This window comes from Candidatus Annandia pinicola (assembly GCF_020541245.1).
Classification (GTDB): domain Bacteria; phylum Pseudomonadota; class Gammaproteobacteria; order Enterobacterales; family Enterobacteriaceae_A; genus Annandia; species Annandia pinicola.
Genome location: NZ_CP045876.1, coordinates 173014 through 230684, shown reverse-complemented (window position 1 = coordinate 230684; position 57671 = coordinate 173014). Strand labels below are relative to the sequence as shown.

Below are 57671 nucleotides of genomic sequence, written 5' to 3'. Positions count from 1 at the left end.
TACATTTTTATTAACCCAATCTATTTCAGAAGTATGTACTAAACCTTCTATACCTTCTTTAATTTCTACAAAACACCCATATTCTGTTATATTAGTAACTTTTCCTAAAATTTTAGTTTTTTTTGGATATATATTTTTAATACGTTTCCAAGGATCATCTGTTAATTGTTTTAACCCTAAAGACATTTTTGAATTAATTCTATCAAATTTTAATACTTTAAGTTTAACATATTCTCCAGGATTTAAAATATCATTAGGGTGTTGAATTCTTTTCCAAGAAATATCAGTTATATGTAATAATCCATCTATACCACCTAAATCTATAAAGGCCCCATATTCAGTTATATTTTTAATAATACCTATTATTTCTTTTCCTTCTATAACATCTTTTAATGCTTTATTTTTTTTTAAATATTTTTTATCTATAGTATTTTTTCTTGAAACAACAATATTATTTCTTATTTTATCTATTTTAACAACTTTTATTGATATATACATACCTTCTAAAAATAAAGGATCTTTAATAGATTTCATATCAATTAAAGACCCTGGTAAAAATGCTTGTATTCCATTAATATTTATATTAAAACCACCTTTTACTTTACTACTAATTATTCCTTTTATATGTTTGTCTTGTCTTTTAGATTCTTCTAAAAATAACCAAGAACTAAATTTTTTTGCTTTTTCTCTAGAAAGTATGGTTATTCCATAACCATCTTCAATTACATCTAATACAACATCAATTATTTCTCCAATTTTAACTTCAATATCACCATTAATATTTTTAAATTCATCTATAGGTATATAAGATTCTGATTTTAATCCTGTATCAACTATAACATTATTTTTATTAATATTAAATATTTTTCCTTTTATAACAGAACCAATATATATTTTTTTTTTTTTTGTATTCTCATAAAACAATTCAGCAAAATAATTATCTTTTTTTATCATTATTTTTATATTTAATTATTAATTTATATTATGTATTTATTTTATTATAATATAAATTATTTATTTTTTTTATTAATAATTTTTAATTATTTCTAAAGATTTTAATTTTTCATATACATTTTTCATAATTATATCAAATAATTCTTTAACACTCATATCAGTACTATCTATTTTAATAGAATCTAAAGCTGGTTCTAAGTGTGAAACTTCTCTTTCTAAATCTCTTTTATCTCTTTTTTTTAAATCTGATAATACTTGTTTAAAATTAATATCAGGATTTTTTTTTTTTAATTGTAATAAACGACAATAAGTTCTTTTATACATATCTGAATATAAAAAAAATTTAACAACTGCATTTGGAAAAACTACAGTCCCCATATCACGACCATCTGCTACTAATCCTGGTAACTTACAAAATTTATGTTGTTTTCTTACTAAATGTCTTCTTACAACATAAAATGAAGATATATAAGATGCTGAACTACCTATATTTAATTCTTGTAATATATCAGATACATCTACTCCATGTAATTTTGTTCGTATTGAATTATGTTTATTAGAATAGACAAATTCTACATTTAAATTAGCTATAATAAATTTAATATAATTTAAATTATAAAATTTATTATTTTCATTTAAAAAAAAAGCTAATAATCTATATAATGCTCCAGAGTTTAATACATTCCATTTTAATTCTAAAGCAATTTTTTGACACATAACACTTTTACCAGTACTACTAGGACCATCAATAACTATTATAGGTATATCTTCATCAATAAAAATATCATTATCCTTAAAATTTTAAAATTATATATATTTTAAAATTTATATGTTATAGTTTATAAATAAAAACTACTAATTTTAGAAAATTCTATAAAATAATTAGGAAAAGTCTTATTTACACATTTAGGGTTTTTAATTATTATTTGTTTAAATAAAGATATTAAAGAAAAACACATTGCAATTCTATGATCATTATATGTATCTATAATAGCTGATTTTATTATATTATTTGGTTTTATATATAAATAATTACTACCTTCTTTTATTTTTGCACCTATTTTATTTAATTCTTTAGACATAGCATATAATCTATCAGTTTCTTTAACTCTCCAATTGTATATATTAAGAATATTTGTTATTCCTTTTGAGAATAATCCTAAAATAGCAAGTGTCATAGCTGCATCAGGCATATCATTCATATCTAAACTAATACCTCTTAATATATTTTTTTTACAGTAAATGAAATTATTATTATTATAAATCAATGTACCAATTTTTTTTAAAACATTTATAAATTTAGAATCTCCTTGTATACTTTTTTCTACATTTATTCCATATAATGAAATTGATTTTCCTTTAATAGCCGAAGCTGCTAAAAAATAAGATGCTGAAGAAGCATCTCCTTCAATTAAATATTTTTTAGGAGCAATATATTTTTGATTACCTTTAATAAAAAAATAATTATTTTTTATTTTTACTGAAATACCAAATATTTTCATTAATTTTAATGTCATATCAATATATGGTTTTGAAACAAGTTTATTTTTTATAAAGATAATAGTATTATTCTTTGCTAATGGTGATATTATTAATAAAGAAGTTAAAAATTGACTAGAAATATTACCATTAATATTAATATTACCACCAATAAAACCACCTCTAATATGTAAAGGAGGATATTTTATTTTTTCTAAATATTTAATATTTGCTCCACCTTGAATTAAAGCATCTATTAAATGTCCTATTGGTCTATTTTTCATTCTATCTTCACCAGTTAATATTATATCATTTAAACCCAAACAAAATGCTGCTGTTAAAGATCTCATAGCTGTACCAGCATTTCCTAAAAAAATATTCATTTTGATATTATTAAAAATTGAATCACCTTTACTTATAATTTTATAATTATTTGTATTATTTTTTCTTTTAAATTTAACTCCTAAAATTTTAAGAGTATTTATCATATATTGAGTATCATCGCTTTTTAATATATTTTTTAAATAAGTTTTACCATTAGACATTGCAGATAATAATAATACTCTATTAGATATACTTTTAGAACCAGGTAAATATATAAAACCGTTAATTTTTTTTATTTGATTGATTTTTAAAATTTTATTCATATATTCCTTATTATAAATATAATTTATCCATAACGACATTCAAAATATTTCATAAAATCAGCTAAATATTGAACACTTTTTAATGACATAGCATTATATATAGAAGATCTTACACCACCTATTATATAATGTCCTTTTAAAAATACTAAATTAGCTTTATAAGCTTCTTTTATAAATAATTTATCTAATTTTTTATCATATAATTTAAAAGTAATATTAATTATAGAACGATTATTAGATTTTATATTATTAATATAAAAATCATTAGAATCAATAATATTATAAATTATTTTTGATTTTTTCTTATTAATTTTATATATTTTTTTTATTCCACCATTATATTTTAACCATTCAAATACTAAGCTTGATAAATACCAGGAAAAAACCGGAGGAGTATTAAACATAGATTTATTAGAAGATAATATTTTATAATTTAATGTAGATGGTATATCATTGTTTACATTTTCTACAATTTTTTCATTAACTATTACTAAAGTTATTCCTGAAGGACCTACGTTTTTTTGTGCACTAGCATAAATAACATCATATTTTTTTATATTAATTGGATAAGATAAAATATTAGAAGAAAAATCAGCTACTATTATTTTTTTTTTAAAGTTAGGTTCTTCATTTATAGATATTCCTTCAATAGTTTCATTTGGGCAATAATGAATATAATTAGAATTATTTTTTATTTTCCATTTTTTCATTGGTAATATTGAAGTTTTATTATTTATTAAATATTTTACTGGTATTATGTTAGGAGTACAAAATTTTTTAGCTTCTTGTATGGCACTATTTGACCAATAACCTCCATCAATATAATCAGCATATTTTTTTTCTTTTTTTATAATATTTAAAGGAACAGCAGCAAATTGAGTACGTGCCCCTCCTTGACAAAATAAAACTTTATAATTTTTAGGTATTTTTAATAATTCTCTTAAGTTTTCTTCTGCTTTTTCTACAATTTTAATAAATTCTTTACTACGATGACTTATTTCTAATATTGAAATTCCATATTTTTTACCATAATTTAATTCTTTTATAGCTTTTTTTATAACACTATTAGGTAAAATTGCTGGACCTGCGCTAAAATTATGTACATTATTCATTAAAAATACCAAAAATATATTATTATAATATTTAATAATATTAATAATTTTTATTAAATATTTTTTATTATATAAAATAATAAATCTAAAAATATTTATATATATTTAAGATCATTCATATAATTAATTAAAACTTTAGGTATAACTATTTTACCATCGGATTGTTGATAATTCTCTAAAATAGACATTAATGTTCTTCCAATTGCTAATCCAGAACCATTTAAAGTATGTAATAATTCTATTTTTTTTGTTTTTTTATTTCTATATCTTGTCTTCATTCTTCTTGATTGAAAATCTGACATATTAGAACAAGAAGATACTTCTAAATATTTATCTTTTGATGGTAACCAAACTTCTAAATCATAAGATTTATATGAACTAAAACCAGTATCTCCAGTACATAATAGAACTTTTTTATATGGTAATTTTAACATTTTTAAAATGTTTTCAGCATGTTTAGTTATTTTTTCTAGAGTTAACATCGATTTTTCTGGTTTAACTATTTGTACTATTTCTACTTTATCAAATTGATGCATTCTGGTTATACCATAATTATTTTTTCCATATGAATTAGATTCTAATCTAAAACAAGGTGTATGTGAAACCATTTTAATTGGTAATTTTTCCTCTTCTATAATATTATTACTAAATATATTTGTCAAAGGAACTTCAGAAGTAGGTATTAAATAATATTTATTTTTATCATTATTATCAAAATTTTTAATATGAAATAAATCATTATTAAATTTTGGTAATTGTCCAGTACCATATAAACTTTTATTATTTACTAAATAAGGAACATTTATTTCTAAATATCCATACTTTTCAATATGAGTATCGATCATAAATTGTCCTAATGATCTATGTAAACGAGCTATATTACCCTTTAAAACAACAAATCTAGAACCTGTTATTTTAGTAGCAGATTTAAAATCTATACCATTTGTTTTTTTACTTAATTTTAAATGATCTAAAATAACAAAGTTTTTTTTACTTTTTTTACCCCAATATAATATTTCTTTATTATTTTTACTATCTTTACCATATGGTATATCATTGCTAATAATATTAGGAATATTTGATATAAAATTAATAATATTTTTTTTTATTTTTCTAAGTTTTTTTTTTTTTATTTTTATTTTATTATTTGTTTTTAAATTTTTTCTAAATATATTACTTATATTTTTTTTTTTATTTTTAATATTAATTATATATTTGGAACTTTTATTATGTTTTGATAATAGTTTTTCTGTTTCTGTCTGAATAATTTTTCTTTTTTTATCTAAATATAAAAATTTTGAAATTTTAAAATAAAAATTTTTTTTTATTAAATTTTTTATGGTATATATTAAATTATTACGTAACAAATTTATGTTAATCATTATATTACTCTCCAATAATTTTTTATTTTTTTAATATTTTAATCAAAATAATATTTTTATTTTATATAATAATTATATAATGATTAATTTAAAACTTAAAAAAAATGATAAAAACTAAATTAATTATTTTAGGATCTGGACCTGCTGGTTATACAGCATCTATATATGCATCAAGAGCTAATTTATATCCAATACTTATTACTGGTTTAGAAAAAGGAGGACAATTAACTCAAACTGAAAATATTGAAAATTGGCCAGGTGATTACAATAATATTAAAGGAACTGATTTAATGAATCGTATGCATATACATGCAAAAAAATTTAATACAAATATTATATATGATCATATATATAAAGTTGATTTAAAAAATTATCCTTTTAAATTAATAGGTGATTATAACGAGTATTTTACAGATGTATTAATAATAGCCACAGGATCGTCTGCTAAATATTTAGGGATAAAATCAGAAAATAAATTTAAAGGAAAAGGTTTATCTACATGTGCATCTTGTGATGGATATTTTTATCGTAATAAAATAGTAGCAGTTATAGGTGGTGGTAATAAAGCTATAGAAGAAACATTATATTTATCTAATATAGTAAAAAAAATTCATCTTATACATAGAAATAATATATTTAAAGCAGAAAAAATAATTTTAAATCAATTAAAAAATAAAATTTTTAGTGGAAAAGTAATTTTACATACAAATTATTTATTAAAAGATATTATAGGTGATGATAAAAAAATTAAGAGTATAAATATTGTTAATAATAACAATATTGATAATATAAAAAAAATAAATTTATCAGGTATTTTTGTTTCTATAGGTAGTATACCTAATACTAGTTTATTTAAAAAACAATTAAAATTAAACGATAATGGTTATATTAATATTAAAAAAAATAATATTTATAATACACAAACTAGTATACCAGGAGTTTTTGCATCTGGGGATGTTGTAGACAATAATTATTGTCAAGCAATTACAGCTGCTGGAAGTGGATGTATGTCTGCTATAGATGCAATTAGGTATATAAATAATATGAAAAGGAAATAAAAATATTATTTTTTTATTTATAAAATATGTCTAAAAAAAATATAGAAATGCAAGGAGTTGTAATAGAAACTTTACCTAATACTATGTTTAAAGTAAAACTTGAAAATGGTAATGTAATATTAGCTCATATTTCTGGAAAAATAAGAAAAAATTATATACGTATTTTAACTGGAGATAAAGTTACTGTAGAAATTAATTTATATGATATAGATAAAGGACGTATAATTTTTCGTAGTAGATAAAATTTTTATAATTTTTTTTTAAATATTATAATATAATATTAAAATTTTTATTAATAATTATTTATAATAAAATTATTTTAATATAAAAATTACAGAGAAATATTATGAAAGATAAGTACGTTATAACTTGGTATATGATACAAATTCATACTCGTCAATTATCTTATAGATTATTACCATCATCTCAATGGAAAGGGGTTTTAGCTATTAATCGTGGTGGTTTAATTTTATCTTCAATGATTGCTAGAGAGTTGAATATATTATATATAGATACTATTTGTATTTCTAATGATAAAATTAATAATCATATTAGTAAAATGAAAATAATAAAAAAATCTGAAGTTAAAGGTGACAATTTTATATTAGTAGATGATTTAGTTAGTACTGGACAAACAGCTAAACTTGTTAGATCTTTATACCCCAAATCTAAATTTGTAACAATATTTGCTAAACCCAAAGGAAAAAAATATGTAGATGATTATGTAATAGACGTTCCTCAAAATGTATGGATAGAACAACCTTGGGATACTGGAATTTCTTTTATACCTCCTATTAGTGATAATTAAAATTTATAATTATAATATAAATTATACTATAAACTTTACGGTGCGGACGGGACTCGAACCCGCGACCCTCGGCGTGACAAGCCGATATTCTAACCAACTGAACTACCGCACCATGAAATATATATTTATATAATTTATATATATATTTATATAAAGTCAATATTTTTATTTATTAATTTTTTTTTTTATTAATTTCATATATTTTCTATGTTCTATTAATTCTTTTTTATTAGCATATATTATTTTTAAATTATTTATTATATTTTTTTTTTTTACTTTTTTTTTTTTATTAAAAAAAAAATTTAATGATGTTTGTCCACTAGTCATATGTAAATATATTTTAGATAATATTAAAGCATCATTTAAAGCTCCATGTTTATTTCTTTTGATTTTAATTTTATAACGCTTAGAAAGAGCATCTAAGTTATTTTTTTTTCCAGGAAATAATTTACGTGCTATACTTAAAGTATCTATAATATTACATAAATCAGATATTTTTTTTTTTTTATTAAATAATAAATATAATTCATTTTCTAAAAACTTAATATCAAAAATAGCATTATGAATTATTAATTCTGAATTTAAAATATATTCTAAAAATAAACTATAAATATCTTTAAAATATGGTTTATTTTTTAAAAATTTATTTGATATTCCATGTATTTTAAATGCTTCTAAATCTATTGATCTTTCTGGATTTAAATATGTATGAAAATTATTACCTGTTATTTTACGATCAATAATTTCTACTGCACCAATTTCAATAATTTTATGTCCTTGATATAATTTACCATTTTTATTAATACCGGTAGTTTCAGTATCTAAAACAATTTGACGCATTTGATTCCTATGAATAAATATTTTTTATTTATATATATATTTAAAATTTATTATTATATTTTTTAATTTTTTTAGCTCTTTCTCTTAATATTTTTCTAGGATCTTGTAATAAATTTCTATATATTTCTATACGATCACCATTTTTTAATATATAATTTAAATTTATTATTTTTCCATATATTCCTATATTGTTTTTTATTTTTACTTTTGGTATTATTTTAAATATATCATAGTTTTTTAAAATGTAATTTAAACTTTTTCCATTTTCAACTTTAATATCAATAACATATTGTTTTTTTGGTAAAGCATATACTATTTTAATAAATATATAATACATTGATTAATCTTATTATTTATATAAAATTTATAATTAATATATTTTTTTATTATTTAAATTTTATTTTAAAATATATAATATATGAAAAATTATAAAAATAAAATTAATAATATATTATGTAATAATAATATTAGTTACAATTTTTTTATAGAATATTATTTTAATGCTGGAATAGTTCTTAAAGGTTGGGAAATAAAATCTGTTAGATCAAAAAATATTAGTTTAAATAATAGTTATATTTTTATAAAAAATTATGAAGTTTTCTTAAAAGGTTTAAATATACAACCTATATCTTATTGTAATATTAAATTTAATAATAAAAAAAAATTTAAACTTTTATTAAATAAATATGAAATAGAAAAGATATATAATTATATTGTTATTAAAGGTTATACTGCTGTTTTAGTATCTATTTTTATAAAAAATCATTTATGTAAAGTTAAGATAGGAATAGCAAAAGGTAAAAAAAAATATGATAAAAGAAATAGCTTAAAATTAAATCAATGGAAAATTAATAAATTAAATTATTTAAAAAAAAAAAATAAATATAAATAATTATTATTATAAGGGGGCTGTTTTGGATTTGACGAAATTTGTAAAACTTAAGGTGCATGTCGAGGAAGGTTTGCCTCGTTAAAAAACCTAAAAAAAATAAATGAAGAAAAATATAATTATTCTTTAGCAGCTTAATTTTTTTTTTGATTTTTATTCTCTTATAAAATCAATAAATAATATAATAAGAGATCGTAGTTTATTAATTTCCTAATGATAAATTATTAAATTTTATAGGATATCTTTTTTATTAACGTGTTATATTCCGTTATAATTAAGAAAAAAAAATAAAGATTAACTAAACATGTAGTACCTAAGTGTAATAAATTTCGGACGCGGGTTCGAATCCCGCCAGCTCCATTTATTAAATTAAAAATTTATAATTTTAAATAATTATGAATTTAATTTTAAATGATTTATATCTATTTAAAAAAAATAATAAATATTTTAGTTTTTAATTTAAATTATTATTAAATAATTTTATATTTTTTTTAATTTAAAATGTCTCTTAGGGGATTTGAACCCCTGTTACCGCCGTGAAAGGGCGATGTCCTAGACCTCTAGACGAAAGAGACTTTTTATTTATAAGATTTATTTAATAAAATATTTTATAAAATAATATTAATATATAATTTATTATATATTATTAATTATTATAGTCAACATTATATTAAAAAAAATATAATTATATATTATTTTAATTATTTTTTCTTAAAAAATTAATTATTTTATACATATCATTTGGTAATTTAGATATAAATGTAATATAATTTTTTCCATTTGGATTTTTTAATTTTAATATAGTAGAATGTAAAGCTGGTCTATAAAAATTTATTATTTCTTTTTTATTATTTTTATTTTTTTTTTTATTTTTTTTTTTTATATTATTATATAATTTATCACCTAATAAAGGGTAATTACAACTAGACATATGTATACGTATTTGATGAGTTCGTCCAGTTTTTAAATTTATTCTTATATAAGTATAGTTTTTAAATTTTTCCAATATTTTATATTCTGTGATAGATTTTTTACCATTTATATTAATTGACATACGATTTTTAATTATTTTATCTCTTGAAATAGGTTTTTTAATAATATTATTTTTTTTTATATTTCCTATCACAATTGCATCATATTTTTTAATTATTCTTTTTAATTTCATTTCTTTTTTTAAAAAAAACATAGAAACCATATTTTTAGCAATTACCATTAAACCTGTAGTATCTTTATCTAATCTATGTATTATGCCAGCTTTTTCTAAAGAAGCATTATTAGGATAATAGTATAAAATAGCATTAAATATTGTTTTATTTTTATTACCAAACCCAGGATGAACTATTAAGCTTTTTTTTTTATCTATTATTATAATATCTTTATTTTCATATAAGATTTTTAATTTTATATTTTCAGGTAATAAATATTTATAATTATTATAAAAAAAATTTTAATTATATCATAACTATTAACATTAGTATTAGGTTTTGTAATAGTATTATTATTTATTTTTATTTTTTTATTATTAATTAAAAATTTTATATGTGATCTAGAATATTTAAATAATATTTTTGATAATATATAATCTAGTCTATTTTTAAATTTTATAAAAGGAACTTTTATTTTTATATATTTTTTTTTCATATTATTTTAAAATTTTAAAATTATAAATATTATTAATATAATTAGTTATAAATTTTTAATAATAATTTAATTTAATTAATTTAAATTACAATTATATTTTATTAATATAATGTAAATTACAATAAAATAATTAAATTATATAGGATAAAAAAATGAAATTTTATTTTTTAAATAAGTTATATATTAAAATAAAGAATAAATTTATTAAAAAAAATAATGTTGTGAATTTATGTTTAAATAGATATAAAAGAAAATATAAAAGAGTAGATACAAAAAATACGATAATAAGAACTTATAGAAAAAAAATAATATCAAAAATTTTTTTATTAGGTCCAAAAGAATCTTATTCATATATAGTTGGCTCAAATTATATTAAAAATTATTATAAAAATAGTATAATTAAATTATGTTCTACATTTAAAGAAATTATAAAAAAAACTGAAAATGAAAAAGAAAGTTTTGCAATACTTCCTATAGAAAATACTAATTCAGGATCTATATATGAAGTATATGATTTATTAATAAATTCTAAATTGTATATATTAAAAGAATTTAATATGAAAATAAATCATTGTCTTTTATCTAAAAAAAGAACTAATATTAATAAAATAAAATTTTTATATAGTCATTATCAACCATTTAAACAATGTAATGAATTTATAAAAAAATTTAAAAAAGTAAAAATTGTAAATACTAATAGTACTTCTGAAGCTATGAAAACAATATCTAAAATTAAATCACCAATTGTTGCTGCCATAGGAAGTTTAAGTGGATCTAAATTTTATGATTTATTAGTAGTTAAAAAAAACATTAATAATAAAAATAATATTACAAAATTTATATTATTATCAAATACATATAATAAAAATGAAGTAGATAATGCTAGAATTTTAATTTTTATGATAAATTTTAAAAGTAAAAAATATAGAGTTATAAATATTATATTTATAATTAATAAATATAAAATTAAAATAGATAAATTAGAAAATAGAATATTTTACAATAATAAATCACAAGAAGTATTATATGTAAATATTAAAAATAATTTTAATTTTACTATATTAAAAAAAATGTTAGACGAAATAAAAAAAGAATCTAATTATATAAGATTTATGGGATATTTTATTTAAAATATTCTTTTATTTCTTCAATTTTTTTTAAAAATAATTCTTTATTATTTTTTATTAAATCAATAATTTTAGTTATTTTTTCTAAGTAATCTTCAATAAATATTTTTTTATTTTCTTTATTAGATAAAATATTATCTATATATAAATCAAGATTATTTTTAAAAAATAAACTTATATCTTTTAAATTAAAATCATCATAAGGTATTGGTAAAAAGTTTAGTGAACTACTTAATTTTTTATTTTTAACTAAATCTAATCCGTATATAAAATAAAAAAAAAACTTTAAAAAATCAATAAACATTATATCTTTATTATTTTTTATATTAGTTATTTTTTTTAATATTACTCCCCAAATTTTTATTTGATTTAAAAACCATTTATAACTTTCCATATTACGACCATTATAATAAAATATAGTTTCTTTAGTAATATGGTAAGCATTAGAATTAAATTTAGGTTGTAATAATAAAACAGGTCCCTTATGTATATAAAGAATAAGTTTTAAGCGTTCATATGAAATTATATTTAAATTAACTAAAATACATTTTTTTGGTAAGTTTATAATAAATAACATAATTTCTTTTAAAGTTTTATTAGAAACACTAATAATAACCATATCTATTTTAAATTTAATATTGTTTATTTTATCAATTTCTTTAGAATTAAAAAAATAAACTTTATAATTTGATAATTTAAGCATTTTTTTAAATAAAATTCCAGTACAATTATTATCATTAATAATAACTATAGATTTAATATTTTTATTAACTTTTTTAAAACCATGTGAATATTCTCTTAAATAAGATTCATACATAATTCTTTTCATTAAATCTTCAATTAATCCTTTCGGTAATTTTAATTCTTCAGCTATTAATCTACGTGAATTTAAAAGAGATAATTCTCTTTCAGGAATATATATTGGTATTCCACATTTACTTTTAATTTTTCCTACTTTAGATACTAAGATTAATCTTTTATGTACTAAGTTTATAATAGATTCATCTACAATATCTATTTTATTACGAAAAAATAAAATTTCAGATAATATAAGATCCATTTTTTTTCCTTTTTTTTATAATTAATTAATTAAAGATTTATAAAGATTACATAATAAATTTTCAGTAATATTCCAATTAATACAAGAATCTGTCACAGAAACCCCATATTTATTATTAATATCTTTATTTAATATTTGTTGACCCGAATTAATATTACTTTCTATCATTAAACCTATAATAGATTTATTTTTACATCTAATCTGTTTAATAATGTTTTTTGCAACTTCAGGTTGTAGAAGAAAATTTTTATTTGAATTACCATGACTACAATCTATCATTAAAGAGGGTTTTACTTTTGATTTTAACATTTGTCTTTCACATTTTATTATTTCATAATTATAGTAATTAGGTAATCTACCACCACGCAATATTATGTGAGCATCAGGATTTCCTTTAGTTTGTAATATACAAACCTGTCCTAATTGATTTATTCCAACAAATCTATGTGGCATTTTAGCAGCATATATTGCATTTATTGCAGTATCTAAACTTCCATCAGTACCATTTTTAAAACCTACAGGCATTGATAAACCAGAAGCTATTTCTCTATGTGTTTGTGACTCTGTAGTTCGAGCACCAATTGCAGACCAACTAAATAAATCACCTATATATTGAGGACTATTAGGATCTAATGCTTCAGTTGCTAAAGGTATATTTAATTTTAATAAATTTATTAATAATTTACGTGCAATATATAAACCAGAACCCATATTTAAAGAATTATCCATATAAGGGTCATTTATTAAACCTTTCCATCCAACTGTAGTCCTAGGTTTTTCAAAATATACTCTCATAACAATATATAATTTATCTATTAACAATTCTGAAATTGACTTTAATCTATAAGCATAATCTAAAGTTGATTCAATATCATGTACAGAACATGGACCACATATTAATAATAATCTTTTATCTTTTCTTTGTACAATATTAGAAATAATTTTTCTTGATTTTCTAACTTGATTTTCTAAAGTTTTATTTAATGGAAATTTACTTTTTAATTCTTTAGGATTAATTAAAATTTGTTCATTTAAAATATAAATATCATTTATTTTATCTTTTTTCATGATTTTTAACCTGTTATTATAAAATTAAACTAAAAATAAAAAAAATAAAATAAAATTAAATATATATAACTAAATTATTTTTTTATTATAATATTTTTTTAATAAATTTATATATAAAAAATATATTTATATTTTTAATATAAATTTTTTTTTTTTACATTTAAATTTTTTTTAATTCTATTTCTTAAATAATATAATTTTGATTTTTTAAATAAATTACATTTTTTTATAATAATTTTACTAATAATAGGTGAATAAGTTGGAAAAACTCTTTCTACACCTTCATTATAAGAAATTCTTCTTAAAGTAAATGTAGAGTTTAATCCTTTATTTTTTTTTGAAATTACTACTCCTTCAAAAGATTGTAATCTAATATTTTCATTTTCTTCAATTTTAATTTGAACTTCTAAAATATATCCAACAGAAAAATATGGTATATATCTATTAATTTTAGATTTTTCAAATTTTATTAAAAATTTTTTTTTCATATATACCTATAAATATTTATTAATATTTAATATAATTTTTTTTTGTTGTAAACTTATATAAAAAATATTTTTATCTATAAATGAAATATATAATATTTTTTTTTTTTTATTTAATAAAATTATATTTATAAAATTTTTATAATTTTCAAAAATATTTATTATTTTTCCCAAATAAAATAATTTTAAATTATAAACCTTAAAATGTATTATATTATAATAATAAAATTCGTTTTTAAATGTTTTTTTAAATTGTATATTATGTATAATAATTTTATTATTAATTAAAAAAGATAAATTTTTAATATTATCAATGTTATTTATTTTAACTAAAAATTTTTTATTTTTATAATTCCAATTATTAATATATAAAAATATTACTTTATTATATAAACTAACGTACCACGGTATATAATTAAAAATTTTTTTTTTAATTTCAGTAAATGTTAATAAAATTAAATATTTTTTAATGCCATAAAATTTTCTTAATTTACCTATTATAGTATAGTTTTTTATTAACAAATTTATCTTGGTAAATTATAATATAATACTTTTATTTTATCTTTATATATTTTTAATAAATAACATAAACGTTTAGATATTTTTGCTCCATTTTTAATCCAATATTTTAAACGTGATATGTTAATATTTAAATTTTCTATATTATCATTACTTAACGGATAAAAAAAACCTATTTTTTCTATAAAACGACCATAACAAGAAAATCTTCTATCTGATACTACTATTTTATAAAAAGGTATTTTTTTATTTCCACCACGAACTAGTCTTATAACTACCATAAAATTTCCTTATTTAAAAAAAATATAATAACTTTAAAAAAAATTTTTTATATTTTCTGGTAATATATTTTTTAGATTTTTAATAATTTGTTTTATATTAGCACCTTTAATTTTTTTCATTATATTTTTCATATAATAAAATTGATTTATTACATTTTTAACATCTTTTTTTTTAACACCTGATCCTAAAGAAATACGATTTATTCTAGAAATATTAATAATATGAGGATATTCTTTTTCCATTTTAGTCATAGAATTAATAACATTTTCTATAATAATTAATTTTTTTTCATCAAAATTAAATTTTTTATCTAAAAAAGGAAATTTTTCTAAAATACTATTTATCCCACCCATTTTATTTATTTGTTTTATTTGTTCTAAAAAATCATTTAAATTAAAATCAATACCTTTATTAATTTTATATAAAATTTTATTTGTATCTTTTAATTTAATTTTATCTTTAACTTCTTCTATAAGAGATTCAATATCCCCCATACCTAAAATTCTAGAAACTATTCTATCTGGATGAAATTTTTCAATATCATTACTATGTTCTCCAATTCCTAAAAATTTAATTGGTTTTTTAATAATATCACATATTGATAAAGCAGAACCTCCTTTAGTATCACTGTCAACTTTAGTTAAAAATATACCAGTAATTTTTAAAAATTTTTTAAATATTTTAGATATATTAACTGAATTTTGTCCTGTCATAGAATCAAAAACTAATAATGTTTCAATAGGTTTAACTAAATCATAAATTTTTTTTATTTCAGTTTTAATATTTTCATTAGAATATGATATTCCAGGAGTATCTATAATTAAAACATCATAATCTTTATTTTTTATATTTCTTAAAATTAATTTAATTATATCAATTGGTTTTTGTTTTTTATTTGATTTAAAAAAATCAATATTATTTATTATAGATAATTTATATAATTGTTTTATACCTGCAGGTCTATAAACATCTACTGATGTTAATAAAACCTTTTTATTATATTTTTTTTTTATTAATTTTCCTAATTTTATTGTAGTAATAGTTTTTCCTACCCCTTGTAAACCAACTAATAAAATTATAGAAATTTTTTTATCAGATAAATTAATTTCAATATTTTTGTAGCTTAAAATATTAATTAATTCTTTTTTTATAATATTTATTAAAATTTTTCCTAAATTTTGATTAATATTATTTATATAATGTTTAAAATCTTTTTTAATTTTTATAATAAACTTATCTATAACTTTAACAGATACATCAGATTCTAATAAAATATTTTTTAATTTATCTAAAATTGAAGATATTAGATCTTTATTAATTATTTTATAATTTTTAATAATATTAACTATTTTAATTAAACTTTTAGACAATTTACCAAACATTTTTTTATACCTTTTTTTTTAATAAAAAAAAAATTAATAAATATTATTTTTTTTGATGCATCCGGAAGGATTCGAACCTTCGACCGCTCGGTTCGTAGCCGAGTACTCTATCCACTGAGCTACGGATGCTTTGTGATGAGAGAGGGATTCGAACCCTCGATACGGTATTCCATATACTTTCTTAGCAGGAAAGCGCCTTAAACCACTCGGCCATCTCATCTATTTATTTAAAATATTTAGTTTTTTTTTTTATAATATAAATTTTATTTATTACTATAAATAAAAAAAAATATTTTTTTTATTTATGTTAACATTATATATTAATATTTTAAATTTATCAATTAAAATAAGTTATTTAAAATATTTTTTAATTAATAATAACTATTTTTTATCTAATAATTTTTTTAAAATTATATTTTCTATTTTATTTAATTTTAAATTTATTTTTTTTAAAAATATACCATTCTTACATATTAAAATATTATCTTTAAAAATATTTTTTTTATACTTTTTATAAAAATTATTTATTATAAATTCGTAATTTATTTTATCTTTAATAAAATCATCAATATATATTTTTAAAAATAAATTAGATTTATTATTAAAAATTAATACTATAATTTTATAATTTAATATTTTTTTAATATAATCTATTACTTTTTTAGAAAATTTATAATCAACATTAATTTTACTAATTATAATTTTATAGTTATTTATAGTTTTAGATTTATGTTTTATTAAATTTATTTCATTTTTAATTTTTTCTTTTTGTAACTCTTTAATTATTTTTTTATATTTTTTATTATTTTTTATTATAAAATCTATTTTTTTATTTACTTCATTAATATTAATTTTTAGTTTTTCTGATATTTTTTTTATTTCATTCTTTTTTTCAATCATATATTTTAAAGCATATTTTCCAGTAATAGCTTTTATACGATATATATTTTTAGATTTTTTATTTTTAGACATTATTATAAACATACAAATTTCTTTTGTGTTTTTTATATGTGTTCCACAACATAATTCTTTAGAAATATTACCTATATTTACTAGTCTTATATTTTTATCATATTTATAATTATTAATAAATATTTTTTTGTTTTTTATAATATCAATTTTTTTATAACTATTAATAATAAAAAAATTTTTTTTAATATAATAATTAAATAATTTTTCTATATTAATTATATCTTCATCTGATATTTTTTTTTTATATTTAAAATCAAAATTAAAATAATTATTTTTTATTAAAGACCCTTCTTGAGTAATATTTTTATTTAGATTTTTTTTTAAAGATTTATATAATAAATGAGTAGATGAATGATTAATACAAATATCGTTTCTTCTTTTTATATCAATATTAGTTATACAATTATCATTTATAATAATTTTACCAAATTTTATTATACCAATATGTCCTATAGATTTTTTATATTTTTGTGTATCTTGTACTTCAAAAAAAAAATTTTTATTTTTTATATATCCTATATCTCCTATTTGTCCACCTGATTCTGCATAAAATGGTGTCTTATCTAAAAAAATTACACATTTTTCTCCAAAATAAGCTTTTTTTTTTGAAATATTATTTATTATAATATATTTAATTTTAGATATACATCTATTTATATTATATCCATTAAATAAACTATTAGGAATTTTATAATTAATATTATTTTTTATTTTAAATTTGTCATTTTTAGATCTTTTTTTTTGTTTTAACATTTCTTTTTTATATTCATTATAATCAATTGATATTTTATAATTATTACATATTTCTGAAGTTAAATCTAAAGGAAAGCCAAAAGTATCATATAAATTAAAAACAGTTTTACCATCTAATATATTATTATTAACTTTTTTTAATTTTTCATTTAAAATTTTTAACCCATTACCTAATGTTTTTATAAAATTATTTTCTTCTTTTTTAATAACTTCTGTTATATATTTTTCTTTTTTTTTTAAATAAGGATATAATAATTTCATAATATTAATAGTTGGTTTAACTAACTTATATAAAAAAGAATTATAATATTTTATTATATAACCTTGTTGCATTCCACGACGTATTATACGTCTTAAAACATATCCTCTACCTTCATTAGAAGGTAAAACACCATCATAAATTAAAAATATGCATGATCTTATATGATCTGAAATTATATATAAAAATTTATCATTTAATAATAAATTATTAAATAATTTTTTAATTTCATTTATTATTAAATTAAAAATATCTATATTATAACTAGATTTAACATTTTGTAAAATAGATGTAATACGTTCTAAACCCATACCTGTATCAACCGAAGGTTTATTTAATTTTAGTAAACTACCATCGATCAATTTATTAAATTGCATAAAAACAATATTCCATATTTCAACATAATTATTATTTAAATATTTATCATTTGTTAACAAATGATATTTTATTTTATCATTATTAAAATTATAAAATATTTCAGTACAAGGCCCACATGGACCTGTACTATCCATTTGCCAAAAATTAGAAGAAATATTTATTTTTTTTTTATCATTATAAATTTTTAAAATATTATTATTAGAAATTCCAACATCTTTTAACCAAATTTTATAAGATTCAATATCTTTATAATATACAGTAATTATAAATTTATCAGGATTTAAATTAAAAAAATTATTACCTGTTAATAATTCCCATGCATAAATTATAGCTTGTTTTTTAAAATAATCTCCAAAACTAAAATTTCCCAACATTTCAAAAAATGTATTATGATATTTATTAAACCCTATATTATTTAAATCATTATGTTTACCACCAACTCTAAGACATCTTTGTGATGTTACTACCTTATTAAAATTAATATCTTTAAAATTACCTAAAAAAATATTTTTAAATTGATTCATACCTGCATTAGTAAATAATAATGTAGAATCATTATATGGTATTAAAGAACTACTTTTAACAAATTTATGATTTTTATTAATAAAAAAATTTATAAACATTTTTCTAACTTCATGTATAGCTTTTTGCATTAATTTTCCAATTTTAATTCTAGTATTTTTATATAAATTATATAATGTAAAAAAAATAATATTAATAAATTTTATTTTTTTTATTTTTTTTTAAAATCACTTATCAATAATAGTTTTTTAATTTTATTTTTTAAATTATTTGTTATATTGGGATTTTTTTTTAAGTATCTATAAACACTCTTTTTACCTTGACCAATTTTATTTTTATTATAACTATACCATGTTCCTGATCTTATTATAATATTATTTTGAACTCCTAATCTTAATATTTCATCATATGTATTAATACCTTTACCATATATTATTTGAAACTCAGCTTGTTTAAAAGGAGATGAAACTTTGTTTTTTACAACTTTAACTCTAGTTTCATTTCCTATTATATTATCATTTTCTTTTATAACACCTATTTTTCTAATATCTAATCTAATAGAAGCATAAAACTTTAGTGCATTACCGCCAGTTGTAATTTCTGGATTACCAAAAGTAATACCAATTTTTATTCTAATTTGATTTATTAAAATTAATAATGTATTAGATTTTTTTAAATTAACTGATAGTTTTCTCATAGCTTGACCCATCATTCTTGCTGTTAAACCTACATGTGAATCTCCTATATTACCTTCTATTTCTATTTTGGGTGTTAGTGCAGCAACAGAATCTATAATAATTACACCTATATTACCAGATTTAGATAATTTATTACAAATTTCTAATGCCTGTTCACCATTATCTGGTTGTGAACATAATAGATTATCAATATCAACTCCTAATTTTTTAGCATATAAAGGATCTAAAGCATGTTCTGCATCGATAAAAGCACAAATTTTATTTTCTTTTTGAGCAGAAGCAATAATTTGTAAAGTTAATGTAGTTTTACCAGATGACTCTGGTCCAAAAATTTCAACAATTCTTCCAATAGGCAAACCTCCAATACCTAGAGCAATATCTAATGATAAAGATCCAGTAGATATTGTCTCTATATTCATAGAATAATTTTCCCCTAAACGCATAATAGAACCTTTTCCAAATTCTTTTTCAATTTGATCTATAGTTATTTGTAAAGATTTATTTTTTTTTGATTCTTTCAAAATTTTTTCCTATTTTTTTTTTAAAAAAAATATGTTTTTTAGTTTTATATTAAAATTTATAATAATTTTATTAAATAATAAATTAAGAAAAATAATTAAAAATAAATTTAATGCTCTTAAATAAATATGAAGGTAAATTATAAACTAATAAGTAAGAAAAAAAATAAAATAAAAAATATTTAATATAATTGTTTAGTTTTTTCATTGTTTTTTTAATTGCTTGTTAAGCAACTCCTCTATTCGAATTAATCTATTATATTTAGCTATTCTTTCAGAACGACTCATAGAACCGCTTTTAATTTGATTAGCAGAAACTCCTACTGCTAAATCTGCAATAGTAGTGTCTTCTGTTTCTCCAGAACGATGAGATATAATAATTTTATATCCTGAATTTTTTGCTAAGTTAATAGTATTTAAAGTTTCAGTTAAAGAACCTATTTGATTTAATTTTATTAATATTGAATTGGCTATTTTTTCTTTAATACCTTTACGTAATATTTTACTATTAGTCACAAAAAGATCATCACCAACTAACTGTATATGTTTACCCATTTTTTTTGTTTGATATTTAAAACCTTTCCAATCATTTTCATCTTGACCGTCTTCTATAGAAGATATATGATATTTTTTAGATAATTTTTCTAGATAATTTGTAAATTCTTTAGAATTGAAAGATTTTTTTTCTCCTTTTAATTCATACTTTTTAGTTTTGTTATTAAAAAATTCAGAAGCAGCACAATCTATAGCAAGTACAATATCTTTACCAATTATATAACCAGATTTTTCTATAGAAATCTTTATACATTTTAATACATCTTTATTAGATTTTAAGTTAGGAGCATATCCACCTTCATCACCAACATTAGTACTCATATTTTTTTTTTTTAATATAATAGCAAGATTATGAAATACTTCTGATCCCATTTTAATAGCTTCTTTAATACTTTTAATATTTATTGGTTGAATCATAAACTCTTGAATATCAATATTATTATCTGCATGTATTCCACCATTTATTATATTTATCATTGGTAATGGTATAGATAAGTTTTTATCATTATTATTTAATTCTGCTATATGTTCATAAAGTTCAATTTTTTTAGATTTTGCTGCAGCTTTAGCATTTGCTAAAGAAACTGCTAAAATTGAATTAGCCCCTAATTTAGATTTATTATTTGTATTATCTAAATTTATTAAAATATTATCTATTAATTTTTGATCTTTTGAATCTTTATTTTTTATAGATTCATTAATTATAGTATTAATATAATTAACTGCTTTTAATACACCTTGACCTAAAAATCTTTTTAAATCATTATCTCTTAATTCTAATGCTTCTCTAGAACCAGTAGAAGCTCCTGATGGTGAAGATGCTATACCTATAGAACCATCATACAAATGTATTTCTGCTTCTACGGTAGGTTTTCCTCTAGAATCAATAATTTCTCTACCAATAACTTTTTTGATTTTAGACATAATTAATCCTAATAAATATTTTTTTTATTTAGTATACAATTTTAATATATTTTATAAAATAATATTTTTGATAATATAACAATGTTTATATAATTTTTTTTAATTACAAAATAAATTAATTTTATTTTAAATATTAATGTTAATAACAAATATTAATTTTGCGGGGATTGGATTTGAACCAATGACCTTCGGGTTATGAGCCCGACGAGCTACCACACTGCTCCACCCCGCTATTATAATAATTATATATAATTATATAATAATATTTGATTAAAGTCAATTATTCATTAACTAATTTTATCATATATTTATTTAATTAACATAATATTAAATTAAATATTATTTAAATTTATAAAATTTTTATTATATCTATATATTTTATATTATTAATTAAATTAAATAATGCATTTTTAAGTTCAAATGAATCCATAGATTTACCTTTTTGTAACAAATATCCTATTGCACTTTTATGAAAATCACTTTTATTGTTTTTGTTTTTTTTTTTTATAATAGGTGCAATACCTATACTACAATGCCATATAGATCTAGTTAAAGATACATATAAAATTCTTAAATCTTCTGATAATATTTTTTTTTTTATTATGTTTTTTTTTTTTTTATCATTTTCATAATTTTCTTTTTTTAAATTATAAAAATTAGATATAAATGGTAACCATACAAATGGATATTGTAGTCCTTTAGATTTATGTACTGTAATTATTTTAACATTATTTTCTTCTTTTATATATTTTAATTTATCATAAATTAAATTTTTTGATGATGATTCAATTTTATTGTATAACCAAAATAATAGTTTATTTTTATTTTTTAAATAAATAAATTTTTTATTTAATATTTTTATTAATTTTAAAAAGTTATTAAACCTATTATAACCATCATGTAATTTAATAATATTATTATATATTTTATATTTTTTTATTAATAAATTTATAAATGATATTATACCATAATCGTTCCATATTAAAAGATAATTATTAAATTCATAATATAATTTTAAAAATATATTATCATTTTTATTAATTAGATGTATTTCATAAAAATTTTTATTTAAAATTTTTGTAGATAATGCATTTAATAAAAATTCTTTTTTATTAGGATTAATAACAGCCTGTAAGATATATAATAATTCTCTAGATTCTGAATTATTAAATATACTGTTATTATTACTAACATAATTATTATAAGAAATATTATATTGATCTAAAAAATTTTGAATAACATAAGATTCATGATAATTTTTAACTATAATAGTTATATCTGATTTTTTTATTTTCTTTAGTTTTTTATTATTTTTTAACAAAAAGGTTTTATATTTTTTATTATATAATATATTATAAATATTTAATGCACATTGATTTGCCATTATTTTTTCATAATTATCAATTTTAATATTTTCTTTTGAATATAACCATATTTTTAAACCTGAATATATTTTTTTATTTTGTATTAGTATTTTTTTTTTATTATTATTACATGTTTTAATTAATGTAAATGTTATTTTTTTTGATAAAAATGGTTTTTTTAATATAGAAAATATGAAATTAATACTTTTAATCATATGATATGATGATCTCCAGTTAGTATTCATATAATAATTATTTTTAATTTTATTACGTATACTAAAATAATTATCTATATTAACTCCACGAAAAGAATATATGGATTGTTTAGGATCACCTATCAATATTAAAGAACCTTTATTTTTTTTTAAATATATATAATCAAATATTTTATATTGTTTATAATCAGTATCATGAAACTCATCAATTATTGCAATTGGATATTTTTTATAAATTCTTTTATAAAAATTATTATTTTTTTTTATATTAAAATAAGTTTTATTAATTATATCATCAAAATCTAAAATTTTTTTATTTTTATTAAATATATAATATATATATTTAATAATATTAAAAAAAATTTTTTTTTTAGATAAAAAAATATAATTTATAAAAATATCAATATCTTTAAAAAAATTATTACTTATATTATTTTTAGTTAAAGCTCTATAACTATTTTTTAAATATATTAGTTCTTTTGGATAATTTATATCTTTAGTTTTTTTTTTAGACCATAAATTAATTTTATTTATTTTTTTTTTATTAAATTTAAAATCTAAAAATATATTTTTAGATTTATTTATCCAATTATTTTTAAAAATATTAATTATGTTTAAAATTTTGTAATAAATTTTAGTAAAATTTAATTTTTTATATGAATTATCATTACTTTTATATAATTTTATTAATTGTAATTTATTTAATAATAATATAGTTAATTTTTCAGGAGATTTCCATTTTTTTATTATAATTTTAGCAAGATTAATTGGAATGTTATTAATATGATTAAACCAAAAGTTTTCAGTTATTTTTTTTAAAAAATTATATTTTTTTTTAATAATATCTTTTTCTAAACTTTTATTTGATATTATCATATTTTTTTTTAATATATAATAACAAAAACCATGTATTGTATATATTGACGCTTTATCTATTTTTAATTCTGCTAAATATAATATTTTTATAGATTTTTTAAAATTAACAATATTTTTTATTAAAATACCTAAAGTAGGGTGATTTATATTTTTTGAAATACAAGAAATTCTTAATTCATAAATCATTTTTTTAATTCTTTTTTTTATATCTTGTTTTGCAAATTCTGTAAAAGTAACAATTAATATTTTTTCTATTTCTAAGGGTTTATTTTTATGATATAATCCTAATATAAGCCTTAAAAAAAACAAAATTATAGTAAAAGTTTTTCCTGTTCCTGCTGATGATTCAATTAAAAAACTTTTTTTAAAAGAAACATTTATAGGATTTAAAAATTTTCTTTTTATCATTATATTATTTTTTTTATATTATTTATTTTTTTTATTTTTAATATGATTACATAAAAATGGTAGAATCCATTTAATAGAATTTTTACAAATATTATTAATACAATTTTTATCTAAATGATCTATAATCCTATTTATATATGGATCATGTTGTTCACCTTTATGCTTACCATAACCTTTAAAAGTATAAATCATTTTTTGTTTGGCTTTTAATAATATTTCTTCATTTAATATATTTTTGTTATAATAATTATTATATACTATTTTTAACCATTCTCCTCCAGATTTAGGTAATAATAATAAAGGAGATTTCATTCCTTTTAAATAACCCCCTATATAATATAATAAATATTTTTTTGCTAAATTAGGTGAAATTGGAGTAAAAGTCCAATTACTATTACCTAATCCTAAAATACAACTATTTTTATTACCACCAATTAAACAATATATTAAATGTTCTATCCAAAAAATTAATCCATCTGAAAAATTTAAATAATTATTTTTCCATTTTCTTAAACCATTATCAGTTATATTATTTAAATATCCTTTAATAATAAAATTTTTTTTTTTAAAAAAAATATTAATATATTTTTTTTTTATTTTAGGAAATAATTTTATTTTTCTAAATAAATTTTTAATTTTAAATTCATAGTTTTTGTACATAATTTTACCTAAAACCCCAAATGGTATTAATCCTAACAATTGTTGTTTTTTTAAAAAGTTATTTTTTTTTTTATTTAAATAATAATACATTATTTTATAATAAATTTTATTTTTAATTTTATAATTAGAATTTTTTTTTTCATTATAAATATCTATATTTTTATTAATTAAACTGAAATTTACATTTAATCTTATTTTAAAAAAACTTTTTATGGGGTGATACCAAAAATTTTTAAATTCTTCTAAAAATATATTATTTTTTATATAATTAGTTTTTTTTTTAAATTTTTTTATATCAATGTAATTATTATAATTTTCAAATTCTATTTTTTTTTTAATAAAATTATTATTATATTTATATTTTATATATTTTTTATTATATGTAACATCTATTGTTTTATAAAAATTAAAAAATTTTTTTAATAAAATTTTTCTTATTTTTTTTATTTTTAAAACTGAATCATTTGAATTACAATATATATTAGTAATATAATCAAATAAATTTTTTATAACTATAGGTTTATCTATCATTTTATTATTTTTTAAAAAATCTAATGTATAACTTATATATAATTTATAATTTGCAGAAATTAATATTTCTAAAAATATATATTTATTATAATTGTATTTATCTAAAATTTTTATTTTTTTATTATATTTTTCTAAACTTAATTTAAATTTATTATTTTTTTTATAAAAACTATTATCTAAGCCTATTAAACATACTATCTTAAATGGTATAGATATCATATTTTCAATATTACAAAAATTAATACTTCCAAATATTATTTTTTGTTTCAATAATATTTTTTTTTTAATATTTTTTTTTATTTTTTTTTGAATTATTTTTATTGATATTTTATTATCGTTAAATAATAATATTTCATTAAAAAATTTTTCGTATTTTTTTTTAATATATTTTAAAGAATTTTTTATATTATTTTTTTTAGTTAAAAAAAATTGTTTTATAAAATTAATAAACGTTTTTTTATATTTATATTTTTTTAAAAAAATTTTATTCCATTTATTTAAACAGTTTATAAATTTAATTATATTTTTAATAAAAAAAAAATAACAATTATCTAAAATATTATTATTAATTTTTTCATAAAAAATAATTTTATTTTTTTTTTTAATTATTATCAAAAATACATATTCTATTTTATTTTTAGATAAAATTATTTTTTTTATTGAATAAAAAAAATCAATTTTATTTATTATAATATTTTTATATTTATTTTTTAATTTTAAAATAATATTTTTAAAAAAAATCATATATTTATTGTTTATTTTAAAACGTTCAGATATTTCATTAATATTTAATAAATAAATTATATCTTCAAAATAATAATTATTATTTAAAATTTTTATTAATTTATCAATTATATTTAATAAATTCATTATATTACTGAATTTATGACCGATTATACTAAAAGGTAAATTAAATTTATCTTTATTAAATTTATTAAATGTAGATTTTATATAATGATAATATAAATTTATATCTTTACTTAAAATTATAATATCATGATATTCTAATGATTTATTATTTTTAAATATTTTATATAAATAATCATATAAAACTTCTATTTCTTTTTGTTTACTATCACAAATATTAATTTTTATAGAATCATCTTTTAATTTTAATATTTTTTTAAAATTATTTTTATAATTACATTTAAAAAAATTTTTATTATTTAATTCTAAAATATTTTTTTGTATTTTATTTAATATATTATTTTTATTTTTACTTAAAAAAAAATTATTTTCTATGGATTCTATTGAAATTAAACAATTTAATTGTTTTCTTTTTAATTTACCCCATAAATCTAATAAATAATTACCATATTTGTAGTTTTTAAAATTTAATGATATAATGTTACCTAATGAATAATTTTTATAATTTTTTAATATATTGCCCCAATATAAATAACACGGATTTAAAAAAAAAATATGTATTTCAAAATATTTTTTTATATTATTAATTATGTTTAAATGATAAATTGATAAATTATTAGTATTAAAAATAATAATTTTTTTTGGTAAAATATTATTTTTAATATAATATATTAAATTATTTTTTTTTAATAAAATTTTTAAAATATAATATAAATTATTTTTAAAATTTAATATATTTTTCCATAAATAAATTTTCCATATTTTATTTTCTTCTGAAAAATTTAATATATATTTATTATTTTTATTATTATCTATTAAAATCGACTTATACAATAAATATTTAAAAAAAATATTACAAATAATAATTGAAAATTTTAATATAGATATTTTAATTTTTTTTTTAAATTTTTTTTTTATTATTTTTTTTATTATTTTATAATTTTTATTAATTGATAAAATTTTATTTATTTTATTATAAAATAAATTTTTACATTTTTTTTTTTTTTTTTTTTTTAATAAAAAATAATTTAACATTAAACTAAATAAATCATTATGCAACATAAAATACATATTACTATAAAAATTATTTTTTTTTAATATAAATTTTTTTATTAATCTTAAAAAATTAATATGTGGAAATGAAAATAAAATAACATTATTATTTAAACAATTATTTTTTAAAATTAAATATAAATTTTCTTTTAATACATTTATATTATTTGAGTTATGAATGTAAATCATATAAATTTTAAAATAAGATAATAATAAATTTAAATATTATTTTTTTTATAATATTAATTTAAAATATTTTTTAATTTAATTCCTATATTTAATAAATTATTTACCATATGTACGCCAGATAAATTTAATTTTTTGATTTTACTTTTTGCATTACCTTGACCTTGGGTAATAATTGCACCTGCATGACCCATTCTTTTTTCTTTAGGAGAAGTTAATCCAGAAATATATCCTATTATTGGTTTACTATAATTTTCTTTAATAAAATTAGCAACTATTTCTTCTTGATATCCCCCTATTTCTCCAATAATTACTATAGCTTTTGTATCTTTATCTTTATTAAATAATTTAATAATATCTATAAAATTTAAACCTATTATTGAATCACCTCCTATACCAATACAGGTAGATTGTCCAAAACCAGAATTAGTTATTTGTTGAACAGCTTCATATGTTAAAGTACCTGATCTAGAAATAACTCCTATATTTCCAGGTTTATGAATATATTCTGGCATTATTCCTATCATGGATTTACCAGGAGATATTATTCCAGGACAATTAGGTCCAATTAAATTAATTGATTTATTTTTTAATTTATTTTTAATAATAATCATATCAGCTATTGGAATTCCTTCAGTTATAACTATTATTAATTTTACACCTGCTTCAATAGATTCTAAAATACTTTTTTTACAAAATTTTGCTGGTACGTATATTACAGATGCTTCTGCTTTTGTATATTTTATTGCTTGTTTAACAGTATCAAAAACTGGTAAACCTAAATGAAAAGTATTTCCTTTTCCTGGAGTAACACCTCCAACTATTTTAGTTCCATATTTTAATGCTCTTTTTGAATGAAAAGTACCTTGATATCCTGTAAATCCTTGACATATAACTTTAGTATTTTGATCTATTAAGATAGACATTATATTTTCTCTTATTTTTAGATAAAAATACTGCAAATTTAACAGCATTTTTAAAACTTGAAATTGTTATAATTTTTAATTTACTTTTTAACAATTTATATATTCCAATTTTTGATTTATTTCCTGATAATCTTACTATAATTGGTGTATTAGTTTTAATTTTTCTTAAAACATAAATAATACTTTTTGCTATAATATCACAACGTATAATACCACCAAAAATATTAATAAAAATAATATCAACATTTTTATCTGATAATATTATATTAAATGATTTTATAATACTATTAATATCTGTAGAACCACCAATATCTAAAAAATTAGCTGGTTTACCACCATATAATTTTAATAAATCCATAGTACTCATTGCTAAACCAGCCCCGTTAACCATACATCCAATATTACCATTTAAAGAAACATAATTAAAAAAAGAAAAACATTTTTCTAATATAATATCATTATTATTTTGACTATAATCATAAATATTTTTTAATAAACTTTGACGAAAAATAGCATTGTCATCTGAAACTAATTTAGCATCTAAACAAACTAAATTTCCAAGTTTATCTATAACTAATGGATTAATTTCTATTAAAGTTAAATCAAATTTAATAAATATTTTGTATAATTTTAATAAAATTTCATTAAATTTTTTAATTTGTTCATTATTAAATTTTAATTCGGATGATATTTTTTTAATTTGATGACATTGTGGTCCTATTAATGGATTAATTTTAATTTTTTTTAATAAATATGGATATTTTTTTATAATTTTTTCTATTTCAATACCACCATAACTTGATATCATAAAAATTATACAACTTTCAAAGTTATCTATTAATATGCTTAAATATAATTCTTTTGAAATATTTATATATTCTTCTAATAAAATATTTTTTATTATTTGTGATTCATTATTATTTTGATTTGTTTTTATTTTTTTATTAAACCAATATTTTGAAAATAATTTAATGTCTTTATAATTTTTTACAATTTTAATTCCACCATTTTTACTTCTACTACCACTATGAACTTGACATTTAGCAATCATTGGGTTTTTAAATTTTTTTTTAGAAAATTTTTTTTTAATTTCTGAATATTTATTAAATAAATATCCTTTAGGTATTGGTAATTTATATTTATTAAATATCTCCTTTGCTTGATATTCATGAAATTTCATTTTTTAAAATATCCTTATTAATTTATAAAAAAAATATATTTAAACAATTTATATTGGATTATATATATTTATAAAATTTACTATTAAATTATATCTTTTTTTTAACCAATAACCTAAATATTTTATACCACTTTTTTCTGTATTATAATGACCAGCTGCAAAAAAATGTATTTTATTTTCTTTTGCAATATAAATAGTATCTTCTGATGATTCTCCTGTTATAAAAGCATCTATTCCAAAATTTATTGCTTTTTTAATTAAATATTGACCTTTTCCAGTACACCATGCTATATTATCAATATAATATGGTGCATTATTATTATAATATAAAGGTTTTTTTTTTAATTTATTTATAATTTTTTTTTTAAAATTATAACCAGATATATTTTTTTTTAATTTTCCCCAAAATAACAAAGGAGAAATTAAACCATATATTTTAATAGATAAACATTCAGCTAATTTAACATTATTACCTATAAAGGGATTAATATCTAATGGTATATGCCAGCTATAAAGGTTAATATTATTTTTTAAAAGTAATTTTAAATAATCATTATTAATTTCATTATTTTTTTTGTTATTCCAAAAAATACCATGATGAACTATAATAGCATCAGCTTTTTTTTTAATTGCAATATTAATAATTAATTTACATATTGATACAGCGGTGATAATTTTATATATTTTTTTTTTACCTTTTATTTGTAATCCATTAAAAGCACAATCTTTATAAATTTTATTATTTAATTTTTTATTTATTATTTGTTCCAATAAAATATTGTGCATATTATAACCTATAAATTTTTTTTATTTAAAATAATTATTAAATTATTTAAAAAAAAAATATTTTTTATTTTTAAATTTTAATATAAAAAAGAGATGATAAAATGAATATTAAAAAAATAGGAATTTTTTTTGGTAGCGATACAGGAAATACAGAAAATATTTCAAAAATATTAAAAAATAAAATAGGTAAAAATATAGTTAAAATATATGATATTGCAGATTCTACTAAAGAAGATATTGAAAAATTTGATAATCTTATATTTGGTATATCGACTTGGTATTATGGAGAACCGCAATGTGATTGGATTGATTTTTTACCTACATTAAAAAAAATAAATTTTAAAAATAAAAAAGTTGCAATATTCGGTTGTGGAGATCAAGAAAACTATTCTGAATATTTTTGTGATGCTATGAAATATTTATATAAAGTAGTAGTTTCAAATAATGGTAAAATAATAGGTTATGTTTCAAATATAGGTTACAATTTTAAATCATCAAAAAGTTGTATAAATAATACTTTTATTGGATTACCTATTGATGAAGATAATCAACAAGAATTAACAAACAAAAGAATTGAAGCTTGGATTAAAAATATATATAAAAATTTTAATTATTATAATTAAAATAATTATTTATTATTAAAATTATTTTTATTTTTTTTAATAATATCATTTTTTAATTATAATTTTTTTAATAAATTATAATTAAAAAAATGATATAATATAAATTTAATAAATTATTTTTTTATAATTATATTATAAAAAAATTTTAGTTTTTATTATTCTTTTATCCAATGAGTATGAAAATATCCTTTTTTATCGTTTCTAATATATCTATGAGAACCAAAACAATCTCTTTGAGCTTGTACTAAATTAGTTGATAATTCTTTTGAAGTATAACTATCAAAAAATGTAAGAGCAGCATTAAAAGCAGGAATAGAAATACTATTATCTATTGCACATAAAACTGTTTTTCTTAAGAAAGAAATATTTGAATCTATAGTATCTTTAAAATAATCTGAAAACATTAAATTAGATAATTTTTCATCTTTAAGAAATTCTTGTTCTATGTTTTTTAAACATCTTGATTTTATAATACAACCTGAAAACCATATTTTAGCAATTTTACCTAATTTTAAATTCCAATTATATTTTAATGAAGCTAATCTTAATTGATTGAACCCTTGTATGTATGAAATCAATGTGCTTAAATATAATGATTTTCTTATATGTTCTACAGTAATATTATAATTTGATATTTTTTGTTTTTTTATAAATATTTTAGATAATAGTTTTCTTTCTTTTTTAAAACAAGAGATATATCTTTCAAATAAAGAAGCTGCTGCAATATAAAAAGGTTCTCCTAAATCTAAAGAATTTTTTACTGACCATTTACCAGTACCTTTACTATCAGCTACGTCAGAAATTGAATTTATTAAATAATCTTTATTATTTTTATTTTTCTTTTTTATTATTTGTTTTGTAATTTCTATTAAATAACTATTTAACTCATGTTTATTCCATTCACTAAACAAATTAGATATTTTTTTATTATCATATTTAAAAAAATATTTTAACATAAAATATGATTCTGCAATTAATTGCATATTACCATATTCAATACCATTATGTATCATTTTAATATAATGACCAGATCCATTTGGTCCTAAATAACAAATACATGAAAAATTTTCTTCAGACAAAGCAGATATTTTTTTAAAAATATGTTTTGTAATTTTATATGCGATTAAAGAACCTCCAGGCATAATTGATGGTCCATTTAAAGCTCCATATTCTCCACCAGATATTCCAGCCCCAATAAATTTAATATGTTTTTTAAATAAGAAATTACTTATTTCCATAGTATCTTTATAAAAAGAATTACCCCCATCTATTATAACATCATGAGGTTTTAAATATTTTGATATTTTTTTTATAGTATCTTTTGTTGCTTTACCTGATTTAATCATTAATAATATTGTTTTAGGTGGCGTTAATGAATTAATAAATTTTTTTATATTATTAAATGGAATTATATTTTTATTATTAATATCAACAATTTCTTTAATTTTTTTCTCAGAACGATTATAAACTGATACTTTATAACTATTATTAGCTATATTTAAAGCTAAATTTTTACCCATTACTGCCATACCTATGATACCAAAATTTTGTTTTTTTTTCATAAAAATTACCTATATTTTTTTTAATAATTTATTAATTTATTTTGATAATAAATTAATTTATTAAAAATAAATTTTAAAATATATTAATATTTAAAATGGAAATTATGAATAATAAAAAGTTGTTTAATATTAAATTTACTAAATCAGCATATAAAAAAGTTAAAAATTTATTATTAAAAGATAAAAATAAAAAATTAAAATTTAGAGTTTATATACAGGGTGGGGGTTGTAGTGGTTTTAAATATGGTTTTATTTTAGACAATAATTTAAATGAATATGATTTTATTATAAATAAGAAAAACATAATTGTTACCATTGATAAAATTAGTTTACAATATTTGTTAGGAAGCACAATTGATTATGTAGAAAATTTAGAAGGATCTAAATTTATTGTTCGTAATCCAAATGCTAAACATAATTGTAGTTGTGGATTATCTTTTAATATTTAATAATATTTAAATTATGATAAATAAAAAAAATTTTTATATATATATATTGTAAAAAAAATATTTATAATTTCAGGTATATTAAATGGTATATTATTAATATTTTTTTTAAAAAATTTATCTGAATTATTACCTGCTATATCTGATATAGATTTTATTATAACACAAGGTATATTAAATAAATAACATACATGTGAAATAGAAGCTGATTCCATATCTATTGCTATTGCATTAGGAAAAAGTTTTTTAATGTTATTAATAAATATATTGCTATTAATAAAATAATCCCCACTTATTATTAAACCTTTTTTATAGTTTATTTTTATTTTATTCATACATATTTCAAAACATTTTATTAATTTAATATTTAAATTAAGATAATTTGATTTATTTAATTTATATTTTTTACAATTATCAATTAAATTAATATTTGTATCATAATAAGCTGTATTTTTAGATAAAATAATATCATTAATATTTATTTTTTTAGATATACTACCAGCATATCCTATGTTAATAATTATATTAATTTTATATTTTTTTATTAATAATGAAGTACTTATAGCAGAATTTACTTTTCCAATATTAGTTTGTAATAAAAAAACTTTTATTTTATCCCAATTTCCAATATATATTTTAAAGTTTAAAAATCTTTTAAATTTTATATTTTTAATATATTTACAAAATTTGTAAACCTCTATATTCATAGCACCTATTATTCCGATTTTAATCATTTTTTTTTTCTTTTAGTTAAAATTATTATAAAAAAATAAAATATAATTTAAATTAAATATTAATAAAATATTAAAATATTTATATATATATTATATTAAACCAGAATGACCTATTCCTTTATTTCCTCTTTTACTTAATTTAAATTTTTTTACTAAATTAAATTTTACTTTAATTAATGGTAAAAAAATAATCTGAGCAATTCTATATCCAGGTTTAATCTCAAATATGTTATTACTTCTATTTAAAACCGATATCATTATTTCTCCTTGGTAATCAGAATCTATAATACCAATAGTATTACCTAATATTATTCCATTATTATGTCCTAAACCTGATCTTGGAGTAATTATAGCAAATATATTTGGATCTTTAATATATATTGCTAAACCTGTAGATACCAACTTAACTTTATTTGGTTTAATTTTTTTTTTTTTATCAATACAAGCTATTAAATCAATTCCAGATGAACCCTTAGTTATATAATTTGGTATAGGAAATATACTACCTATTTTTGAATCTATAATTTTAATATCAATATTATTTATTTTCAATTTAAAAAAATCACCTTAATTTTTTTTTAAAATATATTTTTTTTAGTTTATAAAAATTAAAAAACGAGGATTACTATATGTCTAGAATATGTTTTATTACTGGAAAAAAACCTTTATTTGGTAATAATAGATCTCATGCTATGAATTCAACTAAAAGGCGTTTTTTGCCAAATATACATACACATAAATTTTGGATATCAAAAAAAAAAAAATTTATGAAATTTAAAATTTCAATTAAAGGTATGCGCATAATTGATAAAAAAGGTATTGAAATATTAAATAAAAAAAACAAAGGTAATTATGGTAAAAAAAAATAAAATAAATATTAAATTAATATCATCTTCAGGAACAAAACATTTTTATACTACAACTAAAAATAAAAAAAGTAAAAAAATGAAATTAAAGAAATATGATCCTTTAATTAGAAAACATGTAATTTATAAAGAATATAAAATTAAATAAATTAAAAAAAATATGCCAGAATTACCTGAAATAGAAACTATATGCAAAGATATAAGAAAATTATTATTAAATAAAATAATAATATATTCTATTGTTAGATGTAAAAAGCTTAGAAAGAAAGTTTCTAAAGAAATTATAAACATAAAAAAAAATAAAATTATAAATATAAAAAGAATTGCTAAATATATTATTATAAAAATAGAATTAGGTTATATTATTATACATTTAGGTATGTCTGGAAGTTTATTTATATGTTCAAAGAATACAAAAATAAATAAACATGATCATGTAGATTTAATAATAAATAATAATAAAATTTTACGTTATAACGATCCTAGAAGATTTGGATTATATTTATGGAGTAATAATTTATATAATGAAAAAATATTTTTAAATTTAGGAATAGAACCACTTAGTAAAAAGTTTAATTTATATTATTTATTTTATTATACTAGAAAAAAAAAAATAAAAATTAAAGATTTCATAATGGATAATAAGTTTGTTGTTGGAATAGGTAATATATATGCAAATGAAGTTTTATTTAATGCTTGTATATTACCATATAGATTATCAATGAATATAAGTTTATATGAATGTAATAAATTAATAAATAGTATTAAATATATAATAAAAAAAGCTATTAAATATAATGGCACTACAATAAAAAACTTTATAAGAATTAATAAAAAAAAAGGTAATTTTAAAAAATTTTTAAAAATATATGGAAAAAAAAAAAAAAAATGTAAAAAATGTAATTTTTTAATAAAAAAAATAATACAAAGGGGGAGATCTACTTTTTTTTGTAATAATTGTCAAAAATAAAAAAAATTATAATTAATGTTTAATTATAATAATATATTTTAAAAATAATTATAATATAATTTTAAATATTATAAAAAAATAATCATTTAAATAAAAAAAAATATATGAATAATATAATAAAAAAAATTGGTATATTAACTAGTGGGGGGGATTCCCCTGGTATGAATACTGCAATAAGAAGTATAGTATTATCAGCTGTTAAATTAAAAATTAAGGTAATGGGGGTTTTTGATGGTTATTTAGGATTATATGAAAATAGAATGATTGAATTAAATTTTAATAGTGTTTTAAATATAATAAATAGAGGGGGTACATTTTTAGGTTCAGCTAGATTTCCGGAATTTAATAAAAAAAAAATTAGATTAAAAGCAATTCAAAATTTAATATCTTCTAATATAGATGCATTAATAATAATAGGAGGTGATGGTTCTTGCATGGGAGCTAAGTGTTTACATGATATGGGGGTTAATTGTATATGTTTACCTGGAACTATAGATAATGATATAAATGGAACAGATTATACTATTGGTTATTTTACTGCTTTAGAAAGTATAGTTCAATCTATTGATAGATTAAGAGATACCTCATCTTCTCATCAAAGAATTTCTATTGTTGAAATTATGGGTCGTAATTGTGGAAACTTAACTGTAGCTGCGGCTATAGCTGGAGGATGTAAATTTATAATTTTACCTGAAGTAACTTATAGTTTTTCTAAATTAGTTAATGAAATAAAATATGAAATGAAATGTGGAATAAAACATGCAATTATAGCTGTTACTGAAAATATATGTAATATAAAAAAATTATCTAAATATATAGAAATAACTACAAAAAAAGAAACAAGGTCTACTATATTGGGTCATATTCAACGTGGAGGTGTACCTGTTGCATATGATAGGATTTTAGCTTCTCGTATGGGTTCTTATGCAATAGAGTTATTATTAAATGGATATTCTGGTAAGTTTATTGGTATTAAAAATGATAAATTAATATTTAATGATTTAGATTATACATTTAAAAAAAAAGAAAAATCATTTAAAAAAAAATGGATGAGCAATATAAAAAAAATATTATAGATTTTTAATTAATATAGTAAACTAAACAATTTTTTTAATAATACCTATAAAACTGTTTATTTTTAAAGACGAATTACCTATTAATAATCCATTAATATCTGGTTGTAAATAAAAAGATTTAGCATTATTTTCGTTAACTGAACCACCGTATTGAATTATTATATTTTTTGCAATTGATTTACTATAATTATAAATATAAGATCTTATAAAATTATTTATATTTTGTACATATTCAGGAGTTGCTGATTTACCAGTTCCAATTGCCCAAATTGGTTCATAAGCAATTACAGTGTTTTTTAATGCATTAATACCTAATTTTTTTATAATTATTTCAATTTGATTAATGCATACTTTTTTTGTTAAATTATTTTTTTTTTCTTTGTAATTTTCTCCTATACATATAACAGGTATAAGATTATTTTTTTTTAATAAAATAAATTTTTTTAAAACTGTAAAATTATTTTCATAATAATTAAATCTTCTTTCTGAATGTCCAATAATAACATATTTAACACCAATATCTTTTAACATTTCAACAGAAATATCTCCAGTAAAAGGTCCATTAATGTTAATATCTACATTTTGTGCTCCTAAATAAATATTACTATTTAAAGTTAAATAATTTAACATATCTAAATATAATAAAGGTGGTGCGATAACAATATCACAATTCTTAGGAATTTTTTTTTTTTTAAAATTATTTATAAAATTAATTAAAAATTTTTTATTACCATTTAATTTCCAATTACCAATAACTAAAAATTTTCTCATTTAGGTCCTTAATTATAGTATTTTATTTCCAATAGTTTTCAGTTGTAATATTACCTGGAGAACTACGTAAATTTTTTTTCATATTACGGTCTTTTTTTAACAATTCTTGGGTTTCTATAATCATTTCAGGGTTTCCACATATCATAACATGACTGTTTTTATCTATTATAATATTAGCTTTTTTTTCTATTATACCATTAGATATCAGTTTTGGAATTCTACCTGAAATTGATATATTACTTTTCTCTCTGCTTGATATTAATATTACTTTTAATTTATTATTATATTTTTTTTTTAAATTATTAATTAATATTAAATAATTTAAATCTTTTATAAATCTTACAGCATGAACTAATATAATATTTTTAAAAAATTCTAAACCTTTTTTATATTGTAAAATAGATAAATAAGGTCCAATTGCCGTACCTGTTGAAAACATCCATAAATTTTCACATTTAGGTATTTCTTTTATTGTAAAAAAACCAAAAGATTCTTTAGTAATCATAACAAAATCATTTTTTTTTAAATTATATAATTCATTACTTAAACTTCCTGAATCAATTCTAATAATATAAAATTCTAAATTTTTATTAATTGGTGAATTTACATAAGAATAGGCACGTCTAATATTATTTTTAGATTTTAATGTTGTTAAACGTACAAACTGGCCTGCAATAAAATTATTTACATTAGCTCTTAAAATTAAACTAAATAAATTATTATTCCATATATTAATTTTTTTTACTTTAGCATTAATCCATTGCATATTATTTCCTATAGCTTTAAAAAATAAAAATTTTAAATATAATTTTATTATATTATTTAATTATATAATAATATTATTTTAATAAAAAATATTTTTTATAATAATTAAAATATTTTAATAATTTTATTTTTTTTTAGTAATATAATTAATTTATTTTAATATAATTATTTTTATTTAATTAATATAATATTATTAATTTATATAATATTATTTTTATTATTTAACATGTAATAAAAATATTTATTTAATAATTTATTTTTTTTTAAATCAAATTTTAATTATAATAATTTTTATTATATATATAATAACTCTTTTATTGTTATTAAAATAACAATAATTATAAAATAATGAAAAAAAAAATACATCCAAAATATAAAGATATCATAGTTAAATGTTCTTGTGGAAATAATATTTATATAAAATCAACTATATGTAATAATATAAATATAGATATATGTTCTAAATGTCATCCATTTTATACTGGAAAACAAAGAATTATTGATACTGGTGGAAGAGTAGATAAATTTAATAAACGTTTTATTGGAATGATAAAAATAAAATAATTTATATTAATTAATAATTATAATTATAATAAATATAATTGTCATTTATATTTAATATTTTAAGATATAATATAAAGAGACTTTTTAAATGTATAAAAAAATTAATAAAGTGATTTTAGCATATTCTGGGGGGTTAGATACTTCTGCAATTATACCATGGTTAAGAGATAATTATAAATGTAAAGTAGTTGCCTTAGTTGTTGATATAGGACAAAATTATAAAGATTTAAAAAATATAAAAAATAAAGCATTATCATCTGGAGCTATTTCTTGTTATATTTTAGATTTAAAAGAGAATTTTATAAAAAATTACATTTATCCACTATTACATAATAAAGCTGTTTATGAAAATAATTATTTATTAGGAACTGCTATTGCTAGACCCTTAATAGCAAAAGCTCAAATAGATTTAGCTTTAAAATTAAATGCAGATGCTGTTTCTCATGGAGCTACTGGAAAAGGTAATGATCAAATTAGATTTGAGTATACATATGCATCATTAGCTCCTCAGTTAAATGTTATAGCACCATGGCGTGAATGGAGCTTTACATCTAGAGAAGAAATAATAAAATATTTAAAAAAAAAAAAAATAAAAACTACTGCTAGTTTAAAAAAAATATATAGCCAAGATGAAAATATTTGGCATATTTCTACAGAAGGTGGTAATTTAGAAAAAATTTCTAGTCCTTCTAATAAAAATTGTTGGTCTTGGACATTAGATATTAAAGATACGATTAATATACCAGATATTATATCTTTACAAATTAAAAATGGTTATATTATTTCAATTAATAACAATATATTAAATCCTATTCAATGTTTATTAAAATTAAATGAAATTGGTAAAAAACATGGAATAGGTAGAATTGATATAATAGAAAATAGAATTATAGGTATGAAATCAAGAGGATGTTATGAAACTCCTGGAGGAACAATTATAATTAAAGTTTTAGATGCTATTGAACAATTAGTATTTGATAAAGAAACAATAAAATGGAGATCTATAATTGGTATAGAAATGTCACATTTAATATATGAAGGAAAATGGTTTACTCCTATGAGAAAATCATTGGAATATGCTAATAAACCATTAATAAAATTATTAACTGGTGAAGTAAAAATAAAATTATATAAAGGAAATATAACTATTTTACAAAGAAAATCACCTTATAGTTTATATTCTCAAAAAACTGTAACTTTTAATAAAGATAAAGATTATAAACATAGCCATGCAGCTGGATTTATTCGTTTATTTTCACTTTCATCTAGAATACGTTCATTAAAATATAATAATAAAAATTTAATAAAAGAGGTATAAATGTCACTTTGGGGGGGTCGTTTTATTAAAGATAATAACGTAGAATTCAAAAAATTTAATGACTCTTTAAAAATTGATTATAAGTTAGTTGAAGAAGATATTAAAGTATCTATATCATGGTCTTATATGTTATATACTATTAATGTTATTAATTTTAAAGAATACAATATTATATTTAAAAATTTAAATTTAATATTAAATAAAGTAAAAAATAATAAAAGTTTAATTTTAAAAAGTAATGAAGAAGATATACATAGTTGGGTTGAAAAACAATTAGTAATGAATATAGGATATTTAGGAAAAAAATTAAATACTGGTAAAAGTCGTAATGAACAAATAACAACTGATTTAAAATTATGGTGTAAAAAAAAAATAAAAGAAATGATAATAATCATTAAAAAGCTTCAAATTTCTTTTTTAAATTTAGCTTATAATAACAAAAATGTTATTTTTCCTGGATATACTCATTTGCAAAGGGCTCAACCCATAACTTTTGCTCATTGGTGTTTTTCTTATGTAGAAATGATTAATAGAGATATAAATAGATTAAAAAAAATATTAAAAAGATTAGATTACAACCCTATGGGATCTGGGGCTCTTTCTGGAATTACTTATAAAATTGATAGAGATTTAATTGCTTTTATTTTAGGTTTTTCTAAATCTACTAATAATAGTTTAGATGCTGTATCTGATAGAGATTATGTTATAGATATAATTAATAGTGCATCAATAGGAATGATACATTTATCAAGACTTGCAGAAGATTTAATTTTTTTTAATACAAATGAAGTTGGTTATATATCATTATCAGATAGATTTACGTCAGGATCTTCTTTAATGCCACAAAAAAAAAATCCAGATATATTAGAATTAATAAGGGGTAAATGTGGAAGAGTTCAGGGATCTTTAAATAATATTTTGTTTATTTTAAAAGGGCTTCCTTTATCTTATAATAAAGATATGCAAGAAGATAAAAAATGTTTATTTGATGCTATTAAAACTTGGAAAGATTGTATAAATATAACTAATATAATACTAAAAAATATTAAATTGAATTATAAAAAATGTAAAAAATCAATATTTTATGGATATTTAAATGCTACGGAATTAGCTGATTATTTAGTAAATAAAGGTATAGCATTTCGTGAAGCTCATGATATAACTGGAAAAATAGTATTAGAAGCTATTAAAAAAAATATTTCATTAGAAAAATTAAAATTATACGAAATGAAAAAATTTAATAATATTATAAATATAGATATATATAAATATTTAGATGCTTATTCATGTTTAGATAAAAGAAATATCAAAGGTGGAGTTTCTTCAAATCAAATAAAAATATATTTAAAAAAAAAAATAAAAAAAATTTATATTAAATAAAAGTAATATATTATTTTTATTTTTTTTTAAAACAATAAATATTTATTTAATTTATAATATATTAAATAATTATTTAAAAATAAAAAAAATTTTTTAATTTAATAATACATTTATATTATTATATAATTGTATTTATATAAAAGAGAAAAAAAATGAATATAAAAATTATGTATTTATTAGCTATTTATTATAAATATAGATTAATTTTAACTACAATAATTTTATTATTAATAAGAAAAATTATTAATAAAAAGTAATTAAATTAATAATAAAAAAAATAATAATTAATATTTTTTTTATTAATATTTAATAATATAAAGTTTACATTATTAAATATATTTCAATACCCAGGGCGGGACTTGAACCCGCAAAGTCGTGAGACCGAGGGATTTTAAGTCCCTTGTGTTTACCATTTCACCACCTGGGCAAAAAAAAAATTAAATAGGCACATCTTGGAATCGAACCAAGTTAAACGGATTTGCAATCCGCTGCATAACCATTCTGCCAATGCGCCCTATAATTTAAATATTTTAATTAACTTATATATATTATTAACATAGTTTTTTTATTAAATCAACTTTTTTTTTTAAATAAAATATTGTTATTAATATATTGTAGCTTTTTTAAATTCTTTTGCTGCTTTTTTTATATTAATAATCATTTTATTTGGTTTTTTGTAATATTTTTCTATAATATTTATTATAAAAGATCCAATAATAATACCCTTTATTCCAGATTTAATTGCATTATTAATATGTTTAATACTTGAAATACCAAAACCTTGTATTACTGGTGCAGAATTATATTTTTTTAATTTAGTAACTAAATTATTAATAGGTTTTAAAGCTTGTTTTTCAATACCAGTTACTCCTGATCTTGATAATAAATAAACATAATTTATACTATTAAAAGATATTTTTTTTATCAAATTTTCATTAGAATTTGGGGGACAAATAAATATAGTAGATATGTTATTTTTAATAGCTGATTTATTAAATAATTTTGATTCTTCGATTGGTAAATCTGCTATTAATACAGAATCTATTTGTTCATATGAACAATTATAATAAAAATTATCTATACCTTTATTAAATACAATATTTGCATAAACCAATATTCCAATAGGTATTTCTTTATATTTTTTTCTTATTATATTAATTATCTCAAAACATTTATTTATATTTATATTATTTTTTAAAGATCTTAATGAAGAACTTTGAATAGTAGGTCCATCTGCTAAAGGATCAGAAAAAGGTATTCCTAATTCTAAAGCATCAGCTCCATTATTAATTAATGTTTCTATAATTTTAATAGATATATTAAAAGATGGGTCACCTAATATTACAAAAGGAATAAATGCTATTTCTTTTTTTAAATTTAATTTTTTAAATAAATTTTGATAACGTTGTATCATTAATTTTGCCTTTAATATTTATTATTAAAAACATTTAATATATCTTTATCACCTCTTCCAGAAATATTTACTATTATTATTTGTTTTTTATTAGGTTTTTTTTTTATATATTTTAATGCATATGCTAAAGCATGAGATGACTCTAATGCAGGTATAATACCTTCTGTATTACATAATAATTTAAAGGCATTTATTGCTTCTTTATCTGTAATAGAAACATAATTAACTCTACCTATTTTTTTTAACCAAGCATGTTGTGGTCCTACTGAAGGAAAATCTAAACCAGCAGAAATAGAATGAGATTTTTTTATTTGACCATAATTATCTTGTAAAATATGAGATTTCATACCAAAATAAATACCTGTTTTACCATATTGTAAAGATGAACCATGTTTTCCAGTTTTAATTCCTTTCCCAGCTGGTTCTACGCCAACTAGTTTTACATTATCATTAATAAAATCGTAAAAAATTCCAATCGCATTTGAACCACCACCTACACAAGCAAAAATCGAATTAGGTAATTTACCAGTTTTTTTTAATATTTGTTTTTTAGTTTCTATACCAATTATTTTTTGGAATTCACATACTATTGTAGGATAAGGATGAGGTCCGGCAGCAGTTCCTAAAAGATAATGAGATTTATCATAATTACTTGACCAGTCTCTTAATGCTTCATTACAAGCATCTTTTAATGTAGATGTTCCACTACATACAGGAATTACTTCAGCACCCATAAGTTTCATACGAATAACATTTTGATATTGACGTTTAATATCTTTATTTCCCATATAAACACGACATTTTAATTTTAATAATGCACATATCATTGCAGAAGCAACACCATGCTGTCCTGCCCCAGTTTCTGCTATAATCTCTTTTTTACCCATTTTTTTTGCTAATAAAGCTTGACCTAATACCTGATTTGTTTTATGAGCACCGCCATGTAATAAATCTTCTCTTTTAAGAAATAATAATGTTTTTGTATTTGAAGTTATATTTTTACATAAAGTTAAAGCTGTTGGTCTTCCTGCATAATTATAAAGTAAATCTTTTAATTGTAATTTAAAATTATTATCATTTTTTATATCTAAAAAACATTTTTCTAAATTATTAAGAGCTGGCATTAATATTTGAGGTACATAAGCACCACCAAATTCACCAAAATAAGAATTTAATAAATTCATATGTTTTATAATTTTTTTATTAAAAAATTGTTTTTTTTATTAATAAATCCTTATTTTATGAAATAAGTTTATTATTTTTTTTATATCTTTAATACCTGGTTTTTTTTCTATTCCAGAACTTAAATCTAAACCAGTACAACCTATTTTAGATGCTAAAATACAATTTTTTATATTTATACCACCGGCTAAAATTGATTTTTTTAAATTACATTTTTTTAGTAAATCCCAATTAAAGCATTTTGTATTATTATTTTTATCATTATCAAAAATATAATTATCTATATTTTTATATTTTTTTATTTTTGGTAAAATATTATTTATTGAAATTACTTTCCAAATTTTAATATTATTTGATAAATATTTTTTTAATATATTTATATATTTTTGATCTTCTTGACCATGAAGTTGTATTACTTTTAAGTTTACAGAATTTAATATATGTAATATATAAGATATAGTTTGATTTTTAAAAACACCAACAAAATCTAAAGGAATATTATTAGATATTTCTTTGGCTTTTAAAATATCAATTTTTCTTAATGATTCATTAGTAAATATTAAACCTCCATAAATTGCTCCAGATTTATAAGCAATATTTGCATCTTTTATTCTTTTTAAACCACATATTTTATTTTCACCTAAAGTTATACGACAAATAGCTTTTTCTATATTATCTTCTTTCATCAAAGAAGATCCTATTAAAAAGCCATTTACAAAACAACTTAATGACCTTATTTGTGAATAACATTTAATACCAGATTCACTAATAACAGTTATATATCTTGGAATTTTTTTAGATAAAATTTTAGTTTTATTTGTATTTATAGACATATTATTTAAATTACGATTATTTATACCTATTACTTTAGCATTTAAAAAAATAGCTCTATTTAATTCTTTTTCGTTATTTATTTCAGTTAATACCCCCATATTAAGACTATGGGCTAAATTAGATAAAATATTATATTGATGATCTTCAAGTATAGATAAAATTAATAATATAGCATCTGCACCATATAATCTAGCTAAATAAATTTGATAAATATCTATAATAAAATCTTTACATAAAATAGGATGTTTTGTGTTTCTACTAGCTAATAACATATTTTCAAAACTACCATTAAAATACTTTTCGTCAGTTAAAATAGAAATAGAAGATGCATATTTTTCATATTTATTAACAATATCAATTATATTAAAATTCTTACGCATTATACCTAAAGAAGGGGATTTTTTTTTACATTCTAATATAAATTTAGTATAATTACCTTTTAAACTTTTATAAAAATTTTTTTTAGATTTTTTTATTTTATATAAAAAACTTTTTGGGGGTTGTTTAATTTTTCTACTACAAATCCATTCATATTTATTATTTAAAATTTTTTTTAATACATTATTAAATATATTCATAATATTATTCCTTATTTATTAATGCTATCATATGTTTATATGGTTTACCGCTACGAATTATCTTTAATGCATATTGGGTTCCTTTATTAAAACTATATTTTTTAAATATTTTTAATACCATTGAAACATTTGCAGCTATTGTTTCTTCGTAAGCTAAATTACCTTTTCCTTGCAATAGTTTTATCATATTATTTTTATAATTTTTGTAATCTGAAATAATTATATCATTTTTATGAAAATAATTACACCCAAAATCTTTATAAGTTAATTTATATTTTTTAATTTTCATATTTTTAACTTCAATTATATAATTTATTCCATCTAACGATATTTCGTCTAAACCGTTTCCATGTATTATTATTGCATGTTTATAACCCATTATTATTAAATTTTTTGCAATAGGAAAAAGTAATTTTTTTTCATATACCCCTATTACAGCAAATTTAGGAAGAGCGGGGTTAACTAATGGTCCTATAATATTAAAAATAGTATTAGTTTTTAATATTTTACGAACATAAATAGAATTATTAAAACTACTATTATATTTAGGTGCAAATAAAAAACATATATTATTTTTATCTAATATTTTTTTTGACAATATAGAATTTAAATTTAAATTTATTCCAAAAGATTTTAATATATCGAATGATCCAAATTTACTAGATATACTGTAATTTCCATGTTTTATTACTTTAATTCCACATGCTGCACATACAAAACTACTTATAGTAGAAATATTAAAACTATTGCTATTATCCCCACCGGTTCCAGTTATATCAACAAAGTTATAATTAATTATAGGAAAATATTTTTTATTTTCTATAGTTATTGAAACTATTCCAGCAATTTCTTCTGAACAAATTCTTCTTATTTTAAAATATATTATTATAGATGTTAATTCGATAGGATTAATATTACCATTTATAATTTCTTTAAATATATATCTACTTTCTAAATATGATAAAAATTTATTTTTATATAATTTTTTAATTATATTATTCATCTTTATAAAATTTTAATGACCATAAAATTGAATATTCTAAAATTGAAATTCCATATGTTGTTAATATAGATTCAGGATGAAACTGAAAACCACAAATTCTATCTATATTATTACGAATTGACATTATTATATTTTTATGTTTAGAATTTATAATTAATTTATTATTTTTTTTAATAATACCAACTAAAGAATGATATCTTGCCACTCTAATTGGATTTTTAATTTTAAAAAACATATCTTTATTATCATGTAAAATTAATGATGAATGCCCATGCATTATTTTATTAGAATTTATAACTTTACCACCATAAAATTCGATAATGGCTTGATAACCTAAACATATTCCTATTATAGGAATTTTACCTTTAACATAAGAAATTAATTTTAACATACAACCAGCTTCTTTAGGCTTTCCAGGTCCTGGCGATAATATTAATATAGGATTTCTAATATTATTTAAATATTTTAATATAACTTTATATGATATAGTATTTCTATAAATTAAAACATTGTGTTTAAATTTTCTTAGTTGATCAACTATATTATAAGTAAATGAATCAATATTATCTAATAGTAATATATTAGCCATTTAAAAACCTCTATAAGCATAATTTGAAAAAGCAATAGATTTTAATACCGCTTTAGCTTTATTTCTGCTTTCTTCAGCCTCTAATTTAGGATTAGAATCTATTACAATACCTGCACCAGCCTGTACAGTTGCTATATTATTTTCTATATATGCTGATCTAATAATAATACAAGTATCTAAGTCTCCATTAGAAGTAAAATAACCTATAGAACCCCCATAACTTCCTCTGCTATATTTTTCTACTAAATTAATTAATTGCATAGCTTTAATTTTAGGAGCTCCACTTAATGTACCCATATTCATACAAGCACGATAAGCATGAAAAATATCTATATTTTTTTTAAGAACTCCTATAACACGAGATACAAGATGCATAATACATGAATATTTATCAACTTTCATAAGATCTTTTACATAACGGCTACCAGTCTTACATATTTTAGCCAGATCATTTCTAGCTAGATCAACTAACATTAAATGTTCTGCAATTTCTTTTTTATCTGTTCTCATCTCTAATTCTATTCTACTATCAAAATCATAATCTATTTTACCATTTTTTTTATAACCTCTTGGTCTAGAACCTGCAATAGGGTATATTTCAATTTTTCTATTTGATGAGTTATATTTTAGAGAACTTTCAGGAGATGAACCAAATAAAATAAAATCTTGATCTTTCATAAAAAACATGTAAGGACTTGGGTTATTTTTTTTTAAATTATCATATGCATTTAATGGAAATATACAAGGTAAATAAAATTTTCTAGATATTACTACTTGAAAAATATCTCCTTCATATATAGATTTTTTCATTTTATTTATCATATTACAATATTTTGAGTCTTTTTTACTACATTTTATTTTATTTTTACTTATAAAAAAACTATTAAGATTATAGTTTTTTTTTAATAAAAGTTTATATAATATATTTATACGTTCTTTTATTCTTATTAATTCTGTTTTATAAGGAATAAAAATACTTGCTTGTAACTTAGCAAGTTTATTTTGATGATCTAATAATAATAAAATTTCAGATAAATAAAAACAAAAATTAGGACATTTATGTTTATGTTTAACTTTAGGAAGTTTTTCTGAACAATTTATTAAATCATAAGAAAATAAACCCCCAAATAACATAGATTCACGTTCTCCTTGTGGAACACAAACAAGTTTAGTTAATATTCTTAATGCATCAAAAATAGATATTGATTTTAATCTTGAATCTTCATCTTTTTGTTGATTTGTATTTGGAAAAAACAATTTTCTACCATTTTTAATTTTTTTATTTAAAATTGTATAAGGTAGTTTTTTATCTAATAGTGATAATAAATTATTTCCATTTTTAGACAATGATATTAAAAGAGCATAATGATTATTTGCAATAATTCTTATTGCGCTATCAATAATAATTAAGCTTCTTAAATTATGTTTACTATTAATATCTGCTGATTCTAATAATAAAGTTGAAGATTTTATATTACATAATTTATTAAATATTGTTGTTGGATTTTCTTGATATGGTACATTTTTAACTATTAAGTTTAATATTTTCATATATTTATAATTTTTTTTATTTTAATTTTAAATATTATATTAATAAAAAATATTTTTTAGATTTATTTTAATTAATACTTTATTAAATATATATATATATATATATTAAATATTATATAATAAAATTATTAATTTATTTTTTTTTATTAAATTAATATATTTATTTAATAAAAATAGAAAACTATGAACAATGAAAAAATACAAAAAATACTTGCTTTAAATGGATATGGTTCACGTCGAAGTATTGAAAAATTGATTATTAATAAAAAAATTTATGTTAATAATAAATTAGTAAAAATAGGTGATACAATTAATAATTCAAAAAAAATAAAAATATTAATTAAAAAAAAAAAAAAAAAAATATTAAATAATATAAATAACAAAATAATACTAGCATATTACAAAAAAAATGGAGAAATATGTACCAGATATGATAACAAAAATAGAGTAACAATTTATGATAAACTTCCTAAAATTTATGAAGGAAAATTGATGTCAATAGGTAGATTAGATATAAATAGTAGTGGTTTAATATTATTTACTAATGATGGTGAATTATCTTACAGATTAATGCATCCTAAATACAAAATAGAAAGAGAATATATTGTAAGAGTATTTGGAGTAATAAATAACGTTTTATTAAAAAATTTATGTAAAGGAATCAAAATAAATAATATTATAAGTAAATTTAAAGAAATACATTATATAAGTGGAAAAGGTTTAAACAAATGGTTTAAAATTATTATTTTAAACGGATATAATAATGAGATAAGAAAAATGTTTAATAAAATTAATTTGAAAGTAAATTGTTTAATTAGAATACGTTACGGTTTAATTAAATTAACAAAAATTTTATTTAAATTTGGAAGAATTAAAAAATTAAGTTTTAAATATTTTAATTTATTAAGAAAAAGCGTTAAATTACCTATATTAGATAAAAATTAAAATATTTCATTATTATAAAATAATATTTTTATTAATTTTTACAAAAATTTAAGATTTAATATAATTTATTGACATTCAAAAATTATTGTATTATAATATAACTATAATAAAAATTATTTTATTTTAATAATAATTTTAAATTGCAATAACCTTCCATTATAACAGATTTTATAGTTATAACTTTTAATCCGGTCAGATCTGGGAAGAAGCAGCCGTAGCGGTTATTAACTGTTAAAATTATAGTTATATGGGAGGGAAGTTATAAAAAAAAACAAATTTATATAATTATTTTTTATGAATTAGTACATATTCATAAATAATTTTAATTTTGAGGTATTATATTAATGAACTTATGTAATTTATTATCTAATAATGAATTAAAGAAAAAAATATTAACTGAAAATAATTTTAGATTTAATATATCATTTTATAAATATTTTAAAATAAAAAATCCTCATCTTTTTAGAAACTTAGTTTATATAATATTTAATAAATATAATGTTTTAGGGAGAGTATATATATCTAAAGAAGGTATAAACTCTCAAATAAGTATTCCAAAAAAAGTTTATAACAAAGTAATATATTTAATTTTTAAATTAGATAATAATTTATATAATGTACATATAAATAAATCTATTGATAATGATAGATTATCTTTTTTTAAATTAATTGTAAAAGTTAGACCTAAAATACTAAATGATGGTATTAATGAAGATTTAGATTTTAGTAAAAATAAAGGAATATATTTGGATGTTTCTAAAGTAAATGATTTAATATTTAATAATAATTTTATTTTTGTAGATATAAGAAATAATTATGAATATGAAATTGGACATTTTATAAATGCTATACAAATAAAATCTATTAATTTTAGAAATCAAATATCTAAGTTAATAAAAAAAGTAACTCCTTTTAAAGAAAAAAAAATAGTTTTATATTGCACAGGTGGTATTAGATGTGAAAAAGCCAGTTCTTTACTTAAATATAATAATTTTAAAAACGTCTATCAAATTAAAGGAGGAATAATATCTTATATTAGATATATTAAAAAAAAAAGATTATCTAATTATTTTATAGGAAAAAACTTTGTTTTTGATAATAGAATGAGCGAAAATGTTTCTTATAGTACAATTTCTAAATGTCATCAATGTGGTTCCATAAGTTGTAATTATATTAATTGTGCAAATAATAAATGTCATATTTTATTTATACAATGTTTTTCATGTAGACTATTATTTAATAAATTTTGTTCTATTAATTGTATGAAATTATGTTTATAAATAATATTATTCATGTTATATTTTTATAATATAATAAAGATTATTAATTTATGAAAAATATTAATATTACAGAAGAATCAGTATGTCAAAGAATTGATAATTTTTTATTAAAAAAATTTAAAGACGTACCTAAAAGTAAAATATATAAAATTATAAGAAAAGGACAAGTTAAGGTTAATAAAAAAAGAGTAAATCATAAATATAAATTAAAGTTAGATGATAGATTAAATATACCTTTACTAAATAAAAAAACAAATAAAATTAAATATTTATATCCAAATACAATATTACAATTAAAAAAATCTATATTGTATGAGGATAAATATTTAATAGCAATTAATAAACCTTATGGTATACCTGTTCATAGTACTAATAAATTACAATTTGGAATTATAGAAATATTAAAAAATTTACAACCAAATAATAAATTTTTAGAATTAGTTCATCGTTTAGATAAAGATACTTCTGGAGTATTATTAATAGCAAAAAAAATGTCTATACTTCGAAATTTACATGATCAATTACGTAAAAAAAAAATGAAAAAAGAATATATAGCTTTAGTAGAAGGTCATTGGCCAAAAAAAATAAAAATTATAAATTTACCATTGTTAAAATATAAAAAAAATGGTCAATTTATAATGAAAGTTGATAGTAATGGTAAAAAGTCCGAAACTCATTTTAAAATTAAAAAAAAATATTTAAATAATACTTTATTAAGTATTAATCCTATAACTGGTAGAACTCATCAAATAAGAATACATACATTATATGTAGGACATCCTATTATGTTTGATAAAATTTATTACCAAAATAAAAAAAAATGTTCTAATAAAATATTAAATCGTATTTTTTTACATGCAAAATCATTAGTTTTTTTTCATCCATTAAAATCAAGTGAAATAAAAATAGAAGCCCCTTTAGATAAAAATTTAGAAAAATATTTAAATTATATAAATATATAATTTTTTTTAAATTATATATAATATAATTTATAAAAAAGAGATTAATATTAATATGGCAGTCCCAAAAAAAAAAATAAGTAGATCTAAAAAAAAAATAAAAAGATTAAATTATAAATTAAAACATTCTAATATATCTACAGATTCAAATTCTGGAGAACAACATTTATATCATAATATAACAAAATCTGGTTTTTATAAAGGAGTAAAATATTTTAATAGATTTAGATATAAATAATTTTAAAAAATTTTATCATAAATTAATTTAATTAAAAATATAAAAATTAAAGAAATATTTTTTTATTAAAATATATTTAATAAAAAAAAATATAGTGGAGATCTTAAAATGGTAATAGAATTAATAGAAGATAGTATTAAAAATATAATTTCTAAAAAGATAGGAATAGATAAAAAAGGAATATTAAATTCATCTTCTTTAAAATTATTAGGAGCGGATTCTTTAGAAACTATTGAAATTATTATAGAAATAGAAGAAATTTTTGATATTAATATTAATGATAAGGAATCAGAAAAAATTGATAATATTCAAGAAATAATAGATATTGTATACAAAAAATTTAAAAAAAAAAAATATAATAAATAATATATTAAATAATTTTATTTAAATGTTAAATTTTAAACAAACAATAAAAATTTTTTTTTGTTATTTTAGATAGTTTTGTTAATGTAATTTTTTTTATATCTGCAATAATTTTAGCAATATATATTAAATTATAAGGTTTATTTATATTTTTTTTTATTTTTCTTGGAGTTAAAAAAGGAGTATCTGTTTCTAATAAAATTTTATCTAAAGGTACAAATTTTATTATTTTTTTTATTTTATTTTTATTTAAATAAGTAATTATACCTGAAAAAGAAATTAAAAATCCTATATCTAATAGTTTTTTAGCATCCTGTATATTTCCTGTAAAACAATGTAATATTCCTTTACATGTTTCAGCGTTTTCTTCTTTTAAAATATTTATTGTATCATAAAAAGCATTTCTAGTATGAACTATTAAGGGTTTATTTATTTTTTTAGCTAAACGTATATGATATCTAAACAAATATTTTTGCATTATTTTAAATGGTTTTTCTTTATAGTCCAGTCCAGTTTCACCTATAGCTATTACTTTATTATGTAAGGATATTTTTTTTATTTTATTTAAATTAATTTTTTTTTTTAAATATAATGGATGAACACCACAAGAAAATAATATATTTGAAAAATTATTTAATTTTATTAACATTATTTTATAATCATCAATATTTAATGATACTGATAAAATAAATTTTATATAATTTTTATAAGATCTTTTTATTATTTTTTTTTTTTTTTCGTTTTTTGTTAAATGTAAATGACAATGTGAATCTATAAAAAACATTTTTCCTCAATAAAATTAATTATTTTTATTTATAAATTTTTGATAATTAATCAACAATTTAATTATTAATAATTTTTTATTCAAAAAATTATTATAATTTATATAATGATAACATATCATAAACTGATATGTTATATTATATATTTGTTTTAATGTAAAATAATTAGATATATCTTTTATTATATTTTTTTTATCTATATTAATTAATGAATTAAAAATATTAAATTTCCATTTTAAAGCATCTAAAAAAATACTATATAAATATAATATTTGTATATTTGAATTATATAATATTATATTTAATAAAGATAAAATATTATTTTTATAATTTATATATAATCTATTATATAAATAGTCTCTTTGATCCCAATTAATTGTTTTTAACATTTTTTTTGCTAATATTGGAGATTCATTACTTAATTTTAGTGCTATATAACATTTATATTTAGTTAATTTTGTTTTTTTTAATAACCATAAAAAAGTTTTTTTAATATTTAATGGTAATATTTCTTCTACTAAACAGCGACTAATTAATGTTTTATTTACTTTGTTATGGTTTATACTAGTAAAAAAAAACCAAGTATTAATTGGAGGTTCTTCTGTAACTTTTAATAAAGAAGAAATTACAAAATCATTTAAATTTTCTATATTTTTTATATATATAATTTTATAATTATTAATTCTATTAAAATATATTAAATCATTTATTATTTTTCTAATATTATTTACTTCTAATTGTTTTTTATTTTTTAAATTAAAAAAATAAAAATCTATATTTTTTTTATTTGAAAATAAATTACAACTTTTACATTTATTACAACTAAACAATTCATTTTTTTTTTCACATAAAATATATTTACAAATATTAAAAATTAATAAATCTGTTCCAATACCTTTATAAGTTTTTATATAAATTGATCTATAATAAATATTGTTTTTATAATATTTAATAATTTTTTCATAATATTTTTCTAACCAAGGATAATATTTCATTTTAAATTTTTTAATAACCATCTTAATAATATTATTTTTACTTCTTTTTTTACTAAATAAAGTGGTTTTTCAGTATTTATTTTTTTTATTTTTTTTTTATTTTTATTTACTATTTCTAAATAACGACTTCTAGTTTTTTTAAAAAAAGATAAAGATTTTTTTTCTATTCTATCTAATTTTCCTCTTTTTTTAGCTCTATATATACCTATTTTTGGATCTATATCTAAATATAAAGTTATATCAGGAGATATTCCTTCTAATACATAATAATTTAAATTTTTTATTATTTTTTTATTACTATCATTATAACCTTGATATGCTTGAGAAGAAATACTATATCTATCGCTAATAACCCATAAACCATTTTTTAAAGATGGTTTTATTATATATTCTAAAGATTGAGCTCTTAAAGCATAGAACATTAATAATTCAGTTTTATTACTAATGATTTCTTTTTTTCTTTCTTTTTTAATTATTTTTCTTAGTTTTTCATTTAATGGTGTACCACCTGGTTCCCTAGTTATTATTGATTTTATTCCCCAAATTTTTAACATATTCATAATATAATTACATATAGTAGTTTTACCAGAACCTTCTAAACCTTCTATAACGATAAACTTATTTTTCATATTTTTTTTCTTTTTTTTTTTATTAAATTAAAAAAAATGTTATTTTTAATATATAAAATATAACTTAAAAATTATATTTCTAATTTTTTTATATTTATTAGATACATATATTTTTAAATTAATTATTTTTTTATATAAAAAGGTATTATGAAAAGACTAATATTAATAGTAATAGATTCTTTAGGAATCGGCTATAGTCCAGATTCTATTAAATTTAACGATATTAAATCTAATACTTTAGGTAATATAATAAATACATATAATAATAATATTTTTCTTAAATATAATAATAATAATAATTTATATATTCCTAACTTATTATCTTTAGGTTTAGGAGAAACTTTAAATAAATCTAAAAAAAAATATATTAATAATATTAAAAAATCTAAAATTATTAGTTCTTTTGCATATTCAAATCCTATATCAACAGGAAAAGATACAGTATCTGGACATTGGGAAATTTCTGGAATCCCCATATTATTTAATTGGTATTATTTAAAAAAAAAAAAAAACAGTATTCCAAATTTTTTATTAGATAAAATTATTAAAAATACTAACGTTACTGGATATTTAGGTAATTGTCATTCTTCTGGAATAGATATTATTAATCGTTTTGGTATTGAACATTTGGAAACAAAAAAACCAATAATTTATACTTCTAATGATTCCGTATTACAAATTGCTTGTCATGAAAGTATTTTTGATAATAAAAATTTATATAATATATGTATAAAAATAAAAAAAATATTATATAGTTATAATTTTAAAATAAGTAGAATTATAGCAAGACCATTTAAAGGAAATAATAAATATAATTTTAAAAGAACAAATAATAGAAAAGATTTTATAATAAAACTTAAAAACAAAACAGTTATGCAAAAATTTATTAAAGAAAAAAAAGGTAAAGTTATTGCTATAGGAAAAATGACTGATATATATCCTAAAAATAGTATAACAAAAAAAATTAAATCTTTTGGTATAAATAATCTATTCAATAAAACTATAAAATATTTAAAAAAATCTTGTAATAATACAATAATATGTACTAATTTTGTAGATTTTGATTCTATATGGGGTCATCGTCGTAATACTATAGGTTATGGTTTAGGATTAGAATTATTTGATATTTATATTCCAAAACTTATAAAAAATATGAATAAAGAAGATTTATTAATAATAACTTCAGATCATGGATGTGATACTACCTGGTTTGGATATGATCATACTAGAGAAAATATACCTATATTAATTTATAAAAAAAAAATAAATAATTATTTTTTAGGTAGAAGAAGTTCATTTTCAGATATAGGACAAACTATATCAAAATATTTTAACTTATCATCTATATTATATGGTAATAGTATAATATAAAAAAAATAATAAATTTAATTTTTTTTAATAATAATTTTGTTTAATATTTATTTATATATATTATTTGATAAAAATAATATATATTTAAATAAAAAAAATTGTAAAATAAAGGTATATAAATATGTCATTAACTAAATTGGTATTAATACGTCATGGTGAAAGTGAATGGAATAAAAAAAATAGATTTACAGGATGGTATGATGTTAAACTATCTAATAATGGAATTTTAGAAGCAATAAAAGCTGGTAACTATCTAAAAAAAATAGGTTTTAAATTTGATTTAGCTTATACTTCAGTTTTAAAAAGAGCAATATTTACATTATGGTATATTTTAAAAGAACTAAATTTAGTATGGATACCTATAATTAAAAATTGGAGATTAAATGAAAGACATTATGGATCTTTACAAGGTTTAAATAAAAAGGAAACTTCTGAAAAATATGGAATTGATCAAGTAAATAAATGGAGAAGAAGTTTTAATGAAATACCTCCTAAAATAGATATTATTAATCCATTATT

At 17.7% G+C, this 57671-nt stretch carries 58 protein-coding genes, 7 tRNA genes and 2 other RNA genes (2 of these 67 only partly in view); 23 read left to right on the top strand and 44 right to left on the bottom strand.

Translation table 11 applies throughout. From position 1 onward, the window contains the following. The 5 genes from GFK87_RS01165 to serS all read right to left on the bottom strand — a co-directional run. Window positions 1-954: the 5' portion of a 30S ribosomal protein S1 gene (locus GFK87_RS01165; protein ID WP_226798890.1), read on the bottom strand. The gene continues 621 nt to the left of window position 1, outside the view; the window shows 954 of its 1575 coding nt (coding positions 1-954); its start codon is at window positions 952-954; the stop codon falls past the left edge of the window. A 72-nt stretch (window positions 955-1026) separates the two neighbouring features. After that, window positions 1027-1671 (bottom strand): (d)CMP kinase, encoded by a 645-nt coding sequence (gene cmk / locus GFK87_RS01160; RefSeq protein ID WP_239022510.1) that lies wholly within the window; start codon window positions 1669-1671, stop codon window positions 1027-1029. A 122-nt stretch (window positions 1672-1793) separates the two neighbouring features. Beyond that, window positions 1794-3080, bottom strand: coding sequence for a 3-phosphoshikimate 1-carboxyvinyltransferase (gene aroA / locus GFK87_RS01155; protein ID WP_226798889.1), 1287 nt, complete (start codon window positions 3078-3080; stop codon window positions 1794-1796). 23 nt (window positions 3081-3103) lie between these two features. Next, window positions 3104-4192 (bottom strand): 3-phosphoserine/phosphohydroxythreonine transaminase, encoded by a 1089-nt coding sequence (gene serC, locus GFK87_RS01150; RefSeq protein ID WP_226798887.1) that lies wholly within the window; start codon window positions 4190-4192, stop codon window positions 3104-3106. Window positions 4193-4287: 95 nt separating this feature from the next. Beyond that, window positions 4288-5574, bottom strand: a complete 1287-nt coding sequence (gene serS / locus GFK87_RS01145) for a serine--tRNA ligase (RefSeq protein ID WP_226798886.1) — start codon at window positions 5572-5574, stop codon at window positions 4288-4290. Between the two features lie 104 nt (window positions 5575-5678). Here serS and trxB point away from each other — a divergent pair, with 104 nt between their 5' ends. From trxB to gpt, 3 genes are all read left to right on the top strand, one after another. Then, the gene (gene trxB / locus GFK87_RS01140) at window positions 5679-6632 is read left to right on the top strand and encodes a thioredoxin-disulfide reductase (protein WP_226798884.1); all 954 of its coding nucleotides are present in this window, start codon (window positions 5679-5681) and stop codon (window positions 6630-6632) included. Window positions 6633-6658: 26 nt separating this feature from the next. Continuing rightward, complete coding sequence (gene infA, locus GFK87_RS01135; protein WP_226798882.1) at window positions 6659-6874, top strand: translation initiation factor IF-1; 216 nt, start codon at window positions 6659-6661, stop codon at window positions 6872-6874. 104 nt (window positions 6875-6978) lie between these two features. After that, a complete protein-coding gene (gene gpt, locus GFK87_RS01130; RefSeq protein ID WP_226798880.1) occupies window positions 6979-7440 on the top strand; it encodes a xanthine phosphoribosyltransferase in 462 nt (153 codons plus the stop codon). A gap of 38 nt (window positions 7441-7478) precedes the next feature. Here gpt and GFK87_RS01125 read toward each other — a convergent pair. From GFK87_RS01125 to GFK87_RS01115, 3 genes are all read right to left on the bottom strand, one after another. Continuing rightward, window positions 7479-7552, bottom strand: a tRNA-Asp gene (locus GFK87_RS01125). A 53-nt stretch (window positions 7553-7605) separates the two neighbouring features. After that, window positions 7606-8280 (bottom strand): DNA polymerase III subunit epsilon, encoded by a 675-nt coding sequence (gene dnaQ, locus GFK87_RS01120; RefSeq protein WP_226798878.1) that lies wholly within the window; start codon window positions 8278-8280, stop codon window positions 7606-7608. A gap of 40 nt (window positions 8281-8320) precedes the next feature. Beyond that, window positions 8321-8617 carry an RnfH family protein gene (locus tag GFK87_RS01115; RefSeq protein ID WP_226798876.1) on the bottom strand — a complete coding sequence of 99 codons (297 nt, stop codon included), beginning with the start codon at window positions 8615-8617 and terminating at the stop codon, window positions 8321-8323. 81 nt (window positions 8618-8698) lie between these two features. Between GFK87_RS01115 and smpB the strand changes: the two genes are divergently transcribed. Both smpB and ssrA read left to right on the top strand, forming a co-directional pair. Beyond that, on the top strand, window positions 8699-9172 hold the full coding sequence (smpB, locus tag GFK87_RS01110) for an SsrA-binding protein SmpB (RefSeq protein WP_226798874.1): 474 nt from the start codon (window positions 8699-8701) through the stop codon (window positions 9170-9172). A gap of 13 nt (window positions 9173-9185) precedes the next feature. Continuing rightward, window positions 9186-9532: a transfer-messenger RNA gene (gene ssrA / locus GFK87_RS01105) on the top strand. Between the two features lie 139 nt (window positions 9533-9671). On the opposite strand, the gene GFK87_RS01100 is transcribed toward ssrA, so the two are convergent. From GFK87_RS01100 to GFK87_RS01090, 3 genes are all read right to left on the bottom strand, one after another. Beyond that, a tRNA-Glu gene (locus GFK87_RS01100) sits at window positions 9672-9744 on the bottom strand. A 122-nt stretch (window positions 9745-9866) separates the two neighbouring features. Next, entirely contained in the window at window positions 9867-10532 is a 666-nt protein-coding gene (locus GFK87_RS01095) for an RluA family pseudouridine synthase (RefSeq protein ID WP_239022513.1), read from the bottom strand. A gap of 38 nt (window positions 10533-10570) precedes the next feature. Then, the gene (locus tag GFK87_RS01090) at window positions 10571-10810 is read right to left on the bottom strand and encodes a S4 domain-containing protein (protein ID WP_226798872.1); all 240 of its coding nucleotides are present in this window, start codon (window positions 10808-10810) and stop codon (window positions 10571-10573) included. Window positions 10811-10962: 152 nt separating this feature from the next. On the opposite strand from GFK87_RS01090, the gene GFK87_RS01085 reads away from it, so the two are divergent. Then, window positions 10963-11940, top strand: coding sequence for a prephenate dehydratase domain-containing protein (locus GFK87_RS01085; protein WP_226798870.1), 978 nt, complete (start codon window positions 10963-10965; stop codon window positions 11938-11940). On the opposite strand, the gene tyrA is transcribed toward GFK87_RS01085, so the two are convergent. The 17 genes from tyrA to GFK87_RS01000 form a co-directional block, all read right to left on the bottom strand. Further along, on the bottom strand, window positions 11933-12997 hold the full coding sequence (gene tyrA / locus GFK87_RS01080; RefSeq protein ID WP_226798868.1) for a bifunctional chorismate mutase/prephenate dehydrogenase: 1065 nt from the start codon (window positions 12995-12997) through the stop codon (window positions 11933-11935). The genes GFK87_RS01085 and tyrA overlap by 8 nt on opposite strands. Window positions 12998-13018: 21 nt before the next feature. Next, window positions 13019-14065 carry a 3-deoxy-7-phosphoheptulonate synthase gene (locus GFK87_RS01075; protein ID WP_226798866.1) on the bottom strand — a complete coding sequence of 349 codons (1047 nt, stop codon included), beginning with the start codon at window positions 14063-14065 and terminating at the stop codon, window positions 13019-13021. A 134-nt stretch (window positions 14066-14199) separates the two neighbouring features. After that, window positions 14200-14553 (bottom strand): 50S ribosomal protein L19, encoded by a 354-nt coding sequence (rplS, locus tag GFK87_RS01070; protein ID WP_226798864.1) that lies wholly within the window; start codon window positions 14551-14553, stop codon window positions 14200-14202. Between the two features lie 6 nt (window positions 14554-14559). Beyond that, complete coding sequence (rimM, locus tag GFK87_RS01065) at window positions 14560-15072, bottom strand: ribosome maturation factor RimM (protein WP_226798862.1); 513 nt, start codon at window positions 15070-15072, stop codon at window positions 14560-14562. Window positions 15073-15074: 2 nt separating this feature from the next. Further along, window positions 15075-15350: a 30S ribosomal protein S16 gene (gene rpsP / locus GFK87_RS01060; protein WP_226798860.1), complete on the bottom strand. Its 276-nt coding sequence runs from the start codon at window positions 15348-15350 to the stop codon at window positions 15075-15077. Between the two features lie 33 nt (window positions 15351-15383). After that, entirely contained in the window at window positions 15384-16733 is a 1350-nt protein-coding gene (locus tag GFK87_RS01055; RefSeq protein WP_226798858.1) for a signal recognition particle receptor subunit alpha, read from the bottom strand. 56 nt (window positions 16734-16789) lie between these two features. Further along, window positions 16790-16862, bottom strand: a tRNA-Arg gene (locus GFK87_RS01050). Between the two features lie 4 nt (window positions 16863-16866). Beyond that, a tRNA-Ser gene (locus GFK87_RS01045) sits at window positions 16867-16953 on the bottom strand. Window positions 16954-17114: 161 nt separating this feature from the next. Further along, a complete protein-coding gene (gene alaS / locus GFK87_RS01040; RefSeq protein ID WP_226798856.1) occupies window positions 17115-19748 on the bottom strand; it encodes an alanine--tRNA ligase in 2634 nt (877 codons plus the stop codon). Window positions 19749-19828: 80 nt separating this feature from the next. Beyond that, window positions 19829-20839 (bottom strand): recombinase RecA, encoded by a 1011-nt coding sequence (gene recA / locus GFK87_RS01035; protein WP_226799343.1) that lies wholly within the window; start codon window positions 20837-20839, stop codon window positions 19829-19831. A 198-nt stretch (window positions 20840-21037) separates the two neighbouring features. Next, the gene (eno, locus tag GFK87_RS01030) at window positions 21038-22312 is read right to left on the bottom strand and encodes a phosphopyruvate hydratase (protein ID WP_226798854.1); all 1275 of its coding nucleotides are present in this window, start codon (window positions 22310-22312) and stop codon (window positions 21038-21040) included. Window positions 22313-22470: 158 nt separating this feature from the next. Then, window positions 22471-22544: transfer RNA gene (locus tag GFK87_RS01025), tRNA-Met, on the bottom strand. A gap of 117 nt (window positions 22545-22661) precedes the next feature. Next, a complete protein-coding gene (locus GFK87_RS01020) occupies window positions 22662-25175 on the bottom strand; it encodes a UvrD-helicase domain-containing protein (protein ID WP_226798852.1) in 2514 nt (837 codons plus the stop codon). Between the two features lie 18 nt (window positions 25176-25193). Beyond that, entirely contained in the window at window positions 25194-28475 is a 3282-nt protein-coding gene (locus GFK87_RS01015) for an exodeoxyribonuclease V subunit gamma (protein WP_226798850.1), read from the bottom strand. A gap of 53 nt (window positions 28476-28528) precedes the next feature. Next, window positions 28529-29398, bottom strand: coding sequence for a succinate--CoA ligase subunit alpha (sucD, locus tag GFK87_RS01010; protein WP_226798848.1), 870 nt, complete (start codon window positions 29396-29398; stop codon window positions 28529-28531). After that, on the bottom strand, window positions 29370-30578 hold the full coding sequence (sucC, locus tag GFK87_RS01005) for an ADP-forming succinate--CoA ligase subunit beta (protein ID WP_226798846.1): 1209 nt from the start codon (window positions 30576-30578) through the stop codon (window positions 29370-29372). The genes sucD and sucC overlap by 29 nt, the downstream gene beginning before the upstream one ends. Window positions 30579-30626: 48 nt before the next feature. Then, the gene (locus tag GFK87_RS01000; RefSeq protein WP_226798844.1) at window positions 30627-31364 is read right to left on the bottom strand and encodes a Nif3-like dinuclear metal center hexameric protein; all 738 of its coding nucleotides are present in this window, start codon (window positions 31362-31364) and stop codon (window positions 30627-30629) included. A 107-nt stretch (window positions 31365-31471) separates the two neighbouring features. Here GFK87_RS01000 and fldA point away from each other — a divergent pair, with 107 nt between their 5' ends. Continuing rightward, window positions 31472-31987 (top strand): flavodoxin FldA, encoded by a 516-nt coding sequence (gene fldA / locus GFK87_RS00995; protein ID WP_226799341.1) that lies wholly within the window; start codon window positions 31472-31474, stop codon window positions 31985-31987. A gap of 155 nt (window positions 31988-32142) precedes the next feature. On the opposite strand, the gene gndA is transcribed toward fldA, so the two are convergent. Beyond that, the gene (gene gndA, locus GFK87_RS00990) at window positions 32143-33549 is read right to left on the bottom strand and encodes an NADP-dependent phosphogluconate dehydrogenase (RefSeq protein ID WP_226798839.1); all 1407 of its coding nucleotides are present in this window, start codon (window positions 33547-33549) and stop codon (window positions 32143-32145) included. Window positions 33550-33653: 104 nt separating this feature from the next. On the opposite strand from gndA, the gene erpA reads away from it, so the two are divergent. Continuing rightward, window positions 33654-33998 carry an iron-sulfur cluster insertion protein ErpA gene (gene erpA, locus GFK87_RS00985; RefSeq protein ID WP_226798837.1) on the top strand — a complete coding sequence of 115 codons (345 nt, stop codon included), beginning with the start codon at window positions 33654-33656 and terminating at the stop codon, window positions 33996-33998. 11 nt (window positions 33999-34009) lie between these two features. On the opposite strand, the gene GFK87_RS00980 is transcribed toward erpA, so the two are convergent. Continuing rightward, on the bottom strand, window positions 34010-34729 hold the full coding sequence (locus tag GFK87_RS00980) for a 5'-methylthioadenosine/adenosylhomocysteine nucleosidase (RefSeq protein ID WP_226798835.1): 720 nt from the start codon (window positions 34727-34729) through the stop codon (window positions 34010-34012). A gap of 90 nt (window positions 34730-34819) precedes the next feature. Beyond that, window positions 34820-35275 (bottom strand): dUTP diphosphatase, encoded by a 456-nt coding sequence (gene dut / locus GFK87_RS00975; RefSeq protein ID WP_226799339.1) that lies wholly within the window; start codon window positions 35273-35275, stop codon window positions 34820-34822. Window positions 35276-35358: 83 nt separating this feature from the next. Here dut and rpmB point away from each other — a divergent pair, with 83 nt between their 5' ends. The 4 genes from rpmB (at window position 35359) to pfkA (ending at window position 37641) form a co-directional block, all read left to right on the top strand. Beyond that, a complete protein-coding gene (gene rpmB, locus GFK87_RS00970) occupies window positions 35359-35598 on the top strand; it encodes a 50S ribosomal protein L28 (protein ID WP_226798833.1) in 240 nt (79 codons plus the stop codon). Continuing rightward, window positions 35582-35743, top strand: coding sequence for a 50S ribosomal protein L33 (gene rpmG / locus GFK87_RS00965; RefSeq protein WP_226798831.1), 162 nt, complete (start codon window positions 35582-35584; stop codon window positions 35741-35743). Before rpmB ends, rpmG begins: the two co-directional genes overlap by 17 nt. A 12-nt stretch (window positions 35744-35755) precedes the next feature. After that, the gene (gene mutM, locus GFK87_RS00960) at window positions 35756-36565 is read left to right on the top strand and encodes a bifunctional DNA-formamidopyrimidine glycosylase/DNA-(apurinic or apyrimidinic site) lyase (RefSeq protein ID WP_226798830.1); all 810 of its coding nucleotides are present in this window, start codon (window positions 35756-35758) and stop codon (window positions 36563-36565) included. A gap of 113 nt (window positions 36566-36678) precedes the next feature. Further along, window positions 36679-37641, top strand: coding sequence for a 6-phosphofructokinase (gene pfkA / locus GFK87_RS00955; RefSeq protein WP_226799337.1), 963 nt, complete (start codon window positions 36679-36681; stop codon window positions 37639-37641). 21 nt (window positions 37642-37662) lie between these two features. Here pfkA and tpiA read toward each other — a convergent pair whose 3' ends face one another. Further along, on the bottom strand, window positions 37663-38412 hold the full coding sequence (gene tpiA / locus GFK87_RS00950; protein WP_226798828.1) for a triose-phosphate isomerase: 750 nt from the start codon (window positions 38410-38412) through the stop codon (window positions 37663-37665). A 22-nt stretch (window positions 38413-38434) separates the two neighbouring features. Next, on the bottom strand, window positions 38435-39178 hold the full coding sequence (locus GFK87_RS00945; protein WP_226798826.1) for an FAD-binding oxidoreductase: 744 nt from the start codon (window positions 39176-39178) through the stop codon (window positions 38435-38437). Between the two features lie 347 nt (window positions 39179-39525). Here GFK87_RS00945 and rpmE point away from each other — a divergent pair, with 347 nt between their 5' ends. The 3 genes from rpmE (at window position 39526) to argH (ending at window position 42439) form a co-directional block, all read left to right on the top strand. Next, complete coding sequence (gene rpmE, locus GFK87_RS00940) at window positions 39526-39741, top strand: 50S ribosomal protein L31 (protein WP_226798825.1); 216 nt, start codon at window positions 39526-39528, stop codon at window positions 39739-39741. An 88-nt stretch (window positions 39742-39829) separates the two neighbouring features. After that, window positions 39830-41059, top strand: coding sequence for an argininosuccinate synthase (locus tag GFK87_RS00935; protein WP_226798823.1), 1230 nt, complete (start codon window positions 39830-39832; stop codon window positions 41057-41059). Further along, window positions 41060-42439, top strand: coding sequence for an argininosuccinate lyase (gene argH, locus GFK87_RS00930; protein WP_226798821.1), 1380 nt, complete (start codon window positions 41060-41062; stop codon window positions 42437-42439). Window positions 42440-42783: 344 nt separating this feature from the next. On the opposite strand, the gene GFK87_RS00925 is transcribed toward argH, so the two are convergent. From GFK87_RS00925 to GFK87_RS00890, 8 genes are all read right to left on the bottom strand, one after another. Continuing rightward, window positions 42784-42866: transfer RNA gene (locus tag GFK87_RS00925), tRNA-Leu, on the bottom strand. Window positions 42867-42882: 16 nt separating this feature from the next. Beyond that, window positions 42883-42953 (bottom strand) — tRNA-Cys (locus GFK87_RS00920). Window positions 42954-43043: 90 nt separating this feature from the next. After that, the gene (gene trpA / locus GFK87_RS00915) at window positions 43044-43850 is read right to left on the bottom strand and encodes a tryptophan synthase subunit alpha (RefSeq protein ID WP_226799335.1); all 807 of its coding nucleotides are present in this window, start codon (window positions 43848-43850) and stop codon (window positions 43044-43046) included. A gap of 14 nt (window positions 43851-43864) precedes the next feature. Next, window positions 43865-45037 (bottom strand): tryptophan synthase subunit beta, encoded by a 1173-nt coding sequence (trpB, locus tag GFK87_RS00910; RefSeq protein ID WP_226798819.1) that lies wholly within the window; start codon window positions 45035-45037, stop codon window positions 43865-43867. A gap of 39 nt (window positions 45038-45076) precedes the next feature. Then, window positions 45077-46441 (bottom strand): bifunctional indole-3-glycerol-phosphate synthase TrpC/phosphoribosylanthranilate isomerase TrpF, encoded by a 1365-nt coding sequence (trpCF, locus tag GFK87_RS00905; protein WP_226799333.1) that lies wholly within the window; start codon window positions 46439-46441, stop codon window positions 45077-45079. A 10-nt stretch (window positions 46442-46451) separates the two neighbouring features. Beyond that, window positions 46452-47450 carry an anthranilate phosphoribosyltransferase gene (gene trpD / locus GFK87_RS00900; protein WP_226798817.1) on the bottom strand — a complete coding sequence of 333 codons (999 nt, stop codon included), beginning with the start codon at window positions 47448-47450 and terminating at the stop codon, window positions 46452-46454. Beyond that, complete coding sequence (locus tag GFK87_RS00895; protein WP_226798815.1) at window positions 47443-48039, bottom strand: glutamine amidotransferase-related protein; 597 nt, start codon at window positions 48037-48039, stop codon at window positions 47443-47445. The genes trpD and GFK87_RS00895 overlap by 8 nt, the downstream gene beginning before the upstream one ends. Next, window positions 48040-49590: an anthranilate synthase component 1 gene (locus tag GFK87_RS00890; RefSeq protein WP_226798813.1), complete on the bottom strand. Its 1551-nt coding sequence runs from the start codon at window positions 49588-49590 to the stop codon at window positions 48040-48042. Window positions 49591-49773: 183 nt separating this feature from the next. Between GFK87_RS00890 and GFK87_RS00885 the strand changes: the two genes are divergently transcribed. The 6 genes from GFK87_RS00885 to GFK87_RS00860 all read left to right on the top strand — a co-directional run bounded on the left by GFK87_RS00885 (window position 49774) and on the right by GFK87_RS00860 (window position 53378). Next, the gene (locus tag GFK87_RS00885) at window positions 49774-50535 is read left to right on the top strand and encodes a pseudouridine synthase (protein WP_226798811.1); all 762 of its coding nucleotides are present in this window, start codon (window positions 49774-49776) and stop codon (window positions 50533-50535) included. 162 nt (window positions 50536-50697) lie between these two features. Then, window positions 50698-50779: signal recognition particle sRNA small type (ffs, locus tag GFK87_RS00880), an RNA gene on the top strand. 100 nt (window positions 50780-50879) lie between these two features. Beyond that, entirely contained in the window at window positions 50880-51815 is a 936-nt protein-coding gene (gene trhO / locus GFK87_RS00875; RefSeq protein WP_226798810.1) for an oxygen-dependent tRNA uridine(34) hydroxylase TrhO, read from the top strand. 50 nt (window positions 51816-51865) lie between these two features. After that, a complete protein-coding gene (locus GFK87_RS00870; protein WP_226798808.1) occupies window positions 51866-52777 on the top strand; it encodes an RluA family pseudouridine synthase in 912 nt (303 codons plus the stop codon). A gap of 52 nt (window positions 52778-52829) precedes the next feature. Further along, window positions 52830-53012: a 50S ribosomal protein L32 gene (rpmF, locus tag GFK87_RS00865; protein WP_226798806.1), complete on the top strand. Its 183-nt coding sequence runs from the start codon at window positions 52830-52832 to the stop codon at window positions 53010-53012. Window positions 53013-53120: 108 nt separating this feature from the next. Then, window positions 53121-53378, top strand: a complete 258-nt coding sequence (locus GFK87_RS00860) for a phosphopantetheine-binding protein (protein WP_226798804.1) — start codon at window positions 53121-53123, stop codon at window positions 53376-53378. Window positions 53379-53403: 25 nt separating this feature from the next. Here GFK87_RS00860 and GFK87_RS00855 read toward each other — a convergent pair whose 3' ends face one another. Genes GFK87_RS00855 through tmk form a run of 3 tightly spaced genes read right to left on the bottom strand, consistent with a single transcriptional unit; the run spans window position 53404 to window position 55781 of the window. Next, window positions 53404-54159, bottom strand: a complete 756-nt coding sequence (locus tag GFK87_RS00855; RefSeq protein WP_226798802.1) for a TatD family hydrolase — start codon at window positions 54157-54159, stop codon at window positions 53404-53406. 15 nt (window positions 54160-54174) lie between these two features. After that, a complete protein-coding gene (locus GFK87_RS00850) occupies window positions 54175-55152 on the bottom strand; it encodes a DNA polymerase III subunit delta' C-terminal domain-containing protein (protein ID WP_226798800.1) in 978 nt (325 codons plus the stop codon). Continuing rightward, a complete protein-coding gene (gene tmk, locus GFK87_RS00845; RefSeq protein ID WP_226798798.1) occupies window positions 55149-55781 on the bottom strand; it encodes a dTMP kinase in 633 nt (210 codons plus the stop codon). The genes GFK87_RS00850 and tmk overlap by 4 nt, the downstream gene beginning before the upstream one ends. A 147-nt stretch (window positions 55782-55928) precedes the next feature. On the opposite strand from tmk, the gene GFK87_RS00840 reads away from it, so the two are divergent. Continuing rightward, the gene (locus tag GFK87_RS00840; protein ID WP_226799316.1) at window positions 55929-57152 is read left to right on the top strand and encodes a phosphopentomutase; all 1224 of its coding nucleotides are present in this window, start codon (window positions 55929-55931) and stop codon (window positions 57150-57152) included. 121 nt (window positions 57153-57273) lie between these two features. Continuing rightward, window positions 57274-57671, top strand: partial view of a 2,3-diphosphoglycerate-dependent phosphoglycerate mutase gene (gpmA, locus tag GFK87_RS00835; protein WP_226799314.1) — the 5' portion only. 310 nt of this gene lie beyond the right edge of the window; 398 of the gene's 708 nt are visible here — the first part of the coding sequence; it begins with the start codon at window positions 57274-57276; its stop codon lies beyond the right edge, outside the window.

Coding starts and splice junctions, on each gene's coding strand:
- cmk (WP_239022510.1), bottom strand. CDS start 1,671: ATGTGTCAAAAAATTGCTTTAGAATTAAAATGGAATGTATTAAACTCT.
- aroA (WP_226798889.1), bottom strand. CDS start 3,080: ATGAATAAAATTTTAAAAATCAATCAAATAAAAAAAATTAACGGTTTT.
- serC (WP_226798887.1), bottom strand. CDS start 4,192: ATGAATAATGTACATAATTTTAGCGCAGGTCCAGCAATTTTACCTAAT.
- serS (WP_226798886.1), bottom strand. CDS start 5,574: ATGATTAACATAAATTTGTTACGTAATAATTTAATATATACCATAAAA.
- trxB (WP_226798884.1), top strand. CDS start 5,679: ATGATAAAAACTAAATTAATTATTTTAGGATCTGGACCTGCTGGTTAT.
- infA (WP_226798882.1), top strand. CDS start 6,659: ATGTCTAAAAAAAATATAGAAATGCAAGGAGTTGTAATAGAAACTTTA.
- gpt (WP_226798880.1), top strand. CDS start 6,979: ATGAAAGATAAGTACGTTATAACTTGGTATATGATACAAATTCATACT.
- dnaQ (WP_226798878.1), bottom strand. CDS start 8,280: ATGCGTCAAATTGTTTTAGATACTGAAACTACCGGTATTAATAAAAAT.
- GFK87_RS01115 (WP_226798876.1), bottom strand. CDS start 8,617: ATGTATTATATATTTATTAAAATAGTATATGCTTTACCAAAAAAACAA.
- smpB (WP_226798874.1), top strand. CDS start 8,699: ATGAAAAATTATAAAAATAAAATTAATAATATATTATGTAATAATAAT.
- GFK87_RS01090 (WP_226798872.1), bottom strand. CDS start 10,810: ATGAAAAAAAAATATATAAAAATAAAAGTTCCTTTTATAAAATTTAAA.
- GFK87_RS01085 (WP_226798870.1), top strand. CDS start 10,963: ATGAAATTTTATTTTTTAAATAAGTTATATATTAAAATAAAGAATAAA.
- tyrA (WP_226798868.1), bottom strand. CDS start 12,997: ATGGATCTTATATTATCTGAAATTTTATTTTTTCGTAATAAAATAGAT.
- GFK87_RS01075 (WP_226798866.1), bottom strand. CDS start 14,065: ATGAAAAAAGATAAAATAAATGATATTTATATTTTAAATGAACAAATT.
- rplS (WP_226798864.1), bottom strand. CDS start 14,553: ATGAAAAAAAAATTTTTAATAAAATTTGAAAAATCTAAAATTAATAGA.
- rpsP (WP_226798860.1), bottom strand. CDS start 15,350: ATGGTAGTTATAAGACTAGTTCGTGGTGGAAATAAAAAAATACCTTTT.
- GFK87_RS01055 (WP_226798858.1), bottom strand. CDS start 16,733: ATGTTTGGTAAATTGTCTAAAAGTTTAATTAAAATAGTTAATATTATT.
- alaS (WP_226798856.1), bottom strand. CDS start 19,748: ATGCAAAAAGCTATACATGAAGTTAGAAAAATGTTTATAAATTTTTTT.
- eno (WP_226798854.1), bottom strand. CDS start 22,312: ATGTCTAAAATCAAAAAAGTTATTGGTAGAGAAATTATTGATTCTAGA.
- GFK87_RS01020 (WP_226798852.1), bottom strand. CDS start 25,175: ATGATAAAAAGAAAATTTTTAAATCCTATAAATGTTTCTTTTAAAAAA.
- GFK87_RS01015 (WP_226798850.1), bottom strand. CDS start 28,475: ATGATTTACATTCATAACTCAAATAATATAAATGTATTAAAAGAAAAT.
- sucD (WP_226798848.1), bottom strand. CDS start 29,398: ATGTCTATCTTAATAGATCAAAATACTAAAGTTATATGTCAAGGATTT.
- sucC (WP_226798846.1), bottom strand. CDS start 30,578: ATGAAATTTCATGAATATCAAGCAAAGGAGATATTTAATAAATATAAA.
- GFK87_RS01000 (WP_226798844.1), bottom strand. CDS start 31,364: ATGCACAATATTTTATTGGAACAAATAATAAATAAAAAATTAAATAAT.
- gndA (WP_226798839.1), bottom strand. CDS start 33,549: ATGAAAAAAAAACAAAATTTTGGTATCATAGGTATGGCAGTAATGGGT.
- erpA (WP_226798837.1), top strand. CDS start 33,654: ATGAATAATAAAAAGTTGTTTAATATTAAATTTACTAAATCAGCATAT.
- GFK87_RS00980 (WP_226798835.1), bottom strand. CDS start 34,729: ATGATTAAAATCGGAATAATAGGTGCTATGAATATAGAGGTTTACAAA.
- rpmB (WP_226798833.1), top strand. CDS start 35,359: ATGTCTAGAATATGTTTTATTACTGGAAAAAAACCTTTATTTGGTAAT.
- rpmG (WP_226798831.1), top strand. CDS start 35,582: ATGGTAAAAAAAAATAAAATAAATATTAAATTAATATCATCTTCAGGA.
- mutM (WP_226798830.1), top strand. CDS start 35,756: ATGCCAGAATTACCTGAAATAGAAACTATATGCAAAGATATAAGAAAA.
- tpiA (WP_226798828.1), bottom strand. CDS start 38,412: ATGAGAAAATTTTTAGTTATTGGTAATTGGAAATTAAATGGTAATAAA.
- GFK87_RS00945 (WP_226798826.1), bottom strand. CDS start 39,178: ATGCAATGGATTAATGCTAAAGTAAAAAAAATTAATATATGGAATAAT.
- rpmE (WP_226798825.1), top strand. CDS start 39,526: ATGAAAAAAAAAATACATCCAAAATATAAAGATATCATAGTTAAATGT.
- GFK87_RS00935 (WP_226798823.1), top strand. CDS start 39,830: ATGTATAAAAAAATTAATAAAGTGATTTTAGCATATTCTGGGGGGTTA.
- argH (WP_226798821.1), top strand. CDS start 41,060: ATGTCACTTTGGGGGGGTCGTTTTATTAAAGATAATAACGTAGAATTC.
- trpB (WP_226798819.1), bottom strand. CDS start 45,037: ATGAATTTATTAAATTCTTATTTTGGTGAATTTGGTGGTGCTTATGTA.
- trpD (WP_226798817.1), bottom strand. CDS start 47,450: ATGAATAATATAATTAAAAAATTATATAAAAATAAATTTTTATCATAT.
- GFK87_RS00895 (WP_226798815.1), bottom strand. CDS start 48,039: ATGGCTAATATATTACTATTAGATAATATTGATTCATTTACTTATAAT.
- GFK87_RS00890 (WP_226798813.1), bottom strand. CDS start 49,590: ATGAAAATATTAAACTTAATAGTTAAAAATGTACCATATCAAGAAAAT.
- GFK87_RS00885 (WP_226798811.1), top strand. CDS start 49,774: ATGAACAATGAAAAAATACAAAAAATACTTGCTTTAAATGGATATGGT.
- trhO (WP_226798810.1), top strand. CDS start 50,880: ATGAACTTATGTAATTTATTATCTAATAATGAATTAAAGAAAAAAATA.
- GFK87_RS00870 (WP_226798808.1), top strand. CDS start 51,866: ATGAAAAATATTAATATTACAGAAGAATCAGTATGTCAAAGAATTGAT.
- rpmF (WP_226798806.1), top strand. CDS start 52,830: ATGGCAGTCCCAAAAAAAAAAATAAGTAGATCTAAAAAAAAAATAAAA.
- GFK87_RS00860 (WP_226798804.1), top strand. CDS start 53,121: ATGGTAATAGAATTAATAGAAGATAGTATTAAAAATATAATTTCTAAA.
- GFK87_RS00855 (WP_226798802.1), bottom strand. CDS start 54,159: ATGTTTTTTATAGATTCACATTGTCATTTACATTTAACAAAAAACGAA.
- GFK87_RS00850 (WP_226798800.1), bottom strand. CDS start 55,152: ATGAAATATTATCCTTGGTTAGAAAAATATTATGAAAAAATTATTAAA.
- tmk (WP_226798798.1), bottom strand. CDS start 55,781: ATGAAAAATAAGTTTATCGTTATAGAAGGTTTAGAAGGTTCTGGTAAA.
- GFK87_RS00840 (WP_226799316.1), top strand. CDS start 55,929: ATGAAAAGACTAATATTAATAGTAATAGATTCTTTAGGAATCGGCTAT.